The sequence below is a fragment of the Dyella sp. GSA-30 genome, assembly GCF_027924605.1.
In the GTDB taxonomy this organism is placed as follows: domain Bacteria; phylum Pseudomonadota; class Gammaproteobacteria; order Xanthomonadales; family Rhodanobacteraceae; genus GSA-30.
Window position 1 is genome coordinate 4,473,907 of sequence record NZ_AP027042.1, and the last position, 56,146, is coordinate 4,530,052.

The following is a 56,146-nucleotide window of genomic DNA, read 5'->3' on the forward strand; positions in this document are numbered from 1 at the left end:
CCCAGCTCGGACAGCGTGCGAATGGTGTTTTCGTCGTGGATGAAAATGATCGAGTTCGTATAGGGCCCGACGACCACGCCAGCGATGATGTAGCCGAGCACTACCGGCTGACGCAGGCGCTGGAAGATCACCGTAGTCAAACCGGCAACCAGCATGACGGTGGCGAGATCCTGTATGAACTGAAGTTCGTGCATTGCGATTCCCATCGAGCGACAAGCCAAGACTAACAGCCGCTCTTCGATGCTCAATCACGCCATGTACGACGCATGCGTCATGGCAAGAGATCGCTATCCGCACGCCGGCAACATCGGCGCAAACTTTTTAGAATTTTTTTGTCACGAACCCTTGACGAAATCCCGAACCCCTTTTATTCTTTCGGGCTTCCAGCGGCTGGGGCCATAGCTCAGCTGGGAGAGCGCCTGCATGGCATGCAGGAGGTCGGCGGTTCGATCCCGCCTGGCTCCACCAACTTGAATTGTCCCCATCGTCTAGAGGCCTAGGACATCACCCTTTCACGGTGGCGACCGGGGTTCGAATCCCCGTGGGGACGCCAAGTTGGAGCCACAGTAGCTGGAAGCAATACGGAGCGGTAGTTCAGTCGGTTAGAATGCTGGCCTGTCACGCCGGAGGTCGCGGGTTCGAGTCCCGTCCGCTCCGCCATTAACGAAAAGCCCGCCTAGTGCGGGTTTTTTGTTGTCTGCCTTCCGGAATGACCTTGGTAGTCGCGACAAGCTAGCCGTGGATCTCCGGCTCGGGAATGCGTTCCAGCGTGCCGATCGAATGCCCCTGCTCCGACAGGTACTCCAGCCAACGGGTCAGGAAACCGTTCATGCGAAGGCGGTGCTGAAGCACCGTGTGTGCGGGCGCGAAGGGTCCCAATACCTGCCACAGATGCCGTCCCGGATGGCAATGCAGGGCCTCGGCCACATGGGCGTCGGTATACATGCGCAACTGGGCGGATGGCGACGGTTGGCCAGTCTGCTGATCGATAAAGTCGTAGGTGAGCTCGAGTTCCAGCGTATAGGGATGACATTCCTGGATGTGCAGGTGCACGTCCAGGCCGTCGTCCACGCTCGATACGTAACGCCCGGGCGTCAGCTTGTGCGGCGCGAACAGGCGCGCCAGCCGGTGATAATTTTCCGCATAGAGGCCCATCAGGAAACCGAAGCGGCCTGGCAATAGCGCATTGCGGCTGTCCAAAACGACACTCATGGGCGGTATTTCACTCTCGGGCGATAACTAGAACATGGTCCGCTCGATGCCGAAGCGGTCGAAAATCTTGCTGGCGATTTCTTCAATGGAGACGTGGGTCGTGTTGAGGCTGGGGATCCCTTCCCGCCGCATCAGCTTTTCAGCCTGTTCCAGCTCCCACCGGCATTGCTGGATCGTCGCATAACGGCTGTTGGCGCGTCGCTGTTCGCGGATCTGCGCCAGGCGCTGCGGTTCGATGGTAAGCCCGAACAGGCGGTCTTTGTACTTCAGCAACCGGGCGGGTAATTCGAGCTTGTCCAGGTCGTCGTCGGTCAGGGGATAGTTGGCGGCGCTGACCCCGTAATGCAAGGCCATGTACAGACAGGTCGGCGTCTTGCCCGAGCGCGATACCCCGATCAGGATCAGATCCGCCTGCCCGTAGTCGACATCGATGCCGTCGTCATGTGAAAGCGCGTAGTTAGTCGCGTTGATGCGCGCCTCGTACTTTTCGAAGTCAACCAGACCGTGCGACCGGTTCACCGCACCCGAGCGCTTGGCCCCCAGTTCTTCCTCCAGCGGACCGATAAATGGTGCGAAAACGTCCATCATCAAGGCCCCGCTGGTCGCGACGATGTCGCATAGCGAGCGATCGGCCATGGTATTGACCACGATGGGCTTTTCACCCGTCTGCGCGTAGCGTGTCTTGATACGCAGCGCGGCGGCTTCCGCCTTTTGTGCGTCGTCGATGAATGGGAGGCGGTGCTTGTCGAACTGCACGCCCTCGAACTGCGCCAGGATACTGTTGCCGATCGTCTCCGCGGTAATACCAGTGGAGTCGGAGATGAAAAAAACAGTTCGCTGCATGAGTCGTCCTGGGTGTTCGGGCGGGTTGTTGGGGAACCATAGCGCAAGCCTGCAGACCTGTCTTTGCTTGACTTTCACCTGACTGGTATTGCGTTGGCTTGGTATCTGAAGCCAATGGTCTTCTTGTGCCGCGCACCATTGGCAGCGGACAATACCAGTTCTTTGCGACCGGTTTTTGCCTTGAAGCCGGTCTCTCAACCGCATCACCCATTAGAGCTCTTAAGGAGACTCCCTTGAACGATTTGGTGCTTTGGCTCGACACGCTGCGCATGACCGACCTTGGAAAGGTCGGCGGCAAAAACGCGTCGCTCGGCGAAATGATCGGCAACCTGGCCAAGCTTGGGGTCTCGGTGCCGGGCGGTTTCGCCACCACCGCCGATGCCTTCCAGCAATACCTGGAAAAGAGCGGCGTGGCCAAGCGTATCCAGGAGCGCCTGACCGGCCTGGATGTCGACGATGTACAGGCGCTGGTCGCCGCGGGCAAGGAAATCCGCGAATGGGTGACGGAAACGCCCCTGCCCGCCGAGCTGGACAAGGCCATCCGCGACGCCTACATCAAGCTTTGCAAGGATGCCGGCGCCGACAATATCGCCGTCGCCGTGCGTTCCTCGGCCACCGCCGAAGACCTGCCCGACGCCTCATTTGCCGGTCAGCAGGAAACCTTTCTCAACGTGGTCGGTATCGAGGACGTACTGCACAAGGTGAAGGAAGTCTTCGCCTCGCTATACAACGACCGCGCCATCGCCTATCGCGTGCATCAGGGCTTCAAGCACGAAGACGTGTTCCTTTCCGCCGGCGTGCAATTGATGGTGCGCTCGGATGTGGGCGCGTCGGGCGTGCTGTTTACGCTCGATACGGAGTCGGGCTTCCGCGACGTGGTCTTCGTCACTGGCAGCTACGGCCTGGGCGAAATGGTCGTGCAGGGCGCGGTCAATCCGGACGAGTTCTACGTGTTCAAGCCCACGCTCAAGCAGGGCAAGCCCGCAGTGCTGCGTCGCCAGCTCGGCGCCAAGCAGTTGCGCATGATCTATTCCAGCGCGCCGGGCGAACGCGTCAAGACCGAAGACACACCGGTCGAACTGCGCAACAAGTTCTGCATTACCGATGCCGACGTCGAGGAACTCTCGCGCCAGGCACTGGTGATCGAGCAGCATTACGGCCGCCCGATGGATATCGAGTGGGCCAAAGACGGCAACACCGGCAAGCTGTACATCGTGCAGGCCCGCCCGGAAACCGTGAAGTCGCGTGGAAACGCCACGCAGCTGGAACGCTTCCACCTCAACGAAAAAGGCAGGGTACTGGCCGAAGGCCGCGCCATCGGCCAGAAGATCGGCTCCGGCAAGGCGCGCGTCGTGCGCAACCTGGACGATATGAGCAAGGTGCAAGCCGGTGACGTGCTGATCGCCGACATGACCGACCCCGACTGGGAGCCGGTGATGAAGCGCGCTTCGGCGATCATCACCAATCGCGGCGGCCGCACGTGCCACGCGGCGATCATCGCGCGCGAGCTCGGCGTACCTGCGGTAGTCGGCACCGGCAATGCGCTGGAATTGATCCCCGATGGCAAGGACATCACCGTGTCCTGCGCCGAAGGCGATACCGGCTTTATCTACGAAGGCCTGCTGAAGTTCGATCGCGTGACTGCGGACCTGGGCGATATGCCCGAGGCACCGCTGAAGATCATGATGAACGTCGCCAACCCGGAGCGCGCCTTCGATTTCGGCATGCTGCCCAATGCAGGCATCGGCCTGGCGCGTCTCGAAATGATCATCGCCAGCCATATCGGCGTGCATCCAAAAGCGTTGCTCGAATACGGCAAGCAGGACGCCGCGACCAAGGCAAAGATCGACGAGCGCATCGCCGGCTATGCCGACCCGGTGAGCTTCTATGTCGATCGTCTGGCCGAAGGCATCGCCACCATCGCCGCCTCGGTGTTTCCCAAGACGGTGATCGTGCGCCTGTCCGACTTCAAGTCGAACGAATACGCCAACCTGCTTGGCGGCGCACGTTACGAGCCGCATGAAGAAAATCCGATGATCGGCTACCGCGGCGCCAGCCGTTACGTCGATTCCGGCTTTGCCGAATCGTTCGGGCTGGAGTGCAAGGCGGTCAAGAAAGTCCGCGAAGTGATGGGCCTGGACAACGTCTGGGTGATGATCCCGTTCGTGCGCACCCTGGGCGAAGGCCGCAAGGTGATCGAAGTGCTGGAAAAGAACGGTCTCAAGCAAGGTGCGAGCGTCGGCGGCGAAGCGGCACTCAAGATCATCATGATGTGCGAAGTGCCGTCCAACGCCCTGCTTGCCGATGAGTTCCTGGATATCTTCGACGGCTTCTCGATCGGCTCGAACGACCTGACCCAGCTCACCCTGGGCCTGGACCGCGATTCGAGCATCGTGGCCAACCTGTTCGACGAACGCGACCCGGCGGTGAAGAAGCTGCTGGCGATGGCGATCAAGACGGCGCGCGACAAGGGCAAGTACATCGGCATCTGCGGCCAGGGGCCGTCCGATCATCCGGACCTGGCCGAGTGGTTGATGGAGCAAGGCATCGAGTCGGTGTCGTTGAACCCGGACACGGTGGTGGATACGTGGCTGCGGCTGGCCAAGAAGAAGGCTGGTTGATTGGATTCAGAGGGGCGGTGGCGACACCGCCCCTTTTTTGCGCCTCAGTTCACCACTCTCGTCATTCCGGCGCAGGCCCGGATGATGGCTAAGGGAGGTCGAAAGTCATCTGAACTCCCCGTTCCTCTGAAGGTCCGAACTTGCAGCCACCGACGCACAAGGGGATCGCCATGCGTTATCTCACCGGACTACTGACCCGCAACAAAGGCTTCCTGGCCTTCATGCTCTGCATGTTCGTCTTCCGCAGCGCGGTGGCCGACTGGAACGTGGTACCCACCGGCTCGATGCAGCCGACCATCCGCATCGGCGATCGCATCCTGGTCGACCGCGCGGCCTACGACATCCGTCTGCCGTTCACGCATATCTCGCTGCACAAGATCGCCGATCCCGCGCGTGGCGATATCGTGGTCCTCGATTCGACCGAAGCTAACGAGCGGCTGGTGAAACGCGTCATTGGCGTCCCCGGCGACCGGATTGCGCTGCGTGGCAACCGGCTGTACGTCAACGGACAGGCCGCACGCTATTCGTCGATCCAAGTCGCCGGCATCGGCGATGACCGCACCGACCCCGCGCATTACGAGCTCGAGCGCACGGGCAGCGCATCCCGCATCGTTCGCCTTTCGGACTATCGCCCCAGCGTCGGCAGCAATTTCGGCCCGGTTACCGTGCCGGCCGGGCACTACCTGCTGATGGGTGACAACCGCGACAACAGCTATGACTCGCGCTTCCTGGGCTTTGCCGGCCGCGGGGAAATCCTGGGGCGGGCCCGCTACGTGGCCTTCTCGCTCGACCCCGAACACCACTATCTGCCGAGAAAGGACCGCTTTGGCACTGCACTGGACGGCGCAGCCCAGCATTCGGGCGCCCACGCCGGGCAGGACCTTTGAGCCGTATCACAACAGTTGTCAGCTTATGGCGGAACGCGTAAAATCGCCGGCTCGCGTCGACCAACGCACACGCTTTTGGAGAGGTGGCAGAGTGGTCGAATGTACCTGACTCGAAATCAGGCGTACGTGTAAGCGTACCGTGGGTTCGAATCCCACCCTCTCCGCCAGAAATGAGAAACGCTCCCTTGTGGGGCGTTTTTTATTTCTGACGGTGACGGCTGGGTGAGAAGCCACTGGGTTCGACGGATTTGCCAAAGGCAAATCCGGACAGCCGAAGGCTGGCCCGTAGCGCGTAAGCGCGAAGGGTCAGGGCCATTCATGGCCCTGACAATCCCTCCCTCTCCGCCAGAAATGAGAAACGCCCCCTTGTGGGGCGTTTTTTATTTCTGACGGTGACGGCTGGGTGAGAACTCACCGGGCTGTCCGATATCGCGCAAGGTTTTGCACCGATCCGCTACATCCGTCATGCTTATCGCACTTGCAGCCATCAGCACATCATGATCGAGTTCGGACACGGAACCCACGTCGGCCTGCGCCGTACGCGCAACGAGGACACTTACTACGCCGACGCATCGCTGGGATTGTTCCTGGTCGCCGACGGCATGGGCGGCCATCGCCATGGTGAGGTAGCCTCCGCCCTGGTCCGTGATGCCGTGACCGACCTGGTCACCCGCGGCCACAGTCTGATCGATGCCGTGCGCGCTGCAAACGAGCGCCTGATGCAGCAGGCGCAGGCGCGCGGTAGGCATGACAGCCTGCCGATGGGTACGACGATCGCGGCGTTACGCATGACGACCGACAGCTACGAAGTGGCCTGGGTCGGCGACAGTCGCGTTTACCTATGGCAAGGACATCTGCGCCAGATCAGTCACGACCATTCGCTGGTGCAGGAGATGGTCGAGGCCGGAACACTCGACGCCTCCCAGGCAACGCGGCATCCGCAACGCAATGTGATCACGCAGGCACTGGGCATTACCGCCGCCGACCAGTTGCATATCGGCATGGCTCGTGGGCGCATGACGCCGGGCACGAGCTTTTTGCTTTGCAGCGACGGTCTGACCGAAGAGCTGAGCGACAACACGATCGCCAGCACGATCGAACGCCGCGATCTTGCGGCGCAGGAATGTATCGATCATCTTTTGCTTGCCGCGCTCGACCACGGCGGCAAGGACAACATCACCGCCATCCTTGCGCGCGTGCACTGAGGGGCTACGCGCTCAGGAAACCTTCGCTTCCAGCGCGACAGGCGCATGCTGCGCACGCCAGACGCTGCTGCCGCCGGCGCTCTTGTCGAGCGCATCGAGCCGGCCCTCGTGCAGCACCTGCTCTTCTTCGCTGGCGCGCAAAACGCGCGGCCGGCGATCGAGCCGCAGCGGAACCGCAACGTGATTGGGCCCCTGCTCAGCGGCGCCTTCAAACCCAAGATCCAGCGCAACCTGGCCCGAAGTCATGTACAGATAGACTTCGGCCAGCAGCTGCGCATCGATCAGGCCGCCGTGCAGATCGCGACCGGAGTTGTCCACACCCAGGCGCTTGCACAAGGCATCGAGGCTGTTGCGCTGCCCGGGATAACGCTCGCGCGCCATCACCAGCGTATCGAGGACGGTGCAACGATCGGCGATCTTGCCGCGACCGGCACGCTCAAGCTCCGCATCGAGAAAGCCGACGTCGAAGGTCGCGTTGTGAATGATCAGCTCGGCGCCGTCGATGAACTGGAGAAACTCGTCCACCACATCGGCAAAGAACGGCTTGTCGAGCAGGAACTCGTCTTCGATACCGGTGACCTGACGCGCGCCTTCGTCGATCGCACGTTCGGGATTGAGATAAGTCTGGTAGTTGTTGCCGGTGGGACGGCGCTCGATCATTTCCACGCAGGCGATTTCGATCAGCCGATGCCCCTGGCGGACTTCCAGGCCGGTGGTTTCGGTATCGAGAACAATCTGCCTCATGCGCTCACCTTGAACAGTTCTGCCTGCTGACGGGCGGCAACGTCGACACGCTCGTTTTCGACGTGACCGTTATGCCCTTTCACCCACTGCCATGTTACCTGGTGCGGACTCACCGCCTGCGACAGGCGCTCCCACAGGTCCTGGTTCTTTACGGGCTTCTTGTCGGCGGTACGCCAGCCGTTGGCTTTCCATTTGGGCACCCATTCCTCGATGCCTTGCATGACATAGCGCGAATCGGTGCAAAGCACGACCTTGCAGGGCCGGGTCAGGGCCTCGAGCGCGGCGATCGCGCCCATCAGTTCCATGCGGTTATTGGTCGTCGCCGGCTCGCCACCTGCCAACATCCGTTCGGTACCCTTGGCACGCAACAACGCGGCCCAGCCACCCGGGCCAGGATTGCCCAGACAGGCGCCGTCAGTAAAAGCTTGTACGTCAGTCAAACAACCACCTTAAGTTTCATAGTCGCCAAGGAATAAAGATGCCGCTCAAGCGGCACTGCGGCGCGCGCCAGGGGCCAGGCCGACACCAACGGGAGCAGCCACCGCCTTGGGGCGCAGACGCGTGGGCGTGATGGCGTGACGGCGTTTGCGCGCGATCAGCACATAGCCCCCGCCCAGGAGCGGCGTAACTCGCCATTCCTCCACCGCACCAGGCCGCCAGCGACCAACGCGCTGCACGCGCTCGACGCTGAGGTCATTGGCGCGCAGCCAGTGTTCCACCACCCAGGGCGACATCAGCGAGACCGGCGCCGGGCGCGTGCGCCACCGCAACCATGGGTTCCACACGCTGAAAGGGTGCACGCCGGTCAGCGCCAGGGTACCGCCCGGAGCCAGCACGCGGATCGCCTCGTCCAGCAGCGCGCGCGGCACGGGCGCCACTTCCAGCGCGTGCCGCAGCATGACCAGTTCGAACGACTCGTCGAGGAAAGGCAGCGGCTCATCCGCACGGCCCTTCAGGTCGCCCTGGAAGCGCCCCTGCCCCAAGGTCAGGCGTACCCAGTGGTTGAGCATGGGCAGGCCGGGCGACATATCGCCGGCCACGGCGGTCAGCAACAGCCCGTGCTTGCCGGCACAGCGCTGCAGATCGGCCGACAGGGCGACCGATTCTTCAGCGACCAGTCCGTGGAGCGGCGTGCTGGTGTAGATGTCGTTGTCGCGCTGAAGCATGCGTCGACGGCCCGGGAGTGAATCTGCAGCGCACAGTGTAATGGCTGCCGCAGCTTCGATGTGCCGGCCGACACAAGCCTGAATGGCCGCGCCAGCCTTTAACGCCTGGCTAACGAGCGGGCAAGAAGGCGGCTTTATAGTCGCTTGCCTTGCGCACGCAGGATGCATGCGTCAGTCGATACGAAACCGCAGTGGGGTCTTCCTTGCACGTCGTACCGTTACCGGCGCTTGCCGACAATTACATCTGGTTGCTGCACGACGATGCCGGTCACGCCATCGTCGTCGATCCGGGCGATGCCGCACCGGTGGAACAGGCACTGGCCGAGCGCAAGCTCACCCTGTGCGCAATCTTGCTCACCCATCACCATGGCGACCATATCGGTGGCGTGTCGGCCTTGTTGGAGCATCGTTTCGTCCCGGTCTACGCACCGAAGGACGAGCGCATCACGGTGGCCACGCAATGGGTGGCCGATGGCGACAGCGTCATCCTCGACCATCCGACCGCGCGTTTCGAAGTGATCGCCGTCCCCGGCCATACGGTCAGCCATATCGCGTTTTCCGGCGAAGATCTGCTGCTGTGCGGCGACACCTTGTTCAGCCTCGGCTGCGGTCGCCTGTTCGAAGGCACGCCGGCCCAGATGCTTGCCTCGCTCGACCGGCTGCGCGCCCTGCCGGCGCATACCCTGGTCTGCTGCGCCCATGAATACACCGCAGCCAATGGGCGCTTTGCGCTGACCGTGGAACCAGACAATGCCGCCCTGCAGGCACGGCTGGACCAGGTCGCAACCTTGCGCCATGCCGGCAAGCCGAGCGTACCCATCGCGCTGTCGGACGAGCTGGCGGCCAATCCTTTCCTGCGGGTCGACAGCCCCGATGTGATGGCCTGGTGCGCCCGGCAGGAACATGCCGCCTCCGATCGTGTCGGCCGCTTTGCGGTCTTGCGTGCTGCCAAGGATGACTTTCGCGGATGAACCCTCGACACCTTCGCCCGCTTCCTCTGGCGCTCACCAGTTTGCTTGCCGCTTGCGTAAGCACGACACCGCAACCGGCAAGTCGCGCACCCAGCATTACGCCGCCCAAGAGCACGCCGGTGGTCACCGATATCGCGCACCCGACAGGTCCTGCCGCTACCGCGGAACCGGTCGCGTCCGGCGACGTATGGGGCAACTTGCGCAACAGCTTCGCGATGGACGACTGCGACGCCGACCCGGCCATCATGAGCGCGGCCAACGCATTTACGCGCAACCCGCAGCGTTTCGAGAGCCAGCTGAGCGACGTGCTACCGCATCTCGCCTATGTGCAGCAGATTGCCGCCAAGCATCAGGTCGCCGGCGAATTCGTGTTGCTACCCTGGGTCGAAAGCCACTACCAGCCCGTGCCCGGACACAAAGGGAACCCTGCCGGCATGTGGCAGATCATGCCAGTGACCGCGCAAGCGCTGGGCATGCGCGTGGACAAGCGCTATGACGGACGCCTCGACGTGCCGCAAGCTACCGACAAGGTCATGACGCTGCTGCGCCGCTACTACGACGACCTTGGCGATTGGCGCATGGTCGATTACGCGTACAACGCGGGTGAGTTTTCGGTGCGCAACCTGACCGACAAGTACGGTACGCCCGCCGCCGATCCGGCGATTCCGCGCATGCCGGTCAAGCGCGTCACACGCGAGCACCTGATCAAGCTGCTGGCCATGGCCTGCGTCGTTCGCGAGCCCGAGCGCTTCCATGTCACCTTGCCGCAACTGCCTTCCGAACAGCGTCTGGTCAAGGTCGACGTCGACCATGCCATGCCGGTAACGCAGGCCGCCAGCCACGCAGGCATGTCGGTCAACGATTTCAAGTTCCTCAACTCCGGCTTTCGCAGCAATACGGTGGATCCGAATGTCGCGTCGTACCTTTTGCTGCCCAGCGACAAGGCCGAACAGTTCCGCCAGTCCTCCCTGCAGGCCGGCAACAGCGTCACAGATACGAACGATGCCTCGCTGGCGTCGATAAGCGACGCCGGATCGTCGGCCGATGATCAGGATTCGATCCCGGACCAAGCCAAGCACGGCAAGCACGCCAAGGCGACGACGTACAAGATCAAATCCGGCGATACCTTATCGACCATCGCAAGGCGTTACAGCGTGACCACCAAGCAGTTGCAGCGCTGGAATGGCCTGCAGGGCGCCAAACTGAAGCCGGGTCAGACGATCAAGGTCAGCGGCAGCTAAACTCCTGCGGCAGCGCCCGGCGGCGCAACTTGTCGGTCCTCAGGAGGGTGCCATGGGATTTCTTCACGGTAAGCGAGCTCTGATCGTCGGTATCGCCAGTCAGCGATCGATCGCCTGGGGCATCGCCAACGCCATGCATCGCGAAGGCGCGCAGCTTGCCTTTACCTATCAGAACGATCGCCTCAAGGACCGCGTCGACGAAGCGGCCAACGCCTTCGGCTCCAATATCGTCCTGCCATGCGACGTTGCCGAAGACGCACAGATCTCCGACATGGCGACCGAGCTCGGCAAGCATTGGGACGGTTTCGACATCCTGGTGCACTCTGTCGGTTATGCACCACGTGAAGCGCTTCAGGGCGGTTTTCTGGATAACCTTACGCGCGAAAACTTCTCCATCGCGCATGACATTTCCAGCTACAGCCTCGCCGCACTCGCCAAGGCCGCCCGACCGATGATGGCCAACCGCGGCGGCGCGATTCTCACGCTGAGTTATCTCGGTGCGGAACGCGCCCTGACCCACTACAACGTCATGGGCCTGGCCAAGGCCAGCCTCGAAGCGAACGTGCGCTATCTGGCTTTCAATCTTGGACCGGAGGGCACGCGCGTCAACGCGATATCGGCAGGTCCGATCAAGACCCTGGCCGCGGCGGGCATCGCCAATTTTCGCAAGATGCTCGATCACGTCGATGAGAATGCACCGCTACGTCGCAGTGTCACTATCGATGAAGTGGGTAACGTCGGTGCGTTTCTGTGTTCGGATCTTGCGTCGGGCGTGACCGGTGAAATCATGCATGTCGATGCGGGTTACAGCATTCTTGGGATGACTGGGGTTTGATTGCAGGCTCGCTTCGCATCGCCTATTGCGCCCCCTCACCCCAGCCCTCTCCCCCGGCAGAGCCAGGGGAGAGGGAGCTAAAAGCACGCAAGATTCAAACTTGCCTCAATGCGCCCCCTCTCCCCTGGCTCTGCCGGGGGAGAGGGTTGGGGTGAGGGGGGGGCTCTTACGAGCGGCGAAATAAAAAAGGCGGCCAAACGGCCGCCTTTTTTTTCACGAACACCATTGCCGCTTACATACGATCCGTAGCGATCTTGATATCCGCAGTAGCTTTAAGCGCTTCGATCAAACCATTCGTCTGCATCGCGCCGAAGGTCTGCTGCATCTGCGTGCGCAGCGAGTTGCGATCGTCCGGCGTCATCTTCGACAGGTCGGCGCCCTCGACCTTGTCGAGCGCCAGCAGATCGAAGCTCCCATCGGGCAACGCTACCGACGCATACTGCGGCTTGCCTTCCACCGGATGCGGCAGCTTGAATGCCTGCGTCAGCAGTTCCGGCGGAACCTGGTCCTGACCGCGCTGGACGTCGTTGACGGTGCGTACGGTAGCACCCAGGGACGTTGCAACGGTTTGCAGATCTTCGCCCTTCTGCAGGCGAGCGAGCAGCGCATCCGCTTGCTGCTTGGCTGCAGCCACCGTGCGTTCGTCGACAATCTTCTTGCGGATCTCGTCGCTGACCTGAGCCAGCGGACGGACGGCAGATGCAACATGTTTGTCGACGCGCACCACGACGGCATGATCGCCACCCAGGTCGATCAGACCCGAGTTGTTACCCTGGGCCAGCACGTCGTCGGAAAACGCCGCCGTGACGACTTTCGGATTTGCCGCGATGCCCGTCGCCGCGCCCTGGCGCGAGAATGCTTCCGTGGTCTTGACCGTCAGCTTGAGTTCCTGCGCGGCCGGATCCAGCGAAGACGGCGACTGGTAGGTCTTGTCCGCAAGCTTGCCGGCGAAATCGTTGTACAGGCGATCACTATCGGCCTTGGCCGCTTCCTGCGCCAGCTGTGCACGCACTTCTTCGAACGGCTTGACCTCACCCGCACGCACGTCGCGCAGGTAGATGATGTGGTAGCCCTCGTCAGGCGACAGCACCGGCTTGGAGATCTGGCCCTTCTGCATGGAGAACAGCGCAGTGTCGAACGCCGGGTTGGCAATGCCTTTTTCCAGCCAGCTCAGATCACCACCTTGACGCTTCGAGCCCAAGTCTTCCGAATCCTGTTCGGCCAGCTTGGCGAAGTTCTGCGGCGTGGCTTCCGAGGCGATCTTTTCGGCCTTGGCCAGTGCCGCCTTCTGCTGTTCCGGCGTTGCGTTCTTGGGCACGTTGATCAGGATGTGCGACACTAGGCGCTGCTCGGGCTTCTGGAAGCGCTGCTTTGCCGCGTCGTAGCGCTTCTTGAGTTCTTCGTCGCTGGCCTGCGCTTCGGGCTTGAGGTCCGCGCCGTTGACTTCGAGGTAGCTCAGAGACACCGTCTCGGGGCTCATGAAGTCCGCCTGGTGTGCCTTGTAGTACGCATCGATCTGCGCGTCGGTGACATTGCTGTCGACGCCGGCCGGGTGCGGCAGCGCCACGAAGCGAAGGTTGCGGCGCTGGAAATTGATGTTCAGGAAACGATCTACGTCCGCGTCGGTGACGATCGCGCTGCCAGCCAGAGCATCAGGCAATTGCTGCACCTGCAGGTCCGAACGAACCTGACCCTCGAACGTGGTCGGTGCCATGCCCTGCGCGGCCAACAGCGCGCGATAGGTGTTCGGATCGAACTGTCCGTTGATCTGGAAGTACGGCAGCGACGCAATGCGCTCGCGTACCGCGCCACTGGACACGCGCATGCCGAGATCTTCGCCGGTCTGGGTCAGCAGCGTCTGCGCGATCATTGCGTCCAGCACGCGCTGCTTCATTTCCGGCTTTTCGTAGACGCTCGTATCGCCTTTCTGCTCAGCGGTCTGCTGGCGCAGGCTGTTTAGGCGATTCTGAAACTCCTGCTGGCTGATTTCATGCTTGCCGACCTTGGCGACGAACGTTTCGGTATTGCCCAGGAAATAGGACTCGATACCGAAAAATGCCACGGCAAACACGCAAACGCCCAGAACGACGATGGCTGGCCATCCGTGTAGCTTGTTACGTAGTGCCTGCAACATTGAAGTGATCTCGCAATCGTTTCCGACACCCGGCCCCGCGCCGGGACGTAAATAACAAAGGCGCCACATGGGCGCCCTTGCGTTCTGTGGCGGAGCGGACGGGACTCGAACCCGCGACCTCCGGCGTGACAGGCCAGCATTCTAACCGACTGAACTACCGCTCCACACAATCTGGTGGGTGCTGTAGGGATCGAACCTACGACCCTCGCCTTGTAAGGGCGACGCTCTACCGCTGAGCTAAGCACCCAAAACCAAGCGGGTAGCCGCTTAGTTTAAGGCATCCTTCAGCGTCTTGCCAGCCTTGAAGGCCGGGACCTTCGAAGCCTTGATCTTGATCACTTCGTTGGTGCGCGGGTTACGACCGGTGCGAGCGGCGCGCTTGCGCACGGTAAAGGTACCGAAGCCAACGACCGATACGTCGTCGCCCTTCTTCAGAGCCTTCTGCACGGTCTCGAAGAACGCCTCGAGCGCGCGGCCGGCGTCGGCCTTGGTGAGCTCGGCCTTCTCGGCGACGGCATTGATCAGATCGGTTTTATTCATTGAGACACTCCCTTCAATACGGTTATGCAGCCCGCGTAATCAGTCTGGGACGAAGCAGCGCCGCCAACCATAAGGTGGACGGATCAAACGCTACCCCGCGACCCCGCATCGCTTTCGCTCTTCGCAGCGTCTGGATGGCGGTGCCGCCCTTTATACCAGTGCCCCTTAGGGTCCGCAATACAAGTTGTACCAACGTTTTCCGGCCTATAGCGCATGTCGATGACGACATGCAACAACGTCAAAGTATGCGTTGCGCGTCGATTCATTCGCCAAAAAAAAGAGGCGTGCCAAGCACGCCTCTTTTGTGATGCATCGAACAAAACTTGCGCGATATCAATGCGGTCGCACGTGAGCTTCGTTTGAATCTTCCACCGTATTGTCGACCTTGCCCGCAGCCGGTTCGCCTTCTTTGGCGAGCGGCTGCAATGGACGCTCCAGCGCAATGTCGAGTACTTCATCGATCCAGCGTACCGGATGAATATCCAGCGAGCTGGTGATGTTGTCCGGGATATCGGCCAGATCCTTCTTGTTCTCGTCCGGAATGATCACGGTGGTAATGCCGCCGCGGTGCGCTGCCAGCAGCTTTTCCTTCAGGCCGCCGATCGGCAGCACGCGACCACGCAGCGTGATCTCGCCGGTCATCGCCACTTCCGAACGTACCGGCACCTTGGTGAGCACGGACACCAGCGCAGTGCACATGGCGATACCCGCGCTCGGGCCATCCTTCGGTGTCGCGCCTTCGGGCACATGGATGTGCACGTCGAGCTTTTCGTGGAAGGTCGGATCGATACCCAACTGCTCGGTGCGCGCACGCACCACCGACAATGCGGCCTGGATCGACTCCTTCATCACGTCACCGAGCTGACCGGTATGCACCAGCCTGCCCTTGCCGCTGACTACGGACGCCTCGATGCTGAGCAGATCGCCACCCACCTGAGTCCAGGCCAGACCGGTCACCAGACCGACTTCGTTCTGCAATTCCTTGCGACCGAAATCGAAACGGCGCACGCCCAGGTACTGCTCGAGGTTGCTCGAATCGACCTGGATCGAGTTCGATTTCGCCTTCGACTTGGTGGTCTTGGCTTCGGCCGTCTTCGCCTTGGCCTTGGCTTTCTTGACCTCGCCCAGGGTCAGCTCCTTCACCACCTTGCGGCAGATCTTGGACACTTCGCGCTCCAGGCTACGCACGCCCGACTCACGCGTGTAGTAGCGCACGATGTCGCGCACAGCGTCTTCGGAAACCTTGAGCTCCTCGGGCTTGAGGCCATTGGCCTTCAGCTGCTTGGGCAACAGGTAACGTTGCGCGATCGCCAGCTTTTCGTCTTCGGTGTAACCCGGGATACGGATCACTTCCATACGATCGAGCAGCGGGCCCGGAATGTTCAGCGAGTTCGCGGTGGCAATCCACATCACCTCGGACAGATCGAGATCCACTTCGAGGTAGTGATCGTTGAACGTATGGTTCTGCTCCGGATCGAGCACTTCGAGCAACGCTGACGACGGATCGCCGCGGAAGTCCATCGACATCTTGTCGATTTCGTCCAACACGAACAGCGGGTTCTTGGTGCCGATCTTGTTCATGTTCTGCACGATGCGACCCGGCATCGAACCGATGTAGGTACGGCGATGACCGCGGATTTCCGCTTCGTCGCGCACACCGCCCAGGCTCATGCGGACGAACTTGCGGTTCGTCGCCTTGGCAATCGACTGCCCAAGCGACGTCTTGCCCACGCCAGGCGGGCCGACCAGGCACAGGATCGGGCCTTTCATCACGTTCACGCGCTGCTGCACGGCAAGGTATTCAAGGATGCGATCCTTGACCTTCTCCAGGCCGAAGTGATCGGCATCGAGCACTTCCTGCGCCATCTGCAGATCCTTGCGCACCTTGGAACGCTTCTTCCATGGCACACCGACCAGCCAGTCCAGATAATTGCGCACGACCGTGGCTTCGGCCGACATCGGCGACATCTGCTTGAGCTTGCCAAATTCCTGGCGCGCCTTGGTCAGCACCGCCTTGGGCATGCCGGCCGATTCGATCTTTTTCTGCAGCTCTTCGATTTCGTTCGGGCCATCCTCGCTCTCGCCGAGCTCCTTCTGGATCGCCTTCATCTGCTCGTTGAGGTAGTACTCGCGCTGGCTCTTTTCCATCTGCGACTTGACGCGGCCGCGGATGCGCTTTTCCACCTGCTGCAAATCCATCTCGCCATCGACCAGGCCGATCAGCAATTCGAGACGCTGACCGACGTCGGCCGTTTCGAGCACTTTCTGTTTGTCCGCCATGCGCACCGAAAGATGTGCGGCGATCGAATCGGCCAGACGCGACGGATCGTCGATACCCGACAGCGTCGCCAATACTTCCGGCGGCAACTTGCGGCTCTGCTTGACCAACTGCTCGAACAGCGAGATCAGCGTACGCGACACCACATCGAGCTCGCGCTCCTTGGCGCTGTAGACCGACTCGATGACGCGCGACGTCGCGGTGAGCATGCCGCCGTCTTCGTTGTAGTTGTCGATCGATACGCGCGACTGCCCTTCGACCAGCACCTTGACGGTGCCATCGGGCAGTTTCAGCAACTGCAGGACACCGGCGAGCGTACCGATCTGGTGCAGATCGTCGATTTCCGGATCGTCGATATCCGGGCTCTTCTGAGCCACCAGGAGAATTTGCCGCTCCCCTTCCATCGCGCGTTCGAGCGCGCGCATCGACTTGTCACGGCCGACGAACAGGGGAATGACCATATGGGGATAAACCACCACGTCGCGCAATGGCAACACTGGCAAAGCATCCAGTGCAGATCCGGTGGCTACGGGTAGTGAGGCGTTTTTTGCCATGTAAAAAAATCCCTCGAAGGAGACAAGTTCGGCTCGCCCCGACACTGCGCCGGGGTCACTTATACGTCAAGTGGAGGCGCCGACAGTTCAGTACAAGTGGATAAGCAAACGGCCCCTGTCGGGGCCGTTATGTTTAGACGATGTATCGCCTGCGAGGCGTGAGACATCAGGAGGAAACGGACGTAAGCCCATCTCCTCCTTACCGTTTTCAGGCGGCGTCCCCACCCGACTCACCCGCAATCCGCTGCTGCTGCAAATTGCCGCGATAAATCAGGTACGGCTCGGCCTGCCCATCGATGACGGCGTCGTCGACCACGACCTTGCTGACGTGCTCGAGCGACGGCAGCTCGTACATGGTGTCGAGCAGCACCTGCTCCAGGATCGTACGCAGGCCGCGTGCACCGGTCTTGCGCTTGAGCGCCTTGCGGGCAATGGCCTGCAACGCTTCCGGACGGAATTCCAGCTCCACGCCTTCCATCTCGAACAGACGGCGGAACTGCTTGGTCACGGCGTTCCTCGGCTCGGTGAGAATTTTCACCAGAGCGGGCTCATCCAGTTCGTCCAGCGTCGCAACGACCGGCAAACGACCCACAAACTCGGGAATCAGACCGTAACGGACCAAGTCGGCGGGCTCGACATCGGCCAGCACCTTGCCCAGGTTCTCGGTGCGCTCTTTGCTGCGGACCTCGGCGGAGAAGCCGATACCCGTGGTCTCGGAACGCTGCTGGATGACTTTCTCCAGCCCCGCGAACGCGCCGCCACACATGAACAGAATGTTCTTGGTGTCGACCTGCAGGAATTCCTGTTGCGGATGCTTGCGGCCACCCTGCGGCGGCACCGATGCCAACGTGCCTTCGATCAGCTTCAGCAGAGCCTGCTGTACGCCTTCGCCGGACACGTCACGGGTGATCGACGGGTTTTCGCTCTTGCGCGAGATCTTGTCGATTTCATCGATATAGACGATGCCCGACTGCGCCTTGTCGACGTCGTAGTCGCACTTCTGCAGCAGCTTCTGGATGATGTTTTCCACGTCCTCGCCGACATAGCCGGCTTCGGTCAGCGTGGTGGCATCGGCGATCGTGAACGGCACATTGAGCAGGCGCGCCAGCGTTTCGGCCAGCAGCGTCTTGCCCGAACCGGTCGGACCGATCAGCAGAATATTGGATTTGCCAAGCTCGACGTCGTCGGCCTTCTGGCGCGACTCCATCCGCTTGTAGTGGTTGTAAACCGCCACCGCCAGCGCTTTCTTGGCACGCATCTGCCCGACCACGTACTGGTCGAGTGTCTCCATGATTTCCTTGGGCTTGGGCAGCTGGCTGCGCCCGGAGGCGGCCTTTTCCTCAAGCTCCTCACGGATGATGTCGTTGCACAGCTCTACGCACTCGTCGCAGATGAACACGGAGGGACCCGCGATCAGCTTGCGCACTTCATGCTGGCTTTTGCCGCAGAAGGAGCAGTAGAGAATCTTGCCGCTGTCGTTGGAACGGCCCTGCCGCTCGTCGCTCATGCTTTGGATCCTGCTTTTAAAACGGTTGCGGCCCGAGAATAACACAGGGTTCCGTGTCTGCATCCAGACACAGAACCCCTTTTTCCGACCGGGAAAACGCCGTTAATCAGGCGGATTTGACCGATTCGACGCCACGGCGGTCGAGTACGGCGTCGATCAGGCCGTATTCGCGGGCGGCTTCGGCACTCATGAAGCGGTCACGCTCCATATCGCGCTCGATCTTGTCCAGGGGCTGGCCGGTATGCTGAACGTAGATATCGTTCAGGCGGCGGCGCAGGTACAGGATTTCCTGGGCCTGGATTTCGATGTCGGTCGCCTGGCCACGCGCACCGCCCGAGGGCTGATGGATCATGACGCGCGAATTGGGCAACGAGTAGCGCTTGCCTTTGGCACCTGCCATCAGCAGCAGCGACGCGGCGCTGCAGGCCTGGCCGATGCACATCGTGCTGACGTCGGGCTTGATGAATTGCATGGTGTCGTAGATCGCCAAACCGGCGGTTACGACGCCGCCCGGACTGTTGATGTACAGATGAATGTCCTTGTCGGGGTTTTCCGACTCGAGGAACAGCATCTGCGCCACCAGCAGATTGGCGACCTGGTCGTTCACTTCGCCGACAAGAAAGATCACGCGCTCCTTCAGGAGGCGCGAATAAATGTCGTACGAGCGCTCGCCGCGGGCCGTCTGCTCGACGACCATCGGCACCAGGTTGAGGTCTTGGATCGGGTCCATGGCCATGCTTGTGGCTCTCCGGTTGATGTGCCTGTCTTTAGAGTGCCTGATTTAATTCAATCAGGCACCGACCGGGCGCATCACTTCGTCGAAGCTCAGCGTCTGCGTCGTGGTTTTGGCGTGTTCCGCAACCCACTCGGCGACCTGGTCTTCCATGACGCGGTTTTGCAGCCCAGACATCAATTGGGGGTCATTGTTATAAAGTTCAACGACCTTTTCGGGTTCTTCATAGGTCGAGGCAATCGCGGCCAGTTGCTCGGCAACGCGCTTGCGGTCGATCACCAGGTTCTGCTTGCGGGAGATCTCGCCCATCAGCAGGCCGGCGATGACGCGCTTGCGAGCCACCGGGGTGGCAGCCTCGATCAGCTGCGGCGGCGGCTGTTGGCCACGCGGCACGCTGCCGGCCGCCAGACCACGGGCCTCGGACTGCACCATCAGATTCGGCACATCGAGTTCCGGGTGGGCATCGGCCAGCTTTTCGGCCACTTCGCCCTTCAGGCGGGCCATGAGGGTAGCCTTGAGCTCACGCTCCAAATTGGCGCGGACTTCCTTACGGAAGGTGTCCAGGTCGCCATCGGCCACGCCGAACAGCTGGGCAAAGTCGGCGTCGACTTCGGGCAGCTTCGGCTCCTGCACCTTGATGACCTTGAATTCGACCTGCGCCGTCTTGCCGGCCAGCTGGTCGTTACGGAAGTCTTCCGGGAAGGCGATATCGGTGCTGAAGCTGTCGTCGGCCTGGTGGCCGGTCAAGGCTTCGTCGAGCGCCTTGAACAGGGTGCCCGAGCCGAGGACGCTGCCGGCGCGCTCCAGGCCTTCGGCGGGGAAGCGGTAGTCGCCAGCCTGGGCGGAGTACTCGAACATCACGAAGTCGCCTTCGGCCGAGGCGCGCTCGACGACTTCGAAGCTGCGACGCTGCTGACGCAGGGTCTCGATCATCTTTTCGATGTCGGCATCGCCGACTTCGGCCGCCGGGCGCGTGATTTCAAGCGCGGCGACGTCGATTTCGGGGAATTCCGGCATGATTTCGAACGTCGCCGTATAGGCGATTTCGCCGTTTTCCGGCGTACCGGTGGTGTCGATCGCCGGATTTGCGATCGGGCGCAGCTTTTCCTGCTCCACCGCTTCACGCAGCGTGCTGCCGATCAGGTCGGAAAGCACCTCACCACGCACCTGCGCACCGAAGCGCTGCTGGATGACCGTGGTGGGCACCTTGCCCGGGCGGAAACCCTTCAGGCGGATCGTACGGCCCATCTCCGCGATACGCGCGGTCACCTGCGATTCGAAGCGCTCTGCGGGAAACTTGACCGTGAGCTTGCGCTCGAGCTTGCCGACGTTCTCAACCGAAACCTGCATGACGTCTCCTGGGTAACTGGATGGGGCGCCCGTCACAGACGCCGGCGGCCCTTGCCGCCTCAAAAAAATCAAATAAAAGGGATGGTGCGAAAGAAGGGACTCGAACCCTTACGGTGTTACCCGCTGGAACCTAAATCCAGTGCGTCTACCAATTCCGCCACTCTCGCATCAGAACAACCCGAGGACGAATCCATAACCACCGGATTTCAGAGGCTTTTTTGGCGAAGCTCGCCATCTTGCCCTCCCCGCCCAGCGCCTGGACCTCATCGCTCTTAAGTCGATGATTCCCTTACACGAAAGCGGGCCATTTTACGGTTGTGGGGGCGCGCAATACAAGGTGCGAAGCGAGGAGTCGCCGACGTCCACTGCCCTCACAAAGCCTCCCAGGCAGGCTGCGGCCAAGCCTGGCTTCATGCTACACAACGCGGGCCCACCGACGAACGAGCCGAGCATGCCCCTCCCTGACCGCAAGCCACCTACACCCCGTGAGGGCTTGGCTTGGCGACGCGTACTGGCCTGGGCCGCCCTGTGCACGGCGATAGGCTTGCTCAATGCCTACCACCTCTACCTGGACGAGGCCGCCAACGGCCGCCACGGCGTGCTGTTGCCACGCGCCATCACTGAGCTGACAGGCGCCTGGTGTGCAGGGCTGTTGGTGCCTCCGTTGGCGGTGGCGCTCGGTCACCTGCGCCGGCAAGCCGGCGGGCGCCTTTTTCGCTATGCCGGGCATGTGGGCCTGTTGCTGGTGTTTTCGTTGCTGCATACCAGCCTGATCTGGGGTAGCCGCGTACTGCTTTTCCCGCTGGTCGGCATCACCGATTACGACTACGGCGTCATGGCCTGGCGCTACGCCATGGAATTTCCAAGCGACGTGATCCTGTACGGGTTGACCGCCTGCATCACTTGGCTCTTGCAGCACTATCGCGCCAGCCGTGCACGCGAACTGCATGCCGCGCAGCTGGAATCGGCATTGGCCGATGCCCGGCTGGATGCCTTGCGCCTGCAGCTCAATCCGCATTTCCTGTTCAATGCGCTCAATGCCGTATCCGCCACCATGTACGAGCAACCACGCGCAGCCGATGAAATGCTGGCGCGCGTGGGCGACCTGTTGCGCGCCACCCTGCAGGCGGATATGCAGGAACACACGCTCGGCGACGAACTGCGCCTGTTATCGCTCTATCTGGATATCCAAGGAGCCCGTTTCGGAGATCGTCTGCAAGTGAAGCTGGACATCGCCCAAGGCCTGGATTCGGTACGTGTACCATTCCTGGTGCTGCAACCGCTGGTGGAAAACGCCATCGAGCACGCTGGCAACGCAGTCGAACACTGCGTGAGCGTTCGTGCACGCGCCAACGATGGGCATGTGGAACTGTGCGTGAGCAACCAGGAAGGCAGTCCGGTCAGCCGTCACCATGGACACGGCATCGGCATGGGCAATACACAGGCAAGACTGCGGCACCTCTACGGCGAAGACGCCGGGCTCGCCCTGGAAACCGTGGCCGATCAGACGCAGGCACGCGTTTGGCTGCCTTTGCGCGAGATCGCAACGCCGTGACGCTTCGCATTGCCATCGTCGACGACGAAGCGCCCGCGCGCGACAAACTGCGCCGTTACCTAAAGGATGCCGCCGGCTTCGAACTGATCGGCGAAGCCGATAGCGGTGGCGCGGCCGTGACACTGATTTCGCGCGAACGACCCGATGTCGTATTGCTCGACGTGCGTATGCCGGACATGGATGGGTTCGCTGTGCTGGAGGCCCTGGGCGATTCGTTGCCGTCTGAAGTGATCTTCGTCACTGCGCATGGCGACTATGCCCTGCAGGCTTTCGAAGTGCATGCATTCGACTACCTGCTCAAACCCGTCAGCCCGGAACGCTTCGATCGGCTCCTGCAGCGTCTGCGGCAACGACTATCACCGCGACAGGATATCGGACAGCGGCTGGAGGGTTTGTTGGACGCCCTGCCCGCGCCCGTCGGCTACGTCGCGCATTTGCTGATCGAGGCAGACAACCGCGCCGAGCTGATTCCCGTCGAGCGGATCAGCCGTATCGAGGCCGATCGCAACTATCTGGATATTCATGCCGATGGCCGCAGACATCGGATGCGCGGCACGCTGGAACGCATGCAGGCACGCCTGGATCCCGCCTGCTTTGTACGCATCAATCGTTCGACGCTGGTGCGCCTTGCGGCGATCCACGAACTCGCGCCCTGGCCCGATGGCGAATATCGGCTGCATATGGATGACGGGAGTCGAATTACCTGGACGCGGCGTTATCTGGAGCAGGCGCCGCCTGGGTTGTTGCGGCGGGTGTAGATGGCCTGGAAAAGCCCTTCCTATTCGTCGTCCCGGCGAAGGCCGGGACCCATTCCTCAACGCTGACGCTTGCCATGCGTCACCTGACGAGCGAAGCCTGAGGAATGGATCCCTCCTATTCGCCGGGATGACGATGAAAACTGAAGTTTGCAGGTCCTGCCACAAGCGGCGACTTCGTCCCAGCCAGCCCGGCGTTCGTCCCGCACAACACCCCCGACTCCCCCACAGCACTGCATGCTGTCGTCACGTCTTCCCGTGAGCATGACCATGCCGGCCCCCTATCACCTTTCCCGACTCATCCCTTTGCTGCTCGGCGCCACCTTCGCTCATACCGCGATAGCCGACGGCGACTGGCCAGCCTACGGCAACGATCCAGGCGGCATGCGCTTCTCGCCATTGACCCAGATCGATCGCAGCAATGTCGCCAACCTGAAACCCGCCTGGACCTTCCACGTCGGCGACATACTCGACGGCAAGAACGACACGCCGCGCAGCGGGCTGGAGACCACGCCGATCATGGTCGACGGCACGCTCTATCTGACAACACCGATCAATCGGGTCATCGCCCTGGATCCGGAAACCGGCAAGCAACGCTGGGCCTACGATCCCAAGCTGGACCTGCACGCCGATTACGGCGATGGCCTGATCAACCGAGGCGTCGCCACCTGGCTCGACGCTTCCGGCGATACGACGCAGGCCTGCCACCGACGGATCTACGAAGCGACCCTCGATGCGCGCCTGATCGCGCTCGATGCGGCCACCGGACAACCCTGCGCCGACTTTGGTCAGCACGGGCAGATCAATCTGGCCAACGTCCCGGGCTTTCGCCACGGCGAATACCACATGACCTCACCACCGGCCGTCGTCGATGGCGTGGTCATCGTGGGCTCGGCCATCAACGACAACAACCGTACGGACATGCCGGCCGGCGTGGTGCGTGGCTTCGACGCGCGCAGCGGCGCGTTGCGCTGGAGTTGGGATCCGATCGCCACACATCCTGCCGGTAGCGGTGCGTCCACATGGCAAAGCGGTGCGGCCAATGCCTGGTCGATCATGGCGGTCGACGAGGCACGTGGCCTGGTGTTCGTTCCTACCGGCAGCGCAAGTCCGGACTACTACGGTGGCCATCGTCCCGGCGACAATCACTGGGCAAATGCCGTCGTCGCCTTGCATGCATCGACAGGCAAGCTCGCCTGGGGTTTCCAACTGGTGCACCACGACCTGTGGGACTACGACACCGCGTCGCCGCCCTTGCTGACCACGCTCAAGCGCGACGGTCGCGATGTGCCGGTGGTCGTGCAGGGAAACAAGACCGGCTACCTCTATGTACTCGATCGCACAACCGGCAAACCGTTCTTTCCGGTGGAGGAACGTGCCGTCCCGCAAAGCGACGTGCCGGGTGAACTGACCTCGCCGACGCAGCCGATTCCCACCACGCTTCCTGCGTTGAGTCCGACCTCGTTGAACGTGGCCGACTTCTGGGGGCCGACCGAGGCCGATCGAGAAAGCTGTCGCAAAGCGATGCATGGCCGCAGCGTGTCCAGCGTGTTCACGCCGCCCAGCCTGCAAGGCGGCGCTGCCGTGCCCGGCAATGTCGGCGGCATGAACTGGAGCGGCTACGCCTTCGATCCTCAACGCAACCTGCTGGTGGTCAATACCAGCTTCTTGCCGTTCGAACTGCGCCTGATCGAACGCACCGACTACGACACGCACGTCCATCAGGATGATCCTGGCGAATACGCAGGACAGCACGGCACGCCTTACGCCATGTATCGCCACGCCTTGCTGTCTTCCTCGCATCTACCTTGCGGACCCGGACGGTGGGGCGAATTGGTGGGCGTCGACCTGGCGACAAGCCGCATCCGTTGGCGCGTTCCCTTGGGATCGTTCCAGGACTTCGCGCCGAAGATCAAGAACATGCCCGTCGGCGCACTCAGTCTCGGCGGCCCGATCGTGACGGCAGGCGGCCTGGCGTTTATCGCCGGCACCATCGATCCGTATCTGCGCGCCTTCGATCTCGATAACGGCAAGGAGCTGTGGAAAGCACGCTTGCCGGCGAGCGGACATGCCACGCCGATGAGCTACAGCTGGAAGGGCCGCCAGTATGTAGTGATCGCTGCCGGCGGTAGCGCCAAGATCACGGAGGAAGCACAAGGCGATGCCATCGTCGCCTACGCGCTACCGGACAACGCCACGCCCTGAAAACAGTGGCGAAAACAGGCGCTACGACCGCGTAGCGCCTGCTTCGACGGATGGACTATCGACGATTCGAACGGGGCTCAAGTTTGCGGATTGCCCTTGGTGAACCAGGCGCTGATCCGCAAAACACGTATCCATGTCTATACCAAGGGACATTACCAAGGGACATTCGGACAGCCCGATCCGTGGAAGCGCAGCGCGCCCCTCGACTCGTAGAAGAAGCCCAAAGAAAAAGGCGCTCAGCTTTCGCCAAGCGCCTATCTTTAGTTGGTGGGCCGTCAAGGATTCGAACCTTGGACCAATTGATTAAGAGTCAACTGCTCTACCAACTGAGCTAACGGCCCAGGAAACTCTAATTGTACTACAAATTGGGGTGGACGATGGGACTCGAACCCACGACAACTGGAATCACAATCCAGTACTCTAACCAGCTGAGCTACGCCCACCGTAAAACTTTGAACTGGCGCGCCTGACAGGAATCGAACCTGCAACCGTCGGCTTAGAAGGCCGATGCTCTATCCGGTTGAGCTACAGGCGCAGTGCACTTTTTGCGTGCAGAGCACCCGCTGGTCGGGGCAGAGGGATTCGAACCCACGACATCCAGCTCCCAAAGCTGGCGCTCTACCAGGCTGAGCTATACCCCGATTGCTTCGAAACCTCGTCCGCTTACGCAAGCCGAAGCTTAGAAATGCTACGGGTGACGCTTCGCCTAGTCAATCCGTATCGAAGCACACCGAACTTCAAACTTATCGTCCGGCACCACAATGGCGATGTTTTGCCTTTGTAGTAAGAGTGCAGTGCGAACACTGCGCTCCTTGAATAATGGCGCGCCCGGAGAGATTCGAACTCCCGACCACCAAGTTCGTAGCCTGGTACTCTATCCAACTGAGCTACGGGCGCGCGGTGAAAACTTCTGTCTTTGTCGCCGATCTGCCGAAACAGGAGGCGCCGAAGCCAGAAGCGGAATTATTCAGACTCCGCGCACGATCGTCAATACTTTTTTCAGAAAAATTTCATTTCGATGTATCGGAGCGTTCATCGAAAGCACCGTCCATTGCGCGTGATGGCTGCATTTGGACGTCCGAATGAGCTCACCCAACAAAAAAGCGGCCCGCGGGCCGCTTTTTCATATCAACCTGCTTTGGTTCAACTCTGCGTCGCCGGATCGCCCACCTTCGCACCCGCATCGCCACGTGGCGGCGGAGGCGGCGGCGTGGACGAGGTCGACGAGGTCTTCGACCAATCGGCCGGCGGACCCGGTGTGCGACCAGCCATGATGTCGTCGATCTGATGCGCGTCGATTGTCTCGAACTGCAACAACGCATCGGACATCACATGCAGCTTGTCGATGTTCTCGGTGAGCAACTGCTTGGTACGCGCGTAGGCGCGATCAAGAATGTTGCGCACCACTTCATCGATCTTGCGCGCGGTCTCGTTGGAGACGTTCTTGTGCTGCGTGACCGAGCGGCCGAGGAAGACTTCGTCTTCTTCTTCGCCGTAGGTCACCGGGCCGAGTTCGTCGGACAGGCCCCACTTGGTAGCCATGTTGCGCGCCATCTTGGTCGCACGCTCGATATCGTTGGAAGCACCCGTGGTGACCTTGTCGGCACCGAAGATCAGCTCTTCGGCCACACGGCCGCCGTACAGCGAGCACAGCTGCGATTCGATCGCGACGCGGTTCATGCTGTACTTGTCGCCTTCGGGCAGGTACATCGTGACACCCAGCGCACGACCGCGCGGAATGATGGTGACCTTGTAGACCGGATCGTGCTCGGGCACGAGGCGACCGACGATGGCATGACCGGCTTCGTGATACGCCGTCAGCTTCTTCTCGTCTTCGCTCATCGCCATCGAGCGACGCTCGGTGCCCATCAGGATCTTGTCGCGCGCCTTATCCAGATGAATCATGCGCACGTCGCGCGCGTTCTCACGCGCAGCGAACAGCGCCGCCTCGTTGACGAGGTTGGCAAGGTCAGCACCGGAGAAACCAGGCGTACCGCGCGCAATCACCATCGGATTGACGTCGCTGGCCACCGGCACCTTGCGCAGATGCACCTTGAGGATCTGCTCGCGGCCCTTCACGTCCGGCAGGCCGACCACGACCTGGCGATCGAAACGGCCCGGACGCAGCAGCGCCGGGTCGAGCACGTCGGGACGGTTGGTGGCCGCGATGACGATGATGCCCTCGGTGCCTTCGAAGCCGTCCATTTCGACCAGCAGCTGGTTGAGCGTCTGCTCGCGCTCGTCATGACCGCCGCCCAGACCCGCACCGCGATGACGACCGACCGCATCGATTTCGTCGATGAAGATGATGCACGGCGCGTGCTTCTTGGCCTGCTCGAACATGTCGCGCACGCGGCTGGCGCCGACGCCGACAAACATTTCGACGAAGTCGGAACCGGAGATGGAGAAGAACGGCACCTTGGCTTCGCCAGCGATCGCCTTGGCGAGCAGCGTCTTGCCGGTGCCGGGCGGGCCGACCATCAGCACGCCGCGCGGAATCTTGCCGCCGAGCTTCTGGAACTTGCCCGGATCGCGCAGGAACTCGACCAGCTCGCCGACTTCTTCCTTCGCTTCGTCGCAACCGGCAACGTCGCTGAAATTGACCTTGATCTGGTCCTCGCCCTGCAGCTTGGCGCGCGAACGGCCGAAGCTCATCGCGCCGCGTCCGCCGGCACCGGCCTGCATCTGCCGCATGAACCAGATGAACACACCGACGATCAGGATGATCGGTAGCCAGTTGAGCAGCAGACCAAGCAGCGAGAAGCCGTTATTGGAGGGCTCCTGGCGAACCTCGACGCCCTTGTCCTGCATCTGCTTGACGACCGTGCTGGTCGACCAGCCGAGCACCGGCGCGACAGTGCGGAACGAACTGCCGTCCTTGAGTTTGCCGCTGATGGCGGCGGGTTGGTCGGCGCTGATGGTTGCGCTGGACACGTTGCCGTTGTCCACGCTCTGCACGAAGCTGCTGTAAGGCAGATCCGACGACGAGCCGCCATGCGGGTTGAAGCTCTGGAAAACGGTGAGCAGGATCACTGCGATCACTAACCAGAGCAGCAAATTTTTAGCCATTTCATTCATGCACGGTTCTCGCCCGGTTGCCCGCTGCCGACCTTGCGACCGGTAGCGAGGGCATATACCTCACGCGAACGGGCGCGGGAGGCCTTTGGTTTACGCATAGTCACGCGGCTGAACTCCGCGCGCAAGTTGCGCAAGTAATCGTCAAAGCCGGCCCCCTGGAATAGCTTGATCAGGAAAGACCCGCCTGGCTTGAGCCAGTGCCGGCTGAAATCGAGCGCCAGATCGGCCAGGTCCATTGCCCGGATCTGATCGGCCAGCGCTACACCACTCATATTGGGGGCCATATCGGAGAGCACAAGATCGACCTTCTGGCCGTCCAGACGACTCTCCAACTCCCTCAACACGGATTCTTCGCGAAAATCGCCCTGCAGGAAGTCCACCCCACCAATACCCTGCATCGGCAGGATGTCCATGGCGATGATCGTGCCCTTGTCGCCCATGCGCTGGCGCACCAGCTGCGACCAGCCACCTGGGGCGGCGCCCAGGTCGACCACGCGCATGCCGGGCTTGAGCAGCTTGTCGCGGTCGACGAGCTCCTCAAGCTTGAAAGCCGCGCGCGAACGCAGGCCTTCGGCCTGAGCCTTCTTCACGAAGACGTCGTCGAAATGTTCCCGCAGCCAGCGGGAACTGCTTTTGCTGCGAGACATCGTCGGCAACGGCCACAGGTAAGGGGAATGGCTGCATGATACCCTTTACGGTCCATCTGCCGCGAATCCGAGACTGAACGCATGGCCCTTTCCCCTTCACAGCGCCGCTACCTGCGCAGCCTGGCCCATGACCTGAGCCCGGTGATCCTGCTCGGCGCCAAGGGCGCGACCGACGCGGTGCTCAAGGAGCTGGACCTGGCCCTGTCCCATCACGAGCTGGTCAAGGTGAAGCTGTCCGGCGGCGACAAGGACGAGCGCCAGGAGCAGATCGACTTCCTGAGCCAGGGCACCCGCGCCGAAAGCGTCCAGCAGATCGGCCATGTCGTGGTCCTGTTCCGCCGCAACGAGGACGAGCCCAAGCTCGCCCTGCCACGCTAATGGACCTCGCGCTCGACCGCCCAGGCGATTTCCTGTTCGTGCGGCGTGTTGCCGCACGGTCAATTACGGTCATGGACCGGGAAATCACCCAGAGTTTCCTGTTGGCGCCCGATCAGGCCGTGGAAGGCTGGCCGGTGAATGACGCCAAGGCCCTGACTACCCTCCAGGTCGACGACATCCTGGCACTGAAGCCGGAACTGGTGATCCTGGGTACCGGCGAACGCCAGGTATTCCCCCCCGCCGAGTTCATGGCCGGTTTCCTGCGCAAAGGCGTAGGTATCGAAGTGATGGACAACGGCGCAGCGGCACGGACGTACGACTTGCTCGCCGGTGAAGGGCGACGGGTTGTCGTCGCCTTCATTCTGCCGGCATGAAGTCACTTCGAGGGTAAATACCCCAGCGGATCGACCGGATTGCCGTCCTTGCGAATCTGGAACTGCAGCTCGTCACGCGAAGCACCCGTGGCGCCCATTTCCGCGATCTGCTGGCCCGCCGTGACCTTCTGACCTTCCTTGACCAGACGCTTGCGGTTGTGACCGTAGGCCGAAAGGAAGCTGTCGCTGTGCTTGATGATAACCAGCTCGCCGTAGCCGACCAGGCCATTGCCGCTGTAAACGACGACACCGTCGGCGGCCGCGCGAATGGGATCGCCTGCCTTGCCGAGTACTTCAATGCCGGGAATCGCATCGCCGCTCTGGAAACGCTTGCCGAGCTGACCGTCGGCGGGCCAGCGCCAGACCACCCCACCCTGCGAACGCGTGCCACCGGGTGATGGCGCCACTGCAGCCGGAGGCGGCGGAGGCGGTTGCGTCGCCGGAGACTGCGTCGGCGCACCGGCCACCGGCACGACCGTGCTGGTGGGCACGGCAGGCGTGGCAGTACCGGTCGAGGCCGGTTTAGGTGCAGAAGCAGCAGGTGCTGGCTTGCCGGTATCGGCCGTATTGGCAGGAACGTCCTCGAACATCGGCTCCGCAGGCGGCGGCGCAGCAGCCGGTGCGGGCTTGTTCGCAGGCACCACGACAGGCACCACGACAGGCGCCGCGGCAACGGCCGCCGGCTTGGCGTTACTGCCACCGGCAGGCGACAGGCGCAGTACCTGTCCTGGCCAGATCGTGTAGGGCGCCTGGATATTGTTCCATTGCGCCAGATCGCGGAAATCCACCTTGTTACGGAAGGCGATCGAATACAGCGTATCGCCATGCACTACCTGGTAACTGCCGCCAGGCACCTGCGTACGCGCGGGTGCGGGCGCGGGAGTTCGCGGTGCCGGACCGGACGATGCGGCCGGTTCGACCCGCACCGAATGGGTCATGCTGCCGCAGGCAGCCACGCTCATGGCCAGAACGGAAATCGCAGCGAGCCGGACGGAAGGATTCATGGTCGCCAGCATACCTAGGCGCAATGGGGATTTCATACGGGACACCGATCTCCTTTCGACATCGCTTAAGGCACGTCAACGTGACAGAAGCCACCACGCCACCAGGGCGATCAGGATCACCACGACGGCCCAGCCGATCCATTCGATATTTTTCTGCAGCATGCGTTCGGCGCGCTCGCCGAACAGGCGCACAAGAATCGCCAGCAGCCACACGCGCTTGCCACGGCCGACCGCAACGCACGCCAGGAATGGGATCAACGGCACACCGACGATACCCGCCGCCCAGGTGACGAACTTCATCGGCACGACCGGCTGCAACGCGGCCAGCGCGAGCACGGCGAGCAGACCCAGCCAATGCTGGTTCATCTCGGTGCGCAGGCTATCGACGCCCTTTTGAATCGGCTCGAGCAGATGCAAGGTGTCGAGCAGCGGATGCAAGGCCTGAAACGCCCAATGCCCGAGCGAGTAGCCGACGATCGAACCGAGCAGGGAAAACAGCAGGCTGATATTGGCGTAGAAGAACGCCTTGTGCCGTTTACCGAGCATCATCGGCGCGAGCATCACCTCCGGCATGATCGGAAAGATGAAAGCTTCGACGAAACTCAGGCCGGATAAATACCAGACCGCGCGGGGATGGCGCGCCCAGACCAGTACGCGCGCATAAAGCGAACCGAACAGCCGCATCAGCCGATACCGCCAAGCAGCGGCACGAAACTGACGGCAGCGAGTTCTTCCTGGGTGAAGTCGCCGTTGCCGTCGCCGCGCATGCGGATCAGGGTCTGACTGCTGGGCGAGCCGACGGGCGCCACCAGCACGCCAGTAGGGCTCAATTGATCGAGCAACTGCGTCGGCACGGTATCTCCGGCGGCGGTAAGAATGATCGCATCGAACGGTGCTTCGTCCGGCCAGCCAAGCTTGCCGTCGTCATGACGCGAGCGGATCTGTGTCAAACCGAGCTGACGAAAACGTCGGCGCGCCTGACGCAGCAGCTCTTCGATACGCTCGACGGTGAACACCTGCGGCACCAGGCCGGCAAGCACAGTGGCCTGATAACCAGAGCCGGTGCCGATCTCCAATACTTTTTGCGGTACGCCGAATTCGAGCAGCGCCTCGCTCATGCGCGCGACCACCCAGGGCTGCGAAATGGTCTGGCCATGGCCGATCGGGAGCGCCGTGTTCTCGTAAGCGCGCGAGTGCAGCGCCTGATCGATGAAATGATGGCGCGGCACATTGCGGATCACGTCGATGACGCGTGGGTCCTTGATGCCCTCTTCCTTGAGTTTGGCAACCAGGCGGTCACGCGCGCGCTGCGAGGTCATTCCCTCGCCTTTGAGCATCGCCGGCGGTAGTGGATGCGTGTTCATTCGACCGTCATGCCTTCGGTCAGCGTGGTCATCCAACTGCTGACTTTTTCCAGTGCCTGAAACCGCGTGAGATCGACATGGATCGGCGTCACCGAAATAAAACCGCGCTGCACGGCATTGAAGTCGGTGCCGGGACCGGCATCGTCGACATCGCCTGCCGGGCCGATCCACCAGATCGGCTTGCCGCGCGGGTCGGTCGCCTTGATGCACGGCGCCGAGCGATGCCGTTTGCCCAGACGAGTGACCTCGAAACCCCGGATCTCCGACCACGGCCGGTCGGGCACGTTGACGTTGAGAATGGTGTCGGCAGGCAGCGGATCGACCAGCAGGCGTTGCATCAGCTGCAACACGGCCTGCGCCGCCGACTCGTAGTGCTCGCCCTTGTGATCGCGACTGACCAGCGAGACGGCAATCGCGGGCAGGCCGAGAAAGCGCCCTTCCATCGCGGCCGAGACGGTACCGGAATAGATCACGTCATCGCCAAGATTGGCCGAGTTGTTGATACCGGAAACGACGATGTCCGGTTCGTAGTCGAGCATGCCGGCCAATGCCAAGTGCACGCAGTCGGTGGGCGTGCCGGCAACGCGGTAATAGCGGTTGCCCATGTCCAGCACCCGGATCGGCGCATCCAGGGTCAGGGAGTTGCTCGCCCCCGACCGATCGCGATCGGGCGCCACTACCGTGACTTCGCCCACCGCGCTCAGGCGATCGGCAAGTACGCGGATACCCGGGGCATCCACGCCATCGTCATTGCTAACAAGAACTCGCATCATGATCCGTCTAGAACCTGCCCAGGGCGCATCCCCCGGACGCACCCACAAGGTCTGAAGTCTACCGGAGCGGGCAAGAGGTTTCACACTTTGTGGAATCGGACGCCGAGCAAAGTATGCTCAGCACAGGTCCTGGACTTTCGTGCATGAAACGACGCCCCGCCAACCCCATCAGCGACGACGACGCCCGCCTGTTCAGAGAGGCGATCGGCGAGGTTCGCCAGTTGGACCCAGTCGAGCTGCCGCCGGCCGCACCCAAGCCCAAGCCGCGGGCGCATATGTTCGAGGCGGATGAAGCGGCCGTGCCCTCCGAGCTGCTGGAAATGGCCTTCGATCCCGCGCTGATGGAAGTGGGCGAGGAGCTCAGTTATCTACGAGACGGCTATCCGCCCAAACTGCTGCGTCAGTTGAAGCGCGGCCAGTACAGCATCGAGGACGATATCGACCTGCATCATATGAACGCGGCGGCGGCGCAGCAGACGATCGTGGAGTTTCTTGCCGAGGCCCATCACAACGGCTTTCATTGCGTGCGCATCGTGCATGGCAAGGGCTTGCGTTCGAAGGCCGCGGGGCCGGTGCTGAAGGTGCTGACGGATCGGATGCTGCGGCGGCGCGACGATGTGATTGCGTTTGCGTCGGCGCGGCCGGCGCAGGGCGGGACGGGAGCTGTGTTAGTTTTGCTTAAGGATTGAGCCGTGGTTGCAACTCAGGGAGTCTCTAAAAAAACCTCCCCTACTCGTCATCCCGGCGAAGGCCGGGATCTACTCCTCAGCGCAGGTGCTTGCCATACGTTGCCTGACAAGCGGAGGCAGAGGAATGGGTCCCGGCCTTCGCCGGGACGACGATGAAAACTGAGGCTTTCAGAAGCTTTCTGAAATCGCCCCTCCCATCATCACAGCACCATTAATCAGGCCGGGCTGTCCTGCTTGCTCTGCGCAAGTTCACGCACCACCACCGTCGCATAAGCACCTGCAGGCAATTCAAACGACAACTCCAACGCATCGCCTTCCAGCCAACGCCAGCGCAATCCCTGCGGCATCAGGCGCAATGGCCGCCGCTCTTGCTCCATCCGCGCACCGGCCAGTCCCTTGGCTAGGTCTTCGTTCGCTGCGGCGATCTCACGCTCAAGCGCACCGGCATCACCCTGCGCCGGCGTCTCACCATCGCCCCACAGCGGACCCGACGGATGAATGTCGCCCTTGGCCAGGCGCCCGGCCAGCACTTCGTCGAACGGCTCGGGGCCGAACCAAGAACGCGAACCGGCCAGCGACCAGATCTCACCGTCGAGCGGGCTGTCCCATGCCGCTCGCTCGATCCGTGCCGCGAGCAGATGGTTGAAGATCTCCGAGCGCGCGGCCGAAAGCAGAAATGCACGCTTGTCGCGATCGACACGGCGACCGGCAAACATCGCCCGCGCCTGCGCCACGTTGCCGCCTTCACGGCCGAAGCGCTGCTCGCCGAAATAATTGGGCACGCCACGCTGCGCGATCTGCGCAAGCACCTGCTCGGCCGCGGCGCGATCGCCTTCGACGTCGCGCAACACGAGCACGAAACGATTCCCGCGCAGCGCGCCGCGCTTCAACTTGCGTCGATGCCTGGTGGCCGCGAGCACCTTGGCTTCGGTCGAGGGAAATGCCGTCCAGTCCGGCTCCGGCTTACCGGCAAGCCCGACCGAAAACGTCTGCCGCGTCACAGCGTGGCGATCCTTCAGGCCGGCATAACCGACATTGAGCGGCGGCACGCCCGCGTAACGGGCCAGCTCGCGCGCCACCCAGTCGGTGTTCGCGCCACGCTTCTCCACCCACAGCAATGCGTGCTCGCCCTCGCCGTCTGCGTCATAGCCGAGAATCTCCTCGACGACGAAGTCCTCCGGAGCGACGCGCAGTCGTGCGGAGAGAGGCGGTTGGCCATAGGCGGTGGGAAGCTCGGACATGCAGTACTCGGAATAAAGGGGCGTGGCAGTTTAGGTCAGAAAGACTGTTGCCAGACCCAGGAAAATAAAAAAGCCGCCGCTATCGGTCATGGCGGTAATCAGTACGCTCGAACCCAGCGCAGGATCGCGGCCGAAACGGGTCATCAGTATCGGGATACCTACGCCACAAAACGCAGCTAGCAGCAGGTTCAAGGTCATTGCGGAGGTCATCACCACGCCGAGCGCCACGTTGCCATAGAGCAGCCACGCGACAACACCGATCACGCCGCCCCAGACCAGGCCGTTGACCAGCGATACCAGCAACTCCTTGCGCCATAGACGCTTGGCGCTATCGGTCGTGATCTGATCGAGTGCCAATGCACGCACGATCATGGTGATGGTCTGATTACCGGAATTGCCGCCGATACCGGCCACGATCGGCATCAGCGTCGCCAAGGCGACCAGCCGCTGGATCGACCCTTCGAACAGGCCGATCACGCGCGATGCGATAAAGGCGGTGACCAGATTGATCGCCAGCCACGCCCAACGATTGCGCACCGAGGCCCAGACCGACGCGAAAATGTCTTCCTCTTCGCGCAGGCCGCCGCGACTCAGCGCTTCGCTTTCGCTCTCTTCGCGGATCACGTCGAGCATGGCGTCGACGGTGATACGGCCGATCAGATGCCCGCTCGAATCGACCACCGGCGCGGTCACCAGATCGTAGCGCTCGAAGGCCTGCGCCACATGATAGGCATCGTCGTCGGGTGCAAAGGTATTGACGTCAGGCGCCATCACCTCACTGACCATCTTGTCCGGCGAATTGACCAGCAGCCAGTGCAGCGGCAACACACCGGTCAATACGTTCTCATGATTGATCACGAACAGCTTGTCGGTCTGTTCGGGCAGTTCGTCGAAACGGCGCAGATAACGCAGCACGGTTTCCAGGCTCACATCCTCGCGGATGGTCACCATCTCGAAATCCATCAACGCACCGAGTTGGTCGTCCGCATAGGACAGCGCCGATTGCACACGCTCGCGCTGCTGCGCGTCGAGGCTGGCCATCAGCTCTGGCAGCACTTCCTCGGGCAAATCCTCGACCAGGTCGGCGAGTTCGTCGGCATCGAGCGGCTCGACTGCGGCGAGGATTTCGCCCTGATCCATATCCGCGATCAACGACTCGCGTACCGCGTCGGAAACTTCGAGCAGGATTTCGCCGTCGCTATCGGATTTGACCCGGTGCCAGACGGTCAGGCGGTCGTCGAGGGGCAGCGACTCAAGTATGTAGGCAACATCGGCCGGATGCAGATCGTCGAGCTGGTCGCGCAATTTGCCCAGGATATCGTCGACGACTGCCTGATCCACAGCGAGCGCCTCGTCGTCATCGTGACGCTCGCCGGTCGCGGATCGATACAAACGCAGCAGCTCGACCACCGCCGCCATCTTTTCGTGAAGGCGAACGCTGGAGCTTTGGACCGCCTCGTTCACGACTGCACCAACAGCACGCAAGCTTGTGCCGCAATCCCCTCGCCGCGCCCAGTAAACCCGAGCTTTTCCGTGGTGGTGGCCTTGACGCTGATGTCGTCGATGCTGCAGCCGATCACCTCGGCCAGCCGCTCGCGCATCGCCTGCGCATGCGGGCCGACCTTGGGCGCTTCGCAGATCACCGTGATATCGGCATTGCCCAGGCTATAACCGCGCTCACGCATCAATTGCACGGCATGCTTAAGGAAGGCACTGCTGTCCGCATCGCGCCAGCGTTCGTCCGACGGCGGAAAGTGGCGACCGATGTCGCCCATCGCCAGGGCGCCGAAGATGGCATCGCATAGCGCGTGAATGACGACGTCGCCATCGGAATGCGCAATGACACCCTGGCGGTGCGGCACGCGCACGCCACCCAACATGACGAAGTCGCCTTCGCCAAAGACATGTACGTCGAAACCCTGGCCTATCCGCATCATGCGATCGTATTCCTTGTCTGGAGCCGGTGTAGCAGAAACTCGGCGAGCGCGAAGTCCGTCGCGGTCGTCACTTTGATATTGTCTTCGGCGCCTTCCACCAGCAGCGGCGCGAACCCCGCACGCTCCATCGCCATCGCCTCGTCGCTGACCGTGATGCCCGCATCGATGGCCGACTGCAGCGCCGCCGACAGTTGAGCGCGACGGAACATCTGCGGCGTGAAGGCGCGCCAGCGATGGTCGCGCGGCTCGGTGACCTGGCTGCGACCAGCATCGTCGGCACGTTTGAGCGTGTCGCGCAGCGGCGCACCCAGCAGGCCGCCGTCAACCTCACTGCCGCGCTCGATCAGCGTGGTGATATCCGCATGTCGCACACACGGACGCGCGGCGTCGTGCACCAGCACGAAATCGTCGGCACGAACTTCCGGCGGCAACGCGCGCAAACCGGCAAGCACCGAATCGCAGCGCTCCGCACCACCGGTAGCAGCAAGCAACGGCTTGCCCCAACTCCGATCGATACCGTTCCAACGCTCATCGTCGACCGCAAGCACGACCACCAGGCCGGCGATCAGGGGATGTGCAGCCAACTGATCGAGCGTGCGCTCGATCAACGGCCGTCCCGCCAGCGGCATGTACTGTTTGGGCATCGGACCACCGACCCGCATGCCGCGTCCTGCCGCCGGCACGACGCACCACAGCTGCGCGGCCATGCTCAAGGCCCGCCGGTCGAGGTAGCGGGCGCCGGCACAGAGCTGCCCGCTGCCGGCTTTTCAACCACCTGGTAGAACACCTCGCCGGGCTTGATCAGACCCAGCTCGCTGCGTGCGCGCGCCTCGACAGCCTGTTCGCCGTTCTTGAGGTCTTTCACATCCGCTCCCAGCGCTTGATTGCGCTGGAGCAGACGATCGTTCTCGTCACGTTGCTTCTGGACGGAGGCACGCAAGCCGTCGACTTCGCGCATGCCGCCATGACTGCCCCACAGCTTCAGCTGCAGGCCAATCAATATCAGCAACAAGATGAGCGCGACCCAACGCAGCATGGCGTGCCGTCACTCCGTCACTTAGCTCGGCAAATGGGCAAGACTGGGAAACGCGTTGCGACCGGCATAACGCGCCGCCGCACCCAGCTGTTCCTCGATCCGCAGCAACTGGTTGTACTTGGCCACGCGATCGGTACGGCACAGCGAACCGGTCTTGATCTGCGTCGCGGTCGTAGCCACGGCGATATCCGAGATCGTGGTGTCCTCGGTTTCACCCGAACGGTGCGAGACGATCGCCGCGTACTTGGCCGCATCGGCCATCGCGATGGCTTCGAGCGTTTCGGACAAGGTGCCGATCTGGTTGACTTTGATAAGGATCGCGTTGGCGATCTTCTTGTCGATGCCTTCGCGGAAGATCTTCGGGTTGGTCACGAAAAGGTCGTCGCCGACCAGCTGCACGCTCTTGCCGATCTTGTCGGTCAGCAGCTTCCAGCCGTCCCAATCGCCTTCGGCCATGCCGTCTTCGATGGTGACGATCGGATACTGCTTGGCCCAGCTCGCCAGCACGTCGACGAATTCGGCCGGGCTGTATGCCTTGCCCTCGCCTTCCAGATCGTACTTGCCGTTCTTGAAGAACTCGGAGCTGGCCACGTCCAGGCCCAGCAGGATGTCGCTGCCGATCTTGAAGCCGGTCTTGTTCACCGCTTCGAGAATGGTGTCCAGCGCTTCTACGTTGGAACGCAGGTTCGGCGCAAAGCCGCCCTCGTCACCGACCGCCGTGTTGAGGCCCTTGCCCTTCAGCACGCCCTTGAGCGCGTGGAAGATCTCGGTACCGGCGCGCAGCGCCTCGGCAAAGCTCGGCAGGCCAACCGGCAGCACCATGAATTCCTGCACGTCGACATTGTTGTCGGCATGCGCACCGCCGTTGATGATGTTCATCATCGGCACCGGCAGATCGCCGGGCTTGCCGTTGGAGAGATAGCTCCACAGCGGCTCCTTGCGCGCATTCGCCACCGCGTGCGCAGCGGCCATGGACACGCCGAGCAGCGCGTTCGCACCCAGGCGACCCTTGTTCGGCGTACCGTCCAGCGCAATCAGCTTGTCGTCGAGGCCTTTCTGATCGGCTGCGTCAAAGCCCTTGAGCGCATCAGCGATAGCGCCATTGACGTTGCCTACCGCGTTCCTCACGCCCTTGCCGAGGTAACGCGACTTGTCGCCATCGCGCAGCTCGACCGCTTCGCGCGAGCCGGTGGAGGCGCCGCTCGGTACCGCGGCGCGGCCAAAGCCGCCGCCAGCCAGTGTGACTTCCGCTTCGAGTGTCGGGTTACCGCGGGAATCGAGGATCTCACGAGCGTGAATGCGGGTGATCTGTGTCGACATTAATTGTTGCCCCTAATCGGTGATTACTTGAAGAGCCAGAACATGGCGATGGCAATAACAAGAAACAGGATGACCACGACCACGCGATAGAACCGCTGGAACCGCCGAGTGATGTTCAACGCCTGTTCCTGCTTGGCGATGGCCACCTCACTGTTCTTCCGGTAGAGCTCCAGATGCTCGCGCTGGATATCGCGGATTTCAGTCAACAACTGGACCTGCGATTCTTCCGTGGACATGCGCCTGCCTCAGGTCGGAACAATGGTGTTTTCGAGAAAACCGTGACGCTTGGTGACTTGGTCGAGTTCAAGCAAGGTCGCCAGCAAGGCTTCCATCTTGTCCAGCGGCCACGCATTGGGGCCGTCGCTCAGTGCCTTGGCCGGGTTGGGATGCGTCTCGGCGAACAGACCTGCAACACCGACCGCAACGGCTGCACGCGCCAGTACCGGCACGAACTCGCGCTGTCCGCCCGAGCTGGTGCCCTGCCCACCCGGCAATTGCACCGAATGGGTCGCGTCGAATACCACCGGACAGGCGGTGTCGCGCATCACGCTCAGCGAGCGCATGTCCGAGACCAGATTGTTGTAACCGAAGCTCGCGCCGCGCTCGCAGACCATGATGTCGTCGTTGCCGACGGCCTTGGCCTTGTCGACTACGTTCTTCATGTCCCAGGGCGACAGAAACTGGCCCTTCTTGATGTTCACCGGCCTGCCGGCGCGCGCTACGTTCTGGATGAAATCGGTCTGGCGGCACAGAAATGCGGGTGTCTGCAGGACATCCACCACCGCGGCGACTTCATTCATCGGCGTGTATTCGTGGACATCGGTCAGCACGGGCACGCCGATCTGGCGCTTGACCTCGCTGAGGATACGCAGCCCCTCCTCCATGCCCGGGCCACGAAAGCTCTGGCTGGAGGAACGGTTGGCCTTGTCGAAACTCGACTTGAAAATGAAGTTGATGCCGAGCCTGCCGGTGATCTCCTTGAGCTTGCCGGCGACGTCGAGCTGCAACTGCTCGGACTCGACCACGCAAGGACCGGCGATCAGGAAGAACGGCTTGTCGAGACCTACGTCGAAACCACAGAGCTTCATGCCGCCGACTCCTTCGCCAGCAACTGGCCTTCACGCACCGCCTTGAACTCGCGCGCGGCGTGGACAAAGCCGATGAACAGCGGGTGGCCGTCGCGCGGCGTGGAGGTGAACTCCGGATGCGCCTGGCAGCCCAGGAACCACGGATGCTTCTGACGCGGCAGCTCGACGATCTCGACCAGCAGGTCGTCCATCGACTTGCCCGACACCACCATGCCGAGGTCTTCGAACATCTGGCGATAGCGATTATTGAACTCGTAGCGGTGGCGATGGCGCTCGCGCACCACTTCCTGACCGTACAGTTCGCGCGCCAGCGTGCCGGCCTTGAGGCGGCATTCCTGTGCGCCCAGGCGCATGGTGCCGCCCAGGTCCGAACGCTCGGTACGCTGCTCGACTTCGCCGCTGGCGGTGGTCCACTCGGTAATCAGCGCGATCACCGGGTTGGGATTGTTGCGATCGTTCTCGCTCGAATCGGCGTCGGTCAGGCCGGCAACGTTGCGCGCGAAATCGACCACGGCCGCATGCATGCCGTAGCAGATGCCGAAGTACGGCACGCCGTGCTCGCGGGCGTACTTGGCCGCCAGCACCTTGCCTTCGAAACCGCGCTTGCCGAAACCGCCCGGCACCAGGATCGCGTCGGCCTTGCCCAGCACCTTGCCGGCGCCGTCGGCCTCGATCTGCTCCGAATCGATCCATGCCAGGTTGACGCGGGTCTGCTGCTTGATGCCGCCGTGGCGCAGCGCCTCGCCCAGGGACTTGTAGGCGTCCTTGTGCTCGACGTACTTGCCGACGATGGCGACGGTGATTTCATCCTTCGGATGCTCGACCGCATCGACCGTGCGCTGCCAGCTGGACAGATCGGCCGGGCCGGCGTCCAGCCCCAGGCGCTTGACGACGATATCGTCCAGGCCCTGCTTGTGCAGCCACAGCGGCTGCTTGTAGATGATATCCACGTCGTTGGCGCTGATGACCGCGTGTTCGGGCACATTGGTGAACAGGGCGATCTTGCGGCGCTCGCCTTCGGGCAGCGTCTGCTCGCAGCGGCACAGCAGCACATCCGGCTGGATACCGATCGAGCGCAGCTCCTTGACCGAGTGCTGGGTCGGCTTGGTCTTGATCTCGCCGGCGGCCTTGATATACGGCACCAGGGTCAGGTGCATGAACAGGCACTTTTCCGGGCCATGCTCGATGCGCAACTGGCGGATGGCCTCCAGGAACGGCAGCGACTCGATGTCGCCGACCGTGCCGCCGATCTCGACCAGGGCGACGTCGAAGCCACGGGTGGCCTCATGGATGCAGTGCTTGATCTCGTCGGTGATGTGCGGGATCACCTGGACGGTGGCGCCCAGATAGTCGCCGCGGCGCTCCTTGCGGATCACCGATTCGTAGATCTTGCCAGTCGTAATGGAGTTCTTGCCGGTCAGGCGGGTATGGACGAAGCGCTCGTAGTGGCCCAGGTCCAGGTCGGTCTCGGCGCCGTCGTCGGTCACATAGACCTCGCCGTGCTGAAAGGGACTCATGGTGCCCGGATCCACATTGATATACGGATCGAGCTTCATCATGGTGACCGAGAGACCGCGCGCTTCCAGAATGGAAGCAAGCGACGCCGCTGCGATGCCCTTGCCTAAGGAGGACACCACACCGCCGGTGACGAAAATCAGGGGGGTCATGGGAAGCAGCCGTGCTGGAAATCGGCATTTTAGAGGAAGACGGGCCAAGCTGCGAGATGTCATGAACGATCCCGGCCCGGGGATTCAGCCGGCCGTGGCGCCAGCGCGCCCCGAAAACGACAAAAGGAGCCCGAGGCCCCTTTTGTCTCAAACCGCTTGGCGACGCCGCCTGACGGGTGTCAGTCGCCCGTCGTCGAGGGCATGTTCATCGGCATCGGGTGCATCATGTTTTCGTTCATGTTGTGCAGCACCCACAACGAGCCGCAGACCACGATGGCAATGATCAGGCCGGTAAACAGGAAGATCGCCAGGTTGCTGCGCTGCTCCGGAGCGGTACCCATATGGAGGAAATACACCAGTTGGACCACCAACTGCGCCACCGCCAGCACCACGATGGCCGGCAGGATGGCGCCATGTGGCAGCTTGCCGCTCATGACCGCGCCGAACGAGGCCAGGGTCAGCACCAGCGACAGGGCGAAACCGACGATGTAGCTCTTCCAGCTGCCGTGCGAGCCGCTGTGGCCGGCGGCATGAAGGGAATGGGTCGCGCTCGACATCACAGCACTCCGCGCAGGTAGACAAAGGTGAACACGCAGATCCAGACGAGATCCAGGAAGTGCCAGAACAGGCTCAGGCAGTTCAGGCGGCGCTGAACCACGCCGTCCAGGCCGAACTTGTGCACCTGGTGGATCATCGTCAGCAGCCAGAACAGGCCGGCGGTGACGTGCAGGCCGTGGGTACCGACCAGGCCGAAATAGGCCGACAGGAAGGCGCTCTTGTCCGGGCCCGCGCCTTCGTGGATCAGCTTGGCGAATTCATACACTTCCATGCCGATAAAGCCGGCGCCAAACAGGAAGGTCACCGCCAGCCAGGCCTGCACCGCGCCCTTGCGGCCGGCCTGCATGCTGAGCATGGCGCCGCCGAAGGTGAAGCTGGAAATCAGCAGCAGCATGGTCTCGCCGAGCACGAACGGCAGCTCGAACAGGTCCTTGCCGCTCGGGCCGCCGGCGGTATTGCCGGCCAGCACGCTGAAGGTGGCGAACAGCACCGAGAAGATCAGGCAGTCGCTCATCAGGTAGATCCAGAAACCGAGCGTGGTCTTGGATCCGTCGTCGTGGTGCGCGTGGTCGTGATGACCGCCGTGCGCACCGCCAATATGGGAAATCGTCGTGCTCATGGCTTACGCAGCCTCCTTCAGCGCCGCAAAGCGTTCGTTCTCGATGCGTGCCACCTCGCTGGCGGGCACCCAGTAATCCACGTCGCGGTCGTAGCTGCGCGCGATGAACGAGCCGACCATGCCCAGCAGACCCAGGCCGGCCAGCCACCAGATGTGCCAGATCAAGCCAAAGCACAGAAAGAAGCCCGCCACCGAGATGTACACGCCGGCGCCGGTGTTGCGCGGCATATGGATGTCTTCGTAGCGTGCCGGACGCTTGTAGGCGACGCGGCGTTCCTTGTCTTCCCAGTGCTGATCGATATCGTCGATATGCGGCACGATGGCGAAGTTGTAGAACGGCGGCGGAGAGCTGGTCGCCCACTCCAGGGTGCGGCCATCCCACGGGTCGCCCGACAGGTCCAGGTTCTGCTTGCGCTCGCGGAAGCTCACCCAGAACTGCACCAACAGCGCGCCGATACCCAGGGCGATGATCACCGCGCCGAACGCGGCAACCACCAGATACGGATGCCAATCGGGGTTGGCATAGTGGTTCATGCGACGCGTCATGCCCATGAAGCCGAGCACGTACAGCGGCATGAAGGCCACATAGAAGCCGACCAGCCAGCACCAGAACGACACTTTGCCCCAGAACTCGTTGAGCGTGAAACCGAACGCCTTCGGGAACCAGAAATGGATCGCGGCCAGGCAACCGAACACCACGCCGCCGATGATCACGTTATGGAAGTGCGCGATCAGGAACAGGCTGTTATGCAGCACGAAGTCCGCCGCTGGCACTGCCAGCAGCACACCGGTCATGCCACCGATGGTGAAGGTGATCATGAAGCCGATCGTCCACAGCACCGGCGCGGTGAAGCGCACACGGCCGTGGTACATGGTGAACAGCCAGTTGAACAACTTCACGCCGGTAGGTACCGAGATGATCATCGTCATGATGCCGAAGAAGGCGTTGACGTTGGCGCCCGAACCCATGGTGAAGAAGTGGTGCAACCACACCAGGAACGACATCACGCCGATGCAGCAGGTGGCGTAGACCATCGACTTGTAACCGAACAGCGGCTTGCCCGAGAAGGTGGAGATGATCTCGGAGAACGCGCCGAAGCACGGCAAAATCAAAATGTACACCTCGGGGTGGCCCCACACCCAGATGAGGTTGACGTACATCATCGGGTTGCCGCCAAGCTCGTTGGTGAAGAAGTGCGTACCGAGATAACGGTCGGCGGTCAGCAGGGCCAGCGTCGCGGTCAGCACCGGGAAAGCGGCCACGATCAGGATGTTGGCGACCAGCGCGGTCCAGGTGAACACCGGCATCTGCATCATCTTCATGCCCGGCGCACGCATGCGCAGGATGGTGACGACGAAGTTGATACCGGTCAGCGTGGTGCCCAGGCCCGATATCTGCAGCGACCATATGTAGTAGTCGACGCCGGTGGTGGGGCTATATCCCAGCTCCGACAGCGGCGGATAGGCCAGCCAGCCGGTGGCGGCGAAATCGCCGACGAACATCGACAGCATCACCAGTACCGCACCGACGGCCGCCAGCCAGAAGCTCAGCGAGTTCAGGAACGGATAGGCCACGTCGCGCGCGCCGATCTGCAGCGGCACGATCACATTCATCAGGCCGACGATCAACGGCATCGCCACGAAGAAGATCATGATCACGCCATGGGCGGTGAAGATCTGATCGTAATGATGCGGCGGCAGGTAGCCGGCAGCGTCGTTGTTGGCGATGGCCTGCTGCATGCGCATCATGATCGCGTCGGCAAAGCCGCGCAGCAGCATCACCAGCGCCAGGATGATGTACATCACGCCGATGCGCTTGTGATCGACCGAGGTAAACCATTCCTTCCACAGGTAGGTCCACTTGCCGTAATAGGTGATCGCACCCAGCAAGGCCAGGCCACCGACAATGACGACGACCAGCGTGCCCATGATGATCGGCTCGTGGAACGGAACCGCATCGAGCGTAAGTTTTCCGAAAATCTGACTCAGCATGAGGTCACTCCGCGACCTTGGTTTCTGCGTGATGCATTGGCATGGGCATGTCCATCGCCATCGACTTGTCGCCGTGGGACATATCCATACCCATGTACTTGTTGACGATCGTGTCGAAGAAATTCGGCGCGACGGTCGAGTAATAGGTCACCGGCAGCTTGGTGCTCGGCTGCGCCAGGCTTGCGTAGCTGGTGGCGTCGAGCGCCTGCGGCGCTGCCTTGGCCTGCTTGATCCAGTTATCGAAGCCTTCCTGGGTGGTGGCGACGGCATCGAAGCGCATATCGGAGAAGCCCGCACCGCTGTAGTTGGCCGACAGGCCGCGGTAGACCCCGGGCTCATTGGCGATCAGGTGTACCTTGGTTTCCATACCGGCCATCGAATAGACCTGGCTGCCGAGCTGCGGGATGAAGAACGAGTTCATCACCGTGTCGGAGGTGATGCGGAAATTCACCGGCACGCCGACCGGCATCGCCATCTGGTTGACCGAGGCCACACCGTAGTCCGGGTAGATGAACAGCCACTTCCAGTCCATCGAAACCACTTCGACGGTGATCGGCTTGACGTCCGATTCCAGCGGCTTGTACGGATCGAGCGAATGCGAGGTGCGCCAGGTGATGACCGCAAGAATGCCCACGATGATGCACGGCACCGTCCACACCACCACTTCGATGGCGGTCGAGTGCGCCCACTTCGGCTTATAGGCGGCTTTCTTGTTCGAGGCGCGGAAACGGTAGGCGAACAGCAGGGTCATTACGATGACCGGGATGACCACGACCAGCATCAGGCCGAGCGCAGTGAGAATCAGCGTGCGCTCCTGCATGCCGATATCGCCCTTGGGCGACATAAGCTCGGTACTGCAACCGGCGAGCAACACGACAGCGCCTACGCAGAACATGCGCAAGACAGAGGCGAGGGATTTTTTAATCACGGTCTACCTGACGATCTTGGGGTACGCCATCGGGGATTTGGCGCCGGGCGCATTCTAGCGAGGCGATAGCGCACCTTCATCGTTACGAGACAAGATGCCGCGCCTTGCGCGTCGCGCGTTGCTGGTGTACTGCACGCCAACTTTGCGCATCGATGTCACCGTCATGACGATCGTTACAGCATCGTGTTCCAGGCGATGATGAGGAAAATGGCTTGGTGATCGCATTCACTCGTATCGGTCGGGCAAAGCCACATCAAGGCCCCGGTTCGCGAGATGGCAAGAAGGTACGAAACAGGCGAGTTTCGCTGCGTCACTTCGCCACACTCGCACGCATCAGCGCTGGTACCATGCCGCCATGAATTCGATCCCCGAACGCATAGCCGCCCTACGCCACGCCATGCAGACCCATCGCGTGGCCGCCTGCCTGATTCCCAGCGCCGATCCGCACCTGTCCGAATACTTGCCTGAACACTGGCAGGCGCGCGCCTGGCTTTCGGGCTTTACGGGTTCGGCCGGCACGCTGGTTGTCACCGCAGACCACGCCGGCGTATGGACGGATGGACGCTACTTCGAACAGGCGCAGCATCAGCTCGAAGGGACCGGCGTAGTGCTGATGAAGCAGAAGCAGGCCCACGCCCCCGAACACCTGACCTGGCTGGAACAGCAGCTCGGCGAAGGCGCGGTACTGGCGATCGCAGGCGACAGCATCGCGGCCGGCGCGGCGCAGGGCATCACACGCCGCATGGCGGCGATCGGCGCCCGCCTGCGTACCGATCTCGACCTGCCCGGAATGATCTGGAGCAATCGCCCGGCGCTGCCGCGCGCCCCGATCGTCGAGCACCCCCTGCACTACGCCTGTGTCAGCCGGGCCGACAAGTTCAGTCGCCTGCGCACCTCGATGCGCAAGCTCGGCGCAACGAGGCACCTGATCAGCAGCCTGGATGACATCGCCTGGCTGACCAACCTGCGCGGCAGCGACGTCGAGTGCAATCCGGTCTTTCTCGCCCATCTGCTGGTGGACGCGGACGATGGCGCGACGCTCTTCGTCGATCGCGGCAAGCTCAACGACACGCTGGTCGGTGCTCTCGCCGCCGACGGCATCGCCATTGCCGACTACGCAACCATCGGCGACGCACTGGGCGAGCTGCGTGCCAACGATGCCCTGCTGTTCGATCCCAACCGCGTGGTCAGCGCGGTAGCCGATGCGATCGCGCCAGCCGCGCGGCGCATCGAAGCGGCCAATCCGACCACCTTGTTCAAGGCGCGCAAGAACGCCGACGAGCTGGCCCATATCCGCGAGGTCATGCGTCGTGACGGCGCCGCGCTGGTGCGCGCGTTCCGGCGTCTGGAAGAACGGCTTGCCGCCGGCATGACGCAGACCGAACTCGACGTCGACACCTTGTTGCGAGAGGAACGCTCGGCGCAGGCCGACTTCGTCGGCGAAAGTTTCGCCACCATCGCCGGCTATCAGGCCAACGGCGCCTTGCCGCACTACCGTGCCATGTCCGAGGCGCACAGCACCCTGCAACGCCAGGGACTCCTGCTGATCGATTCGGGCGGCCAGTACCTGGGCGGCACGACCGATATCACCCGGGTGCTGGCGCTGGGGCCGACCACCGACGACCAGCGCCGCGACGCCACGCTGGTGATGAAAGGCATGATCGCGTTGTCTCGCGCACGCTTTCCACAGGGCGCCAGCGGCCCGCAACTCGACGCACTGGCACGCGCTCCGCTGTGGGCCGGCGCGATGGACTATGGCCATGGCACCGGCCACGGCGTGGGTTACTTCCTGAATGTGCACGAAGGCCCGCACGGCATTCGCCAGCCAGCGCCAGGCGGCGCCCTGGTGCCGCTGGAACCGGGCATGATCAGCTCGATCGAGCCAGGCCTGTACAAGCCAGGCCGCTACGGCATCCGCCACGAGAACCTGGCGGTGGTGGTCGAGGCCGAGCAGAGCGAGTTCGGTGCGTTCTACGGCTTTGAAACGCTCACGCTGTGCCCGTTCGATCGGCGCGCGCTGGAGCCGAGCCTGCTCAACCCGGAAGAACGGGCCTGGCTGGACGATTACCACGCGGCGGTGCGCGCTGCGCTGGCCCCGATGCTGGAAGAGGCAGACCTGGCTTGGCTGGAGCGGCACTGCGCTCCGTTATAAAGCGCTTCCTCTGGGCCTTGTCAGCCTCAAACTTTGCGACAGCCCACGGCTACCGTGTACGGAACCCGCCTCCTGCCTCAAAACTTGACCTCCCGTCGCCCGACACCCATTCTCCCGCGCCTGACCTGAGTAACCTGGCTACGCATGAACACCCGCTATAACGCCGCCGATATCGAAGTCCTTTCCGGCCTTGACCCGGTCAAGCGCCGCCCCGGCATGTACACCGATACCACGCGCCCGAACCATATGGCGCAGGAAGTCATCGATAACTCGGTGGACGAAGCCCTGGCCGGGCACGCCAAGAACATCGAGGTCATCGTGCATAGCGACGGCTCGGTCGAGGTGAGCGACGACGGCCGCGGCATGCCGGTGGACATCCATCCGGAAGAAGGCATCCCGGGCGTCGAGTTGATCCTGACCCGCCTGCATGCGGGCGGCAAGTTCTCCGGCAAGAACTACAACTTCTCCGGCGGCCTGCACGGCGTGGGCGTATCGGTGGTCAACGCATTGTCCGATCGCGTGGAGGTCACCATCCGCCGCGACGGCAACGAATACCGCATGGCGTTCGAGCACGGCGACCGTGTCAGCGAACTGGAAGTCATCGGTACTGTGCCGAAGAAGAAGACCGGCACCACCGTGCACTTCTGGCCGGAAGCGAAGTATTTCGATTCGCCCAGGATTTCGCTCTCCAAGCTCAAGCATCTGCTGCGCGCCAAGGCCGTGCTGTGCGCCGGCTTGAACGTGAAGCTCACCGACGAAGCCAGCGGCGAAGTCATCCAGTGGCATTACGAAGACGGCCTCAGCGACTATCTGCGCGGTGAGCTCGATGGCGCCGAGCTGCTGCCGGCCGAATTGTTCGTGCATCACGTCGCACGCGACACGGAAGGTCTCGACGTCGCACTGGCCTGGATCCCCGAAGGTGAACTGGTCCAGGAAAGCTATGTCAACCTGATTCCCACCGCGCAAGGCGGCACGCACGTCAACGGCCTGCGCTCGGGCCTGACCAATGCGATCCGCGAATTCTGCGACTTCCGCAACCTGCTGCCGCGCGGCGTCAAGCTCGCGCCTGAAGACGTGTGGGAACGCCTCGCCTTTGTGCTGTCAGCCAAGCTGCAAGACCCGCAGTTCGCCGGCCAGACCAAGGAACGCCTGTCCTCGCGCCAGGCCGCGGCCATGGTGGAAAACGTCGTGCACGATGCTTTCAGCTTGTGGCTGAACCAGCATGTGGATCTGGGCGAACGCATCGCCCAGCTGGCGATCGAACGTGCCAGCGCGCGCCTGAAGGCCGCCAAGCAGGTCGTACGCAAGAAGATCACCCAGGGCCCCGCCCTGCCCGGCAAGCTGGCCGACTGCTCGGCCACCGATCTCACCCGCACGGAACTGTTCCTGGTCGAGGGCGATTCGGCCGGCGGCAGCGCCAAGCAGGCGCGCGACAAGGACTTCCAGGCGATCCTGCCGCTGCGCGGCAAAATCCTCAACACCTGGGAAGTCGAGTCGACCTCGGTGCTGGCCTCCGAGGAAGTCCACAATCTGGCCATCGCCATTGGCTGCGATCCGGGCAAGGACGATCTTTCCGGGCTGCGTTACGGCAAGGTCGTGATCCTGGCCGACGCCGATTCGGACGGTCTGCATATCGCCACCCTGCTCGCCGCGCTGTTCCTGCGTCACTTCCCGTCACTGGTGCGCGAAGGCCACGTGTTCGTCGCGATGCCGCCGCTGTTCCGCGTCGACGTGGGCAAGCAGGTGTTCTATTGCCTGGACGAAAACGAAAAAGCAGCGATGCTGCAGAAGATCGAACGCGAGAAGATGAAGGGCCAGGTCAGCGTCACCCGCTTCAAGGGTCTGGGCGAGATGAACCCGGGCCAGTTGCGCGAGTCGGCGATCCACCCCGATACGCGCCGCCTGGTGCAGCTCACCATCGAGGAAGGCGATGCCACCGCCAAATTGATGGACATGTTGCTGGCCAAGAAGCGCGCCAGCGATCGCAAGGCATGGCTGGAAGAGAAAGGTGATCTGGCTACGCTGGAAGTCTGAAAGTCAGGAGTGAGTGGAGAGGAGTGAGGAGTGAGGAGTGAGAGTGCCGGCTTTTACTCACTCCTCACTCCTCACTCCTCTTCACTCACTTCCACCCCAAAAGAAGCGGCTCGCTTTTCTCCCGACAACGGGGCTAATGTAAGCATATCGCTTTCGTGGAATGTCTCGCATGAGCCTCTCCCCACCGCTTAACCTGCAACGCTGGATCGACGAACATCGGCACTTGCTCAAGCCGCCGGTCGGCAACAAATGCATTGTCGATGGCGACTTCATCGTGATGATCGTCGGCGGGCCGAATGCGCGCACTGACTATCACCACGACGAAGGTCCGGAGTATTTCTACCAGCTCGAAGGCGAGATGGTGCTGAAGGTGCAGGACGAGGGTCAGGCACGCGACATCCCGATCCGGGCCGGCGAGATGTTTTATCTGCCGCCGCGCGTGCCGCATTCGCCGCAACGCATGCCCGACTCGATCGGGCTGGTGATCGAACGCCGCCGTCTTGCCCACGAAAAAGACGGGCTGCTGTGGTTCTGCGAGCGGTGCAATCACAAGCTGTATGAAGAGTATTTCGTGCTTGACAGCATCGAGCGCGATTTCCCGCCGGTTTTCGAACGGTTTTATCGCTCGCGTGATGCGCGTACTTGCGATGCTTGTGGGCATTTGAATCCGGCGCCGGCGAAGTACGACGCGGCTTAAGAGCCCCCTCACCCCAGCCCTCTCCCCCGGCGAAGCCAGGGGAGAGGGAGCTGACTGAGGCGACCTCAGCGTTTCGCACTTGCGTAACCTGCCCCCTCTCCCCTGGCTTCGCCGGGGGAGAGGGTTGGGGTGAGGGGGCGCAAGAGGCGATGCGAAGCGAGCCTACAAATCAATCAGGCGCCCCGGCGAGCCACAGCCTGGCCATACGCCGCAACGAAACATCCAACGTCTCGTCTTCGACCATCCCGCGAATATCCCGCCACGCAAGCGCCAACGACTCTTCATTCAACACGAACGCCTCACTACCGCGCGCACGAACGACATAGCGCACGTCGTAATGCCAATGCCCCGGCTCCTGGCCCCGCTCGGGAATCCAGTGACGGTCGATGTCGAAGATAGCCGGTTCGACCACCAGATCGACCAGGCCCGTTTCTTCCTCGGCTTCGCGCAAGGCGACGCGCGCCAGATCAGGGTCGCCATCGGCATGCCCGCCCGGCTGCAGCCAGCGACCAAGCTTTCGATGATGCATCAACAGCACTCGCTCGCCGTCGGCGCTGACCAACCAGGATGAACCGGTGAAGTGCCCTTCCCTGTTGCTGCGCTCGAACGCAGCGGGTGTATCGCGCAGAAAATTGGCGAATTGCTGCGCAGCTTCGTCATCGGGACAGCGCGACGCATAGTCGTCCAGCAAAAGGGATAACGGCATCGGCGACGGACTGACACTCACGAGCTGGACACCCCGAAAACAAACAGGGCGCCATTGTATAGCGAAGCTCCCCTACACAAAGCCATTCAAAAAACTCACGGCACACCACAGATTTTTTCGCTTCTAGAAGACCTACAAAGCAACCTAGCCTTGAGCCGAAGGATGTAGTCGTCCACGGACAGAGCCCAAGGAGGCGTTTTACATGGAAGCAAGGAAGTCACTAGCGTGTCTCGGTCTGACGCTGCTCGGCATTTCCCAGATCGACACCGCAAGCGCATCGGACGTTAACTATACCGGCCCACTGCTTACGCCCAATCCCGGCATCCTGCCGCGCGGCACGGTGAGTATCGAGCCCTATCTGATTCATTCCAGCAGTCACTATTACTACGACAACGAAGGTAATAAGCACAGACAACGTCGTACGGCCCAATGGCAAACGCTGGTTCCCATCAACGTGGGCGTGGCCGAACGGTTCGGCATGCAGGCGACGCTGGGTGCAACACACAAGGTGGCGCAGGGAGGACAACACTCGACCGGCATGCGCTTCAACGACACGTCGCTGCGGGCGCAATTTCTGCTCTTGCGTCCCAGCGCTGACGGCCTCCGGCCCGCGCTTTCGATCAGCGCCATCCATCGTTTTCCGACCGGCAGCTACGACCGACTCGACAACAACCCGTTGAATGGCTCGGGCAATGGCTTGCACGGTGATCGCGTCGACATGCTGATACAGCAAAGCCTGTCGATGCCGACCGGGCGACCGCTGCGCTGGCGCGGACGACTCGCCTACGACTTCAATCCTGGCGCCATCGATATCCGCGGGCAAAGCGTCTATGGCACCGACGCAGGATTTCGCGGCCGAGCCGATCTCAGCCATGCCTGGAGCGCGTCGGCCAGCGCCGAGTACAGCATCGATGCTCATTGGGTGCTGGCGATGGAGCTTGCCTATCAGCGCAGCAGCACGACACGCGTCTATGGCTCAGCACCTGTCGGCAGCCGGAGAGTGGCCGTCGACCGACCCGGCAGCATCGGCCGCAACGTCAGTATTGCCCCGGCGATCGAGTACAACATCAACGGCAAGTTGGGCATCATCGCCGGTGTGCACATGAGCGTGGCCGGGCGCAACAGCGACGCCTTCGTCGCCCCCCAAGCCGCTGTCAATATGGTTTTTTGATCCATCCACGTGCCGTATGGCACATCCATTCGTCCGCGCATGCGTCTAGGCGCCAGCCGCCAAAGCCCGGCACAGGGCGCCTTGACCGCAGTGCAGCTTGTACCGCCATGTTCAGCTGGGATATGGTGTTTCGGATGTGTCCGAACCGAAGCGTCGGCGGGTACCTCCTCTAATAACAAGCTGCGCATGGCACCACCGTTTTGGGGAAAAACATGCTGAAGAATTTGTTTGCTACACACGCCATCGAGGCCAACCCGCACGTCGATGCCGGGGAAACTCATGGTGGGATCGAGGGCGAGGCCACGCTCAAACGCGCGCTCACCGCGCGTCACCTGATCATGCTCGGTATCGGCGCCATCATCGGCGCGGGTATTTTCGTGATCACCGGCCAGGCAGCGGCCGATCACGCCGGTCCGGCCATCGTACTGAGCTTCATTCTCGCCGGCTTTGCCTGCGCGCTGGCCGCACTGTGCTACGCCGAGTTCGCCGCGATGATCCCGGTCTCGGGCAGCGCCTACTCGTACTCCTATGCCACGTTGGGCGAATACGTCGCCTGGTTCGTCGGCTGGAGCCTGGTGCTCGAATATTTGTTCACGGTCGCCACCGTGGCTTCGGGCTGGTCCGGTTACTTCAACAAACTGCTTTCGCTGGTCAGCGGCTGGATCGGCCATGACGTATCGCTGCCGGCGATCCTGGCCGCGGCCCCGTTCACGGTGGTCGATGGACATATCCAGGCGACCGGGATGCTGATCAATCTGCCGGCGGTGGCGATCATCGCCGCGATCACCGGGCTGTGCTACGTCGGCATCACCCAGTCCGCGTTCGTCAATTCGATCATCGTGGCGATCAAGGTCGTGGTGATCCTGCTGTTCATCGCGTTCGCTGCCAAGTACGTCAACCCGGAACACTGGCACCCCTTCATTCCCGCCAACGAAGGCGGTTCGAAGTACGGCTGGGCAGGTGTCGGACGCGCGGCGGCCATCGTGTTCTTCTCCTATATCGGCTTCGATGCGGTATCCACCGCCGCGGCCGAAGCGAAGAACCCGCAGCGCGACATGCCTATCGGCATCATGGGCTCGCTGGTGGTCTGCACGGTGCTCTACATCATCGTGGCGGGCATCCTGACCGGCATCGCCGACTTCCGCCTGCTGGGCACGCCCGAGCCGGTCGCTACCGCGCTGGACAATTACCCGACGCTGCGCTGGTTGCAGGTCATCGTGGTTATCGGCGCCGTTACCGGCCTGAGCTCGGTGATCCTGGTCATGCTGATGGGTCAGCCGCGCATCTTCTATTCGATGGCGCGCGACGGTCTGATTCCGGCGGTGTTCGGCCGCATCCACAGGAAGTTCCGCACACCGCATGTCGGCACCGTCGTGGTAGGCGTTCTCGCCGCGGCACTGGGCGGCCTGTTCAACATCGGCGTGCTGGGCGAAATGGTCGCCATGGGTACCTTGCTTGCCTTTGCTACCGTCTGCATCGGCGTGCTGGTTCTGCGCTACACGCGCCCGGAACTGCCGCGCGCCTTCCGCGTGCCGGTGCCGTGGCTGGTCTGCCCGCTGGGTGCACTCGCCTGCCTGGCGCTGTTCCTGCAGTCGTTCGTGGAACATTGGCGCTGGATGGTGGCCTGGATCGTGATCGGCCAGATCATCTACTTCGGCTACGGCTATTCGCACAGCAAACTGCGCAAACACAACGCCTGAAGTATCTTGCACCAGGGCCGGCCTCGCGCCGGCCCTTTCTCTTTGGTTCGGGACGACCGTTCGCCCGGCATCTCGCCTCATCAGGCTTCATCAGGTTCGACGCATGCTAAAGCAGTTACTTGCCCGCAAGACCGATTTCAGCGACGCCAACGACGAGTCTCACGGCCCGTCGCTGCGCCGTACGCTCGGCCCCTGGGGCATCACCGCGCTCGGTATCGGCGCGGTCATCGGTACCGGCATCTTCGTGGTGACGGGGCAGGCCGCGGCCGACCACGCCGGCCCCGCGGTGTTGATCTCCTTCATTCTTGCGGCGGTCTGCAGCGGCTTTACCGCGCTGTGCTACGCGGAGTTCGCCACGCTGATCCCGATCTCGGGCAGTTCCTACTCCTACGCATACGCCACGCTAGGCGAGCTGGTGGCCTGGTTCATCGGTTGGAACATGGTGCTGGAATACGGCATCTCCGCCTCGGCGGTCGCCGCCAGCTGGACCGGCTATTTCGTCAGCCTGCTCGACCATGTCGGCGTACACCTGCCCAAGGCGCTGACCGAAGCTCCGCTGGCTTATACCAACGGCCATCTGGTCGCGACCGGCCACCTCCTGAATCTGCCGGCGGTCGCGATCGTGCTGGCACTGACCTGGCTGTGTTACGTCGGCATCCGCGAGTCGGCCGGTATCAATCTGGCCATGGTCGCACTGAAGGTCGGCCTGATCATCGTGGTCGTCGTGGCGGGCTATCGCTATGTCGACCCGGCCAACTGGCACCCGTTCATTCCCGCGCAACAGGGACCGGACAAGTACGGCTGGGCCGGCATCATGCGCGGTGCGGCCATGGTGTTCTTTGCCTACATCGGCTTCGAAGCCACCTCGACCGCGGCGCAGGAGTGCAAGAACCCGCAACGCGACCTGCCCTTCGGCACCCTGGTGTCGCTGGTCATCTGCACGGTGCTCTATCTCGCGATGGCGGCCGTGTTGACCGGCCTGATTTCGTATACCCAACTGGGTACGGACGAACCGGTGGTGACAGCCATCCGCGCCCATCCACAACTGGGCTGGCTGCGTTACGTCGTCGAAGGCGGCGCCATGATCGGCCTGTCTTCCGTGATCCTGGTGATGATCATCGCGCAGCCGCGCATCTTCATGATCATGTCGCGCGACGGCCTGTTGCCGAAGGTATTCAACCGCATCCATCCGCGCTATCGCACGCCGCATTTGAACACCATCATCACCGGTGTCGGCATCGCGATTCTCGCGGCCGTGTTTCCGCTCGACCTGCTCGCCAACCTCACCTCGATGGGCACGCTGATCGCCTTTGTCGCCGTGTGCGCGGGCGTGTTGATCCTGCGCTACACCGCGCCCGATCTGCCGCGAAGCTTCCGCGTGCCAGGCGCATGGTTCGTCTGCTCGGCTGGCGTGTTGAGCTGCTGCGCACTGCTTTACACGATGGAGTGGTTCAACTGGCTGTTGATGATCGGCTGGACTGTGATTGGCCTGGCGATCTACTTCGGCTACGGCATGCGGCACAGCCGTCTGCGCCGCGGTTCAGCTTTGAAGTCGGTTAACGAATAACAAAACTTCGCCGATTTTCTTTGAAAGTCGGCGAAAAATACCAACTTCGCTGTATACCGGTTTTACACGGAACGCACAAAAGTCGTTCCT

50 protein-coding genes and 12 tRNA genes (1 of these 62 cut by a window edge) are annotated in these 56,146 nt (G+C 62.2%); 22 read left to right on the forward strand and 40 right to left on the reverse strand.

Going from position 1 to position 56,146, the window contains the following annotated elements; genetic code table 11:
- Positions 1-194, reverse strand: the start of a protein-coding gene (locus tag QMG46_RS18880; protein WP_281849413.1) for a cation:proton antiporter. 1,576 nt of this gene lie to the left of the window's left edge; the window shows 194 of its 1,770 coding nt (coding positions 1-194); its start codon is at positions 192-194; the stop codon falls past the left edge of the window.
- Positions 195-392: 198 nt separating this feature from the next.
- On the opposite strand from QMG46_RS18880, the gene QMG46_RS18885 reads away from it, so the two are divergent.
- The 3 genes from QMG46_RS18885 to QMG46_RS18895 all read left to right on the forward strand — a co-directional run bounded on the left by QMG46_RS18885 (position 393) and on the right by QMG46_RS18895 (position 660).
- Positions 393-468 (forward strand) — tRNA-Ala (locus tag QMG46_RS18885).
- Between the two features lie 9 nt (positions 469-477).
- A tRNA-Glu gene (locus tag QMG46_RS18890) sits at positions 478-553 on the forward strand.
- Positions 554-583: 30 nt separating this feature from the next.
- Positions 584-660 (forward strand) — tRNA-Asp (locus QMG46_RS18895).
- A gap of 72 nt (positions 661-732) precedes the next feature.
- Here the strand turns inward: QMG46_RS18895 and QMG46_RS18900 are convergent.
- Together QMG46_RS18900 and QMG46_RS18905 are read right to left on the reverse strand one after the other, a co-directional pair.
- On the reverse strand, positions 733-1,212 hold the full coding sequence (locus QMG46_RS18900; RefSeq protein ID WP_281849414.1) for a DUF1249 domain-containing protein: 480 nt from the start codon (positions 1,210-1,212) through the stop codon (positions 733-735).
- A gap of 27 nt (positions 1,213-1,239) precedes the next feature.
- Entirely contained in the window at positions 1,240-2,055 is an 816-nt protein-coding gene (locus QMG46_RS18905; protein WP_281849415.1) for a posphoenolpyruvate synthetase regulatory kinase/phosphorylase PpsR, read from the reverse strand.
- A 233-nt stretch (positions 2,056-2,288) separates the two neighbouring features.
- Between QMG46_RS18905 and ppsA the strand changes: the two genes are divergently transcribed.
- The 4 genes from ppsA to QMG46_RS18925 all read left to right on the forward strand — a co-directional run bounded on the left by ppsA (position 2,289) and on the right by QMG46_RS18925 (position 6,768).
- The gene (gene ppsA, locus QMG46_RS18910; protein WP_281849416.1) at positions 2,289-4,676 is read left to right on the forward strand and encodes a phosphoenolpyruvate synthase; all 2,388 of its coding nucleotides are present in this window, start codon (positions 2,289-2,291) and stop codon (positions 4,674-4,676) included.
- A 170-nt stretch (positions 4,677-4,846) separates the two neighbouring features.
- Entirely contained in the window at positions 4,847-5,563 is a 717-nt protein-coding gene (lepB, locus tag QMG46_RS18915; RefSeq protein WP_281849417.1) for a signal peptidase I, read from the forward strand.
- A gap of 77 nt (positions 5,564-5,640) precedes the next feature.
- A tRNA-Ser gene (locus tag QMG46_RS18920) sits at positions 5,641-5,730 on the forward strand.
- A gap of 330 nt (positions 5,731-6,060) precedes the next feature.
- Positions 6,061-6,768: a PP2C family protein-serine/threonine phosphatase gene (locus QMG46_RS18925; RefSeq protein WP_281849418.1), complete on the forward strand. Its 708-nt coding sequence runs from the start codon at positions 6,061-6,063 to the stop codon at positions 6,766-6,768.
- 12 nt (positions 6,769-6,780) lie between these two features.
- Here the strand turns inward: QMG46_RS18925 and dnaQ are convergent, their stop codons facing one another.
- From dnaQ to QMG46_RS18940, 3 genes are read right to left on the reverse strand one after another with little or no spacing between them, the layout of a single operon-like run.
- Positions 6,781-7,512, reverse strand: coding sequence for a DNA polymerase III subunit epsilon (gene dnaQ, locus QMG46_RS18930; RefSeq protein WP_281849419.1), 732 nt, complete (start codon positions 7,510-7,512; stop codon positions 6,781-6,783).
- Positions 7,509-7,952, reverse strand: a complete 444-nt coding sequence (gene rnhA, locus QMG46_RS18935) for a ribonuclease HI (RefSeq protein ID WP_281849420.1) — start codon at positions 7,950-7,952, stop codon at positions 7,509-7,511. Before rnhA ends, dnaQ begins: the two co-directional genes overlap by 4 nt.
- 45 nt (positions 7,953-7,997) lie before the next feature.
- Positions 7,998-8,678 (reverse strand): class I SAM-dependent methyltransferase, encoded by a 681-nt coding sequence (locus QMG46_RS18940; protein ID WP_281849421.1) that lies wholly within the window; start codon positions 8,676-8,678, stop codon positions 7,998-8,000.
- Between the two features lie 203 nt (positions 8,679-8,881).
- On the opposite strand from QMG46_RS18940, the gene gloB reads away from it, so the two are divergent.
- From gloB to QMG46_RS18955, 3 genes are read left to right on the forward strand one after another with little or no spacing between them, the layout of a single operon-like run.
- Positions 8,882-9,649, forward strand: a complete 768-nt coding sequence (gene gloB, locus QMG46_RS18945; RefSeq protein ID WP_281849422.1) for a hydroxyacylglutathione hydrolase — start codon at positions 8,882-8,884, stop codon at positions 9,647-9,649.
- A complete protein-coding gene (locus tag QMG46_RS18950; protein WP_345781776.1) occupies positions 9,646-10,890 on the forward strand; it encodes a LysM peptidoglycan-binding domain-containing protein in 1,245 nt (414 codons plus the stop codon). The genes gloB and QMG46_RS18950 overlap by 4 nt, the downstream gene beginning before the upstream one ends.
- Positions 10,891-10,942: 52 nt before the next feature.
- On the forward strand, positions 10,943-11,725 hold the full coding sequence (locus tag QMG46_RS18955; protein ID WP_281849423.1) for an enoyl-ACP reductase FabI: 783 nt from the start codon (positions 10,943-10,945) through the stop codon (positions 11,723-11,725).
- Positions 11,726-11,957: 232 nt separating this feature from the next.
- Here the strand turns inward: QMG46_RS18955 and QMG46_RS18960 are convergent, their stop codons facing one another.
- The 9 genes from QMG46_RS18960 to QMG46_RS19000 all read right to left on the reverse strand — a co-directional run bounded on the left by QMG46_RS18960 (position 11,958) and on the right by QMG46_RS19000 (position 20,988).
- Positions 11,958-13,859 (reverse strand): SurA N-terminal domain-containing protein, encoded by a 1,902-nt coding sequence (locus QMG46_RS18960; protein ID WP_281849424.1) that lies wholly within the window; start codon positions 13,857-13,859, stop codon positions 11,958-11,960.
- 87 nt (positions 13,860-13,946) lie between these two features.
- Positions 13,947-14,023 (reverse strand) — tRNA-Asp (locus QMG46_RS18965).
- 8 nt (positions 14,024-14,031) lie between these two features.
- Positions 14,032-14,106, reverse strand: a tRNA-Val gene (locus QMG46_RS18970).
- A gap of 20 nt (positions 14,107-14,126) precedes the next feature.
- Positions 14,127-14,399: a non-specific DNA-binding protein Hbs gene (locus tag QMG46_RS18975; RefSeq protein ID WP_281849425.1), complete on the reverse strand. Its 273-nt coding sequence runs from the start codon at positions 14,397-14,399 to the stop codon at positions 14,127-14,129.
- Positions 14,400-14,732: 333 nt separating this feature from the next.
- Entirely contained in the window at positions 14,733-17,231 is a 2,499-nt protein-coding gene (lon, locus tag QMG46_RS18980; protein WP_281849427.1) for an endopeptidase La, read from the reverse strand.
- Positions 17,232-17,439: 208 nt separating this feature from the next.
- Entirely contained in the window at positions 17,440-18,738 is a 1,299-nt protein-coding gene (gene clpX, locus QMG46_RS18985; protein WP_281849428.1) for an ATP-dependent Clp protease ATP-binding subunit ClpX, read from the reverse strand.
- 106 nt (positions 18,739-18,844) lie between these two features.
- Positions 18,845-19,474, reverse strand: a complete 630-nt coding sequence (clpP, locus tag QMG46_RS18990) for an ATP-dependent Clp endopeptidase proteolytic subunit ClpP (protein ID WP_281849429.1) — start codon at positions 19,472-19,474, stop codon at positions 18,845-18,847.
- A gap of 54 nt (positions 19,475-19,528) precedes the next feature.
- Positions 19,529-20,821, reverse strand: coding sequence for a trigger factor (gene tig / locus QMG46_RS18995; RefSeq protein ID WP_281849431.1), 1,293 nt, complete (start codon positions 20,819-20,821; stop codon positions 19,529-19,531).
- Positions 20,822-20,903: 82 nt separating this feature from the next.
- Positions 20,904-20,988 (reverse strand) — tRNA-Leu (locus tag QMG46_RS19000).
- Between the two features lie 284 nt (positions 20,989-21,272).
- Here QMG46_RS19000 and QMG46_RS19005 point away from each other — a divergent pair.
- From QMG46_RS19005 to QMG46_RS19015, 3 genes are all read left to right on the forward strand, one after another.
- Positions 21,273-22,376, forward strand: coding sequence for a sensor histidine kinase (locus tag QMG46_RS19005; protein ID WP_281849432.1), 1,104 nt, complete (start codon positions 21,273-21,275; stop codon positions 22,374-22,376).
- The gene (locus QMG46_RS19010) at positions 22,373-23,134 is read left to right on the forward strand and encodes a LytR/AlgR family response regulator transcription factor (protein ID WP_281849433.1); all 762 of its coding nucleotides are present in this window, start codon (positions 22,373-22,375) and stop codon (positions 23,132-23,134) included. The genes QMG46_RS19005 and QMG46_RS19010 overlap by 4 nt, the downstream gene beginning before the upstream one ends.
- Positions 23,135-23,401: 267 nt before the next feature.
- Positions 23,402-25,336, forward strand: coding sequence for a pyrroloquinoline quinone-dependent dehydrogenase (locus QMG46_RS19015; protein WP_281849434.1), 1,935 nt, complete (start codon positions 23,402-23,404; stop codon positions 25,334-25,336).
- Between the two features lie 265 nt (positions 25,337-25,601).
- Here the strand turns inward: QMG46_RS19015 and QMG46_RS19020 are convergent.
- The 7 genes from QMG46_RS19020 to rlmE all read right to left on the reverse strand — a co-directional run bounded on the left by QMG46_RS19020 (position 25,602) and on the right by rlmE (position 29,061).
- A tRNA-Lys gene (locus QMG46_RS19020) sits at positions 25,602-25,677 on the reverse strand.
- A gap of 25 nt (positions 25,678-25,702) precedes the next feature.
- Positions 25,703-25,779: transfer RNA gene (locus QMG46_RS19025), tRNA-His, on the reverse strand.
- Between the two features lie 15 nt (positions 25,780-25,794).
- Positions 25,795-25,871, reverse strand: a tRNA-Arg gene (locus QMG46_RS19030).
- Between the two features lie 29 nt (positions 25,872-25,900).
- Positions 25,901-25,977, reverse strand: a tRNA-Pro gene (locus QMG46_RS19035).
- A 179-nt stretch (positions 25,978-26,156) separates the two neighbouring features.
- Positions 26,157-26,233: transfer RNA gene (locus QMG46_RS19040), tRNA-Arg, on the reverse strand.
- A gap of 246 nt (positions 26,234-26,479) precedes the next feature.
- The gene (gene ftsH / locus QMG46_RS19045) at positions 26,480-28,414 is read right to left on the reverse strand and encodes an ATP-dependent zinc metalloprotease FtsH (RefSeq protein WP_281849435.1); all 1,935 of its coding nucleotides are present in this window, start codon (positions 28,412-28,414) and stop codon (positions 26,480-26,482) included.
- A complete protein-coding gene (gene rlmE, locus QMG46_RS19050; RefSeq protein ID WP_281849436.1) occupies positions 28,411-29,061 on the reverse strand; it encodes a 23S rRNA (uridine(2552)-2'-O)-methyltransferase RlmE in 651 nt (216 codons plus the stop codon). Before rlmE ends, ftsH begins: the two co-directional genes overlap by 4 nt.
- Positions 29,062-29,142: 81 nt before the next feature.
- Between rlmE and yhbY the strand changes: the two genes are divergently transcribed.
- Both yhbY and QMG46_RS19060 read left to right on the forward strand, forming a co-directional pair.
- Positions 29,143-29,439, forward strand: a complete 297-nt coding sequence (yhbY, locus tag QMG46_RS19055; RefSeq protein ID WP_281849437.1) for a ribosome assembly RNA-binding protein YhbY — start codon at positions 29,143-29,145, stop codon at positions 29,437-29,439.
- Positions 29,439-29,813 carry an Mth938-like domain-containing protein gene (locus tag QMG46_RS19060; protein ID WP_281849438.1) on the forward strand — a complete coding sequence of 125 codons (375 nt, stop codon included), beginning with the start codon at positions 29,439-29,441 and terminating at the stop codon, positions 29,811-29,813. The genes yhbY and QMG46_RS19060 overlap by 1 nt, the downstream gene beginning before the upstream one ends.
- A gap of 2 nt (positions 29,814-29,815) precedes the next feature.
- Here the strand turns inward: QMG46_RS19060 and QMG46_RS19065 are convergent, their stop codons facing one another.
- From QMG46_RS19065 to surE, 4 genes are all read right to left on the reverse strand, one after another.
- Positions 29,816-30,829 carry a peptidoglycan DD-metalloendopeptidase family protein gene (locus QMG46_RS19065; RefSeq protein ID WP_281852928.1) on the reverse strand — a complete coding sequence of 338 codons (1,014 nt, stop codon included), beginning with the start codon at positions 30,827-30,829 and terminating at the stop codon, positions 29,816-29,818.
- 63 nt (positions 30,830-30,892) lie between these two features.
- Complete coding sequence (locus QMG46_RS19070; protein ID WP_281849439.1) at positions 30,893-31,501, reverse strand: YqaA family protein; 609 nt, start codon at positions 31,499-31,501, stop codon at positions 30,893-30,895.
- The gene (locus QMG46_RS19075; protein WP_281849440.1) at positions 31,501-32,181 is read right to left on the reverse strand and encodes a protein-L-isoaspartate(D-aspartate) O-methyltransferase; all 681 of its coding nucleotides are present in this window, start codon (positions 32,179-32,181) and stop codon (positions 31,501-31,503) included. Before QMG46_RS19075 ends, QMG46_RS19070 begins: the two co-directional genes overlap by 1 nt.
- Positions 32,178-32,951, reverse strand: a complete 774-nt coding sequence (surE, locus tag QMG46_RS19080; protein ID WP_281849441.1) for a 5'/3'-nucleotidase SurE — start codon at positions 32,949-32,951, stop codon at positions 32,178-32,180. Before surE ends, QMG46_RS19075 begins: the two co-directional genes overlap by 4 nt.
- A gap of 146 nt (positions 32,952-33,097) precedes the next feature.
- Here surE and QMG46_RS19085 point away from each other — a divergent pair, with 146 nt between their 5' ends.
- A complete protein-coding gene (locus QMG46_RS19085) occupies positions 33,098-33,643 on the forward strand; it encodes a Smr/MutS family protein (RefSeq protein WP_281849442.1) in 546 nt (181 codons plus the stop codon).
- A 215-nt stretch (positions 33,644-33,858) separates the two neighbouring features.
- On the opposite strand, the gene truD is transcribed toward QMG46_RS19085, so the two are convergent.
- The 13 genes from truD to cyoA form a co-directional block, all read right to left on the reverse strand.
- Positions 33,859-34,884, reverse strand: coding sequence for a tRNA pseudouridine(13) synthase TruD (gene truD / locus QMG46_RS19090; protein WP_281849443.1), 1,026 nt, complete (start codon positions 34,882-34,884; stop codon positions 33,859-33,861).
- 30 nt (positions 34,885-34,914) lie between these two features.
- Positions 34,915-36,348 carry a magnesium transporter gene (gene mgtE / locus QMG46_RS19095; RefSeq protein ID WP_281849444.1) on the reverse strand — a complete coding sequence of 478 codons (1,434 nt, stop codon included), beginning with the start codon at positions 36,346-36,348 and terminating at the stop codon, positions 34,915-34,917.
- Positions 36,345-36,818: a 2-C-methyl-D-erythritol 2,4-cyclodiphosphate synthase gene (gene ispF, locus QMG46_RS19100; RefSeq protein ID WP_281852929.1), complete on the reverse strand. Its 474-nt coding sequence runs from the start codon at positions 36,816-36,818 to the stop codon at positions 36,345-36,347. The genes mgtE and ispF overlap by 4 nt, the downstream gene beginning before the upstream one ends.
- Positions 36,818-37,528, reverse strand: a complete 711-nt coding sequence (ispD, locus tag QMG46_RS19105; protein WP_281849445.1) for a 2-C-methyl-D-erythritol 4-phosphate cytidylyltransferase — start codon at positions 37,526-37,528, stop codon at positions 36,818-36,820. Before ispD ends, ispF begins: the two co-directional genes overlap by 1 nt.
- Before the next feature lie 2 nt (positions 37,529-37,530).
- Positions 37,531-37,857 carry a cell division protein FtsB gene (ftsB, locus tag QMG46_RS19110; RefSeq protein WP_281849446.1) on the reverse strand — a complete coding sequence of 109 codons (327 nt, stop codon included), beginning with the start codon at positions 37,855-37,857 and terminating at the stop codon, positions 37,531-37,533.
- A 21-nt stretch (positions 37,858-37,878) separates the two neighbouring features.
- Positions 37,879-39,177, reverse strand: coding sequence for a phosphopyruvate hydratase (eno, locus tag QMG46_RS19115; RefSeq protein WP_281849447.1), 1,299 nt, complete (start codon positions 39,175-39,177; stop codon positions 37,879-37,881).
- Positions 39,178-39,200: 23 nt separating this feature from the next.
- Complete coding sequence (locus QMG46_RS19120) at positions 39,201-39,413, reverse strand: hypothetical protein (RefSeq protein ID WP_281849448.1); 213 nt, start codon at positions 39,411-39,413, stop codon at positions 39,201-39,203.
- Between the two features lie 9 nt (positions 39,414-39,422).
- Positions 39,423-40,265, reverse strand: coding sequence for a 3-deoxy-8-phosphooctulonate synthase (gene kdsA / locus QMG46_RS19125; RefSeq protein WP_281849449.1), 843 nt, complete (start codon positions 40,263-40,265; stop codon positions 39,423-39,425).
- Positions 40,262-41,932: a CTP synthase gene (locus QMG46_RS19130; protein ID WP_281849451.1), complete on the reverse strand. Its 1,671-nt coding sequence runs from the start codon at positions 41,930-41,932 to the stop codon at positions 40,262-40,264. The genes kdsA and QMG46_RS19130 overlap by 4 nt, the downstream gene beginning before the upstream one ends.
- Positions 41,933-42,111: 179 nt before the next feature.
- Positions 42,112-42,489 carry a cytochrome o ubiquinol oxidase subunit IV gene (cyoD, locus tag QMG46_RS19135; protein ID WP_281849452.1) on the reverse strand — a complete coding sequence of 126 codons (378 nt, stop codon included), beginning with the start codon at positions 42,487-42,489 and terminating at the stop codon, positions 42,112-42,114.
- The gene (cyoC, locus tag QMG46_RS19140) at positions 42,489-43,109 is read right to left on the reverse strand and encodes a cytochrome o ubiquinol oxidase subunit III (RefSeq protein WP_281849453.1); all 621 of its coding nucleotides are present in this window, start codon (positions 43,107-43,109) and stop codon (positions 42,489-42,491) included. The genes cyoD and cyoC overlap by 1 nt, the downstream gene beginning before the upstream one ends.
- Positions 43,110-43,112: 3 nt before the next feature.
- A complete protein-coding gene (gene cyoB, locus QMG46_RS19145) occupies positions 43,113-45,089 on the reverse strand; it encodes a cytochrome o ubiquinol oxidase subunit I (RefSeq protein WP_281852930.1) in 1,977 nt (658 codons plus the stop codon).
- A 16-nt stretch (positions 45,090-45,105) separates the two neighbouring features.
- Positions 45,106-45,996: a ubiquinol oxidase subunit II gene (gene cyoA / locus QMG46_RS19150; protein WP_345781804.1), complete on the reverse strand. Its 891-nt coding sequence runs from the start codon at positions 45,994-45,996 to the stop codon at positions 45,106-45,108.
- Positions 45,997-46,384: 388 nt separating this feature from the next.
- Between cyoA and QMG46_RS19155 the strand changes: the two genes are divergently transcribed.
- The 3 genes from QMG46_RS19155 to QMG46_RS19165 all read left to right on the forward strand — a co-directional run bounded on the left by QMG46_RS19155 (position 46,385) and on the right by QMG46_RS19165 (position 50,912).
- Complete coding sequence (locus tag QMG46_RS19155; protein ID WP_281849454.1) at positions 46,385-48,181, forward strand: aminopeptidase P family protein; 1,797 nt, start codon at positions 46,385-46,387, stop codon at positions 48,179-48,181.
- Positions 48,182-48,325: 144 nt separating this feature from the next.
- Entirely contained in the window at positions 48,326-50,215 is a 1,890-nt protein-coding gene (gene parE / locus QMG46_RS19160) for a DNA topoisomerase IV subunit B (protein ID WP_281849455.1), read from the forward strand.
- A 169-nt stretch (positions 50,216-50,384) separates the two neighbouring features.
- A complete protein-coding gene (locus tag QMG46_RS19165; protein WP_281849457.1) occupies positions 50,385-50,912 on the forward strand; it encodes a 3-hydroxyanthranilate 3,4-dioxygenase in 528 nt (175 codons plus the stop codon).
- A gap of 169 nt (positions 50,913-51,081) precedes the next feature.
- Here the strand turns inward: QMG46_RS19165 and QMG46_RS19170 are convergent, their stop codons facing one another.
- Positions 51,082-51,618, reverse strand: a complete 537-nt coding sequence (locus QMG46_RS19170) for an NUDIX hydrolase (protein ID WP_281852931.1) — start codon at positions 51,616-51,618, stop codon at positions 51,082-51,084.
- A 202-nt stretch (positions 51,619-51,820) separates the two neighbouring features.
- On the opposite strand from QMG46_RS19170, the gene QMG46_RS19175 reads away from it, so the two are divergent.
- The 3 genes from QMG46_RS19175 to QMG46_RS19185 all read left to right on the forward strand — a co-directional run bounded on the left by QMG46_RS19175 (position 51,821) and on the right by QMG46_RS19185 (position 56,056).
- Positions 51,821-52,789, forward strand: coding sequence for a hypothetical protein (locus QMG46_RS19175; protein ID WP_281849458.1), 969 nt, complete (start codon positions 51,821-51,823; stop codon positions 52,787-52,789).
- Between the two features lie 212 nt (positions 52,790-53,001).
- Positions 53,002-54,489: an amino acid permease gene (locus QMG46_RS19180; protein ID WP_281849459.1), complete on the forward strand. Its 1,488-nt coding sequence runs from the start codon at positions 53,002-53,004 to the stop codon at positions 54,487-54,489.
- 103 nt (positions 54,490-54,592) lie between these two features.
- Entirely contained in the window at positions 54,593-56,056 is a 1,464-nt protein-coding gene (locus QMG46_RS19185) for an amino acid permease (RefSeq protein WP_281849460.1), read from the forward strand.
- The last annotated feature ends 90 nt before the right edge of the window (positions 56,057-56,146 follow it).

What these genes read in the sequence shown, in the direction of transcription:
- QMG46_RS19070 (WP_281849439.1), bottom strand. Translation starts at nt 31,501, where the DNA reads ATGCGGCTGTTCGGTTCGCTTTATGCGCGCGTACTGGTCTGGGCGCGC.
- cyoC (WP_281849453.1), bottom strand. Translation starts at nt 43,109, where the DNA reads ATGAGCACGACGATTTCCCATATTGGCGGTGCGCACGGCGGTCATCAC.
- QMG46_RS18960 (WP_281849424.1), bottom strand. Translation starts at nt 13,859, where the DNA reads ATGTTGCAGGCACTACGTAACAAGCTACACGGATGGCCAGCCATCGTC.
- QMG46_RS18975 (WP_281849425.1), bottom strand. Translation starts at nt 14,399, where the DNA reads ATGAATAAAACCGATCTGATCAATGCCGTCGCCGAGAAGGCCGAGCTC.
- QMG46_RS19120 (WP_281849448.1), bottom strand. Translation starts at nt 39,413, where the DNA reads ATGTCCACGGAAGAATCGCAGGTCCAGTTGTTGACTGAAATCCGCGAT.
- QMG46_RS19060 (WP_281849438.1), top strand. Translation starts at nt 29,439, where the DNA reads ATGGACCTCGCGCTCGACCGCCCAGGCGATTTCCTGTTCGTGCGGCGT.
- cyoA (WP_345781804.1), bottom strand. Translation starts at nt 45,996, where the DNA reads ATGTTCTGCGTAGGCGCTGTCGTGTTGCTCGCCGGTTGCAGTACCGAG.
- QMG46_RS18955 (WP_281849423.1), top strand. Translation starts at nt 10,943, where the DNA reads ATGGGATTTCTTCACGGTAAGCGAGCTCTGATCGTCGGTATCGCCAGT.
- ispF (WP_281852929.1), bottom strand. Translation starts at nt 36,818, where the DNA reads ATGCGGATAGGCCAGGGTTTCGACGTACATGTCTTTGGCGAAGGCGAC.
- dnaQ (WP_281849419.1), bottom strand. Translation starts at nt 7,512, where the DNA reads ATGAGGCAGATTGTTCTCGATACCGAAACCACCGGCCTGGAAGTCCGC.
- QMG46_RS19170 (WP_281852931.1), bottom strand. Translation starts at nt 51,618, where the DNA reads ATGCCGTTATCCCTTTTGCTGGACGACTATGCGTCGCGCTGTCCCGAT.
- kdsA (WP_281849449.1), bottom strand. Translation starts at nt 40,265, where the DNA reads ATGAAGCTCTGTGGTTTCGACGTAGGTCTCGACAAGCCGTTCTTCCTG.
- rlmE (WP_281849436.1), bottom strand. Translation starts at nt 29,061, where the DNA reads ATGTCTCGCAGCAAAAGCAGTTCCCGCTGGCTGCGGGAACATTTCGAC.
- QMG46_RS19175 (WP_281849458.1), top strand. Translation starts at nt 51,821, where the DNA reads ATGGAAGCAAGGAAGTCACTAGCGTGTCTCGGTCTGACGCTGCTCGGC.
- QMG46_RS19155 (WP_281849454.1), top strand. Translation starts at nt 46,385, where the DNA reads ATGAATTCGATCCCCGAACGCATAGCCGCCCTACGCCACGCCATGCAG.
- QMG46_RS19185 (WP_281849460.1), top strand. Translation starts at nt 54,593, where the DNA reads ATGCTAAAGCAGTTACTTGCCCGCAAGACCGATTTCAGCGACGCCAAC.
- parE (WP_281849455.1), top strand. Translation starts at nt 48,326, where the DNA reads ATGAACACCCGCTATAACGCCGCCGATATCGAAGTCCTTTCCGGCCTT.
- ispD (WP_281849445.1), bottom strand. Translation starts at nt 37,528, where the DNA reads ATGGCCGCGCAGCTGTGGTGCGTCGTGCCGGCGGCAGGACGCGGCATG.
- QMG46_RS18905 (WP_281849415.1), bottom strand. Translation starts at nt 2,055, where the DNA reads ATGCAGCGAACTGTTTTTTTCATCTCCGACTCCACTGGTATTACCGCG.
- QMG46_RS19130 (WP_281849451.1), bottom strand. Translation starts at nt 41,932, where the DNA reads ATGACCCCCCTGATTTTCGTCACCGGCGGTGTGGTGTCCTCCTTAGGC.
- QMG46_RS18940 (WP_281849421.1), bottom strand. Translation starts at nt 8,678, where the DNA reads ATGCTTCAGCGCGACAACGACATCTACACCAGCACGCCGCTCCACGGA.
- QMG46_RS19165 (WP_281849457.1), top strand. Translation starts at nt 50,385, where the DNA reads ATGAGCCTCTCCCCACCGCTTAACCTGCAACGCTGGATCGACGAACAT.
- tig (WP_281849431.1), bottom strand. Translation starts at nt 20,821, where the DNA reads ATGCAGGTTTCGGTTGAGAACGTCGGCAAGCTCGAGCGCAAGCTCACG.
- clpX (WP_281849428.1), bottom strand. Translation starts at nt 18,738, where the DNA reads ATGAGCGACGAGCGGCAGGGCCGTTCCAACGACAGCGGCAAGATTCTC.
- surE (WP_281849441.1), bottom strand. Translation starts at nt 32,951, where the DNA reads ATGCGAGTTCTTGTTAGCAATGACGATGGCGTGGATGCCCCGGGTATC.
- QMG46_RS19065 (WP_281852928.1), bottom strand. Translation starts at nt 30,829, where the DNA reads ATGCTGGCGACCATGAATCCTTCCGTCCGGCTCGCTGCGATTTCCGTT.
- QMG46_RS18925 (WP_281849418.1), top strand. Translation starts at nt 6,061, where the DNA reads ATGATCGAGTTCGGACACGGAACCCACGTCGGCCTGCGCCGTACGCGC.
- QMG46_RS19085 (WP_281849442.1), top strand. Translation starts at nt 33,098, where the DNA reads ATGAAACGACGCCCCGCCAACCCCATCAGCGACGACGACGCCCGCCTG.
- QMG46_RS18900 (WP_281849414.1), bottom strand. Translation starts at nt 1,212, where the DNA reads ATGAGTGTCGTTTTGGACAGCCGCAATGCGCTATTGCCAGGCCGCTTC.
- QMG46_RS18950 (WP_345781776.1), top strand. Translation starts at nt 9,646, where the DNA reads ATGAACCCTCGACACCTTCGCCCGCTTCCTCTGGCGCTCACCAGTTTG.
- cyoD (WP_281849452.1), bottom strand. Translation starts at nt 42,489, where the DNA reads ATGTCGAGCGCGACCCATTCCCTTCATGCCGCCGGCCACAGCGGCTCG.
- clpP (WP_281849429.1), bottom strand. Translation starts at nt 19,474, where the DNA reads ATGGCCATGGACCCGATCCAAGACCTCAACCTGGTGCCGATGGTCGTC.
- lepB (WP_281849417.1), top strand. Translation starts at nt 4,847, where the DNA reads ATGCGTTATCTCACCGGACTACTGACCCGCAACAAAGGCTTCCTGGCC.
- truD (WP_281849443.1), bottom strand. Translation starts at nt 34,884, where the DNA reads ATGTCCGAGCTTCCCACCGCCTATGGCCAACCGCCTCTCTCCGCACGA.
- ftsB (WP_281849446.1), bottom strand. Translation starts at nt 37,857, where the DNA reads ATGCTGCGTTGGGTCGCGCTCATCTTGTTGCTGATATTGATTGGCCTG.
- QMG46_RS19075 (WP_281849440.1), bottom strand. Translation starts at nt 32,181, where the DNA reads ATGAACACGCATCCACTACCGCCGGCGATGCTCAAAGGCGAGGGAATG.
- ftsH (WP_281849435.1), bottom strand. Translation starts at nt 28,414, where the DNA reads ATGAATGAAATGGCTAAAAATTTGCTGCTCTGGTTAGTGATCGCAGTG.
- QMG46_RS19005 (WP_281849432.1), top strand. Translation starts at nt 21,273, where the DNA reads ATGCCCCTCCCTGACCGCAAGCCACCTACACCCCGTGAGGGCTTGGCT.
- lon (WP_281849427.1), bottom strand. Translation starts at nt 17,231, where the DNA reads ATGGCAAAAAACGCCTCACTACCCGTAGCCACCGGATCTGCACTGGAT.
- eno (WP_281849447.1), bottom strand. Translation starts at nt 39,177, where the DNA reads ATGTCGACACAGATCACCCGCATTCACGCTCGTGAGATCCTCGATTCC.
- QMG46_RS19180 (WP_281849459.1), top strand. Translation starts at nt 53,002, where the DNA reads ATGCTGAAGAATTTGTTTGCTACACACGCCATCGAGGCCAACCCGCAC.
- QMG46_RS19015 (WP_281849434.1), top strand. Translation starts at nt 23,402, where the DNA reads ATGCCGGCCCCCTATCACCTTTCCCGACTCATCCCTTTGCTGCTCGGC.
- yhbY (WP_281849437.1), top strand. Translation starts at nt 29,143, where the DNA reads ATGGCCCTTTCCCCTTCACAGCGCCGCTACCTGCGCAGCCTGGCCCAT.